Here is a 57,671-nt window from a genome sequence, read left to right on the forward strand (position 1 = left end):
GGAGAGCCAGGGCGATGGTCCAGGTCTCGGCTGATTGTGGGGTGGAGAGGTGGGTGGTGATCAGGTCTTGGAGCGCCTTGGTGGCGTTGGTGTGGGCTTGGGGGACTGTTGTCCGGCAGAGATCGACTACGGCGAGGGCGGCTGCTGCCGGGTGGGCCTTCGTGATCAGGTCCGCGCCTTCGATGAGGCGGTGGCCGAGGGCGGGCCAGATCCAGCGGGAGCCTGGTCGGACGGATTCGCTCAGCTGGAGTGGGTGGTCGAGGAGGGCAGCCAGGGCGTCGTCGCGGGAGAGCAACTCTGGGGGTTCTACGGGCATCGGGACGCGGTTGGGGACGGGTTGGACGACGCGTGGGTGGCCGGTGGCGTGGGCTACTTCGGGGTGGAGGGGGACGCGGCGCCATGTGAGTCCCGAGGCGCGTTCGTGGGGGTGGAACTGCTCGACGAGCCGTACGGCGGTGGTGGGTGGAGCGAGGAGGAGCAGCAGGGCTTCTGGGTTGCCTCTGGCGCCGTGGACGGCCCATCTGTAGTCGGGGACTGGGGCGGGTTGCCGGGCTGTGTCGACGAGTTCGGGGAGTGTGCCGGGGAAGTGCGGGCCCAGGCGGATCAGGCGCAGCCATGCGTCCACGTCGTCGCGCAGGGGGCGGAACGGGGCCAGGCCGAGGAGGGCGTAGAGGAAAGGGAAGGGCGAACCGACCCAGGGGGTACGGCCGATCGGGGAGCAGAAGCGTTCGATCAGCCCGAGCAGCGGCCAGGCGGGGGCGGTGTGGCGGACTACGTCTTCGGCGGTGAGTGTGCCCGCGTAGATGGCGTCGATCAGGCGCTGGTCGAGGCGTCGCAGGCCGCGCAGTAGTGGCGCCACCGCGTCGGGTGGGCAATCGGGGTGGGCGAGGAGTGCGGCGCGGACCCGGTCGTTGAAGGGCTGGTGGCGGTGGACGTGGAGGAGGCCGGCCCAGTCGAGGGTGAGCTCGCCCGCCAGGATGTCCTCGGCGCGGTAGTTGCGGCTGCCGAGGCTTACGCGCCGGGCCTGCGCGTCGGGGCCGGCGATCGCGGCAGCGTGCTTCGTCAGGCGTTCCCGGCCGGCGGGCGCGGTCAGGTACGGCTGCAGCAAGCGCAGGTGTTTTGCCGTGGCGCGCATGCCGGTTGGCTGCAGGGCTGCGTACACACCTTCGGTGTCGCGGGCTTGCCACAGGCGTAGTACGGCGTCCACGAAGAGCGGGTCGTCCAGCGGCGCGGGCTGCCCGATCTGGGCCACGGCTGATGCGACGACGTCCAGATCCGACGTGGCAAGCAGCGGCCGTGCCCGTACCGTGGCGCTCTCCCACATGCGTGCGACCACGGTGTCGGCAGCGTGCGGTGTGCGGGCGATCAGCGTGCCGAGTACGCCGCCGTCGAGCTCGCGGCGTGCCAGGAGCGCCTCGTCGACCTGCGGGATCTGGGCTGCGGCGAGACGCCGTTGGCCTGATGGGCCGAGGCGGGTGTTCGCCGCCAGATCAGCCAGGCCGGCCGGGTCGCCGCGGCGTAGCTCGTGGTCGGTCAGCGCGTCGAGGGACGACCCGGCCGACGTAAGCGCGCGGGTCCGAGTCTCGGCGGGGATCCGCGCCAGGACCGCGTCGTACGTGTCCGCGGGCAGATGCCGCAGGAGCGCCCCGGCGGCATCTGCCCTGTTCAGCCACCAGAACATCAGCGTTCCCGCCCCATCGGCGCGTGGGGGGTCGTGACGATGAGGCCGGCTTCGCTGCGCATGGCACTGAACGTACAGGTGGGGTACGCAGCAACGGCGTCTGCCGGGTGGTGGTGGCGGTGAAGGCCGGGCGCACGCGCCGGGCAAAGGGTCGTGAGGTCTGGCGCGGCCATCAGCCGCGTACAGCCAGGTCCAGTGCCGGCCGCGCCGCCGCGCCGCCGCGCCGCCGCGCCGCTCGCTCACGCCGCTACGTCGCCACCGGCCGCGCGGCCAGGACCGGCGCCGATGCCGGGCATGCGGTCGTGCGTCCATGCCGTCCGTTCCGCTGCGCCGTCGGCGGACTCGTGACGGCCGGCACCGGCACCAGCCCCGGTCAGACGGTCGCGCCGGCCGCGGCGTCGGCGGCGTCCGCGGCGTTGCGGCGCCGGCGGCCGCGTACGACCAGGACCACCACGAGTACGGCCGTCGCCCCGGTGACCAGCTTGGACGGGCGGCGGGCGCCGCCCCGCGCCGAGTCGCCGGGCGGGTTCAGGATCTCCGGGTCGAACCCGTCGTCCGGGCCGAGGCCCGGCACCGGGACGCGGGGCTTCGCCGGTTCGGCGGAGTCGTGCTCCCGGGCTGGTGCGCGGAGGCGGGCGCGTAGCCCTTCCGCCCGCGTGTCGTCGGTGGGCAAGGTGTTCTCTCCTCGGATCGGGCGTCCGGACGCGGCGGACGGATCAGACTTCGCCGCGCCAAGCGCCGGTGGCGTTGCCGTCGCGGGTCTCGATGAACTCGCGGAACCGTTCGAGGTCGCCGCGGACCTTGCGGGTGACGAAGCCGAGCTTGTCGCCGACGTTCTCGACCATGCCCTCGGGGTCGTGGTCGAGCTGCAGCATCACCTTGGTATGCGTGTCGTCGAGGCGGTGGAACGTCACCACGCCGCCCTGGTCCGGACCGCTGCGGCTGCGCCACGCGATGCGCTCGTCGGGGATCTGCTCGGTGATCTCGGCAGCGAACTCCCGCTTCACACCGGAGATGTTCGTCACCCAGTACGTGTGCGTGGCGTCGATCTGCTCGACGCGCTCGACGCCGTCCATGAAGCGCGGGAAGTCCGCGAACTGCGTCCACTGGTCGTACGCCGCACGGACCGGGACCGCCACCTCGACAGATTCTTCGACCTGCGTCATGTTGCATCGCTCCTTCTTCGCATAGGGATGGGCCGGAGCCCCGGCGCTACCCGCTTCGGCGGCCGCCACGCCCCTCGTCCACGAACCGGTCGCGCAGTTCGACGTCGCCCTCCTGGTGGTAACCGGGCGGTATCCCCAGGCCCATCAGGGACAGGATCTTCCCCAGGAACGCACCGACCACGGCCACGCCGACCCCCGTCCAGAAGAGCCAGACCTCGGTCGTCGGAAAGGCGATCGCCGCCATGAGGCAGCCCGCGAGGATGACCGCCACGCCGATCCACGCGGCCGGGCTGTGGCCGGCGTTGTCGATACGCATGTCGCGGCGCCCGTAGCGCCGCTGCGCCTTCGCATGCGGGTCGTAGCTCATGTCGCCGCCTCCTTGTGATCAAGCAAATACCGTCCGGTGTGCCGGCTGCGTCCGCTGTTCGTCCGTTCTGCGCCGGCTGTGTGCCCGGCGCTACCCGCATCGCGCCCGCTGATACGTCGCCCGCATGCGTCCGCAGGTTCCGGATAGCTGCTCTGCATGGCGTGGATCCGACGAAGAAGACAAGACCCAGAACCACCGCCCGGGCCTGACCCCGCGGTTCTGCGGGATGCCCCCGACGAGCCTTCGGAGCTGCCCAAACGGTCGTGGTGGGCCGTGCTCAAGCGCACCGCCGCCGAGTTCCAGGAAGACGAACTCACCGACCGGGCAGCAGCCTTGACCTACTACGGCGTGCTCTCGCTCTTCCCCGCGCTGCTGGTGCTCGTCTCGCTCCTCGGCCTCGCCGGCGCCGCTGCCACCCGCGAAATTCTCGACAACATAGGCGAGTTGGCTCCTGGCGCGGCACGCGACGTGCTCACCAACGCAGTACGCGACCTCCAGTCCAGCACCGGCACCGGATCAGTACTCGCCGTCGTCGGCCTGGTGCTCGCCGTATGGTCGGCGTCCGGCTATGTCGCGGCCTTCATCCGGGCCTCCAACGTCGTCTACGACATCCCCGAAGGCCGCCCGGTCTGGAAACTCACGCCTCTCCGCCTGGCCATGACACTCGTCCTCATGGTCCTGGCCTGCGCGAGCGCGCTGATCGTCGTCTTCACCGGAGCGCTCGCCCGCCAAGCCGGTGCCGCGCTGGGGGTCGGGGACGCGGCGGTACGCGTCTGGGACATCGCCAAGTGGCCCGTCCTCGTGGCCCTGGTGATCCTCATGATCGCGCTGCTCTACTGGGCCGCCCCGAACGCCAAGAGCCGCGGATTCCGCTGGATCACCCCGGGCAGTTTCCTCGCCCTGGTGATCTGGCTGGTCGCCTCGGCCGGCTTCGCGTTCTACGTGGCCACCTTCGCCACCTACAACAAGACGTACGGCACCTTCGCCGGCGTGGTCGTCTTCCTGGTCTGGCTGTGGGTGACCAACATCGCCGTGCTGCTGGGCCTGGAGTTCGACGCCGAGTTGTCCCGCCAGCGGGCGATCGCGGGCGGCCACCCGCCCGACGACGAGCCGTACGTCCGGCCCCGCGACACCCGCAAGTGGCCACCGGAGGAACGGCTCCGCGCCAAGAAGGCCCGGGGCTGATCAGCCGTCCTCCGGAAGCCCCTCCCCGCTGCGCCGGACGACGAACGCCCATCCGCGCCGATAGACCGCGACCCACCCCTGCGTCATCGCCGACACCACGACGACCGCCACCATGGCGTTGTCGCGATACCGCCCCGCCGAGTTGCCCGCGGGCCTGCCGATAAGTGCGCCAAGGCTGTACATCATGACCTCCTCAGGCCCTTCCAGGCCGCTTCCCGCACGCTGCCCCGGCCCGCCCCCGCCAGTCCCCGCCGACCCCGATTCCCGCGTACGAAGACCATCTCCGGGTAGCCGCGCGCCATGAAGACGCGCATGAACCACTCGCGAGCTCCGGTCCTCGACGCGCTCGCCGCCTACCACCGCCGCGGATTCGTGCCCTTCACACCACCCGGGCACAAGCAGGGCCGCGGCACCGATCCCCGCGTCCGCGAGGTGCTGGGCTCCGACGTGTTCGGCGCGGACGTCCTGGCCGTGGCCGGACTCGACGACCGCACCGCGTCCGGCCGGGTCCTGGAGCGCGCCGAGGCCCTCATGGCCGACGCGGTCCGCGCCGACCGGGCCTTCTTCACCACCTGCGGCAGCAGCCTGTCCGTCAAGAGCGCCATGCTCGCGGTCGCCCGCCCGCACCAGAAGCTGCTGATCTCGCGGGACGCGCACAAGTCCGTGGTCTCCGGCCTTGTCCTGAGCGGCATACGCCCGTGCTGGATCGACCCGAGCTGGGACGCCGAGCTCCACCTGGCCCACCCGCCCGGGCCCGAGGCGTATGCCGCGGCGCTGGCCGCCGACCCGGACGCCGTCGGCGCCCTGGTGACGAGCCCCACCCCGTACGGCACCTGCGCCGATCTGGCCGGGATCGCCGAAGTGTGCCACCGCCACGGCGTACCGGTGATCGTCGACGAAGCCTGGGGAGCGCACCTGCCGTTCCACCCCGAGCTGCCGACGTGGGCGATGGACGCGGGCGCGGACGTGTGCGTGACCAGCGTGCACAAGATGGGCGGCGGCCTGGAGCAAGGGTCGGTCTTCCACCAGCAAGGCGACCGCGTCGACCCCGCGCACCTTGCCGCATGCGCCGACCTCCTCGGTACCACCAGCCCCAACGTCCTGATCTTCGCGGCGATGGACGGGTGGCGCCGGCAGATGGCGGAGCGCGGCGAACGCCTGCTCTCCGACGCCCTGTCCCTCGCCGCCCGGGTCCGCAGCGAACTGGGCCAGATCCCGGGGCTGCACGTGGACGGCACCGAATTCCTCGGACCGGGCCTGGCCTACGCACTCGATCCGCTGCAGGTCGTCGTCGACGTCTCGGCCCTGGACATCACCGGCTACGCCGCCGCCGACTGGCTCCGCGACCACCACCGGATCAACCTGCACGTGTGCGACCACCGGCGGATCAGCGCCCAACTCTCGTACGCCGACAACGACGCCACCGCGCAGGTCTTGACGACCGCGCTGCGTGCGCTGCCCGAACACGCCACCGGCCTGGCCAAGGCGTCCTTGCCGGTGGCCGTCCCCGATCCGGCGGAACTGCGCCTGGAGACCGCGATGCTGCCGCGCGACGCGTTCTTCGCCGACACCGAGCAGGTCCCGGCCGCCAAGGCCGCCGGGCGCATCGCCGCCCAGATGATCACGCCGTACCCGCCGGGCATCCCCGTCGCGGTCCCGGGCGAACGCCTCACCGCCGAGGTACTCGACTACCTGCAGTCCGGCGTGCGCTCCGGCATGGTCCTGCCGGACGCCGACACGGGCACCTCCGCAGAAGGGAACGAGCAAGACGCCGACGCAGCCGAACTCCGCACCATCCGCGTGGTCGCCTGACGGGACCGATCCCTCAGCCCCGGGCCGCCGCGGCCGGACCCCTCAGCCCCCGGCCGCCGCGGCCGGACCCCTCAGCCCTGGCCGCCCCGCCCGGAGAGGAAGTCGCGGACCCGGTCGACCAGGCCGACGCCGGGGGCGACGATCTTGCTGCCCACCGGGTTGTCCGGTACAGCCGGATGCGGGCGCGTCGGTGCGGACTTCTTCGCCTGCCGGGTCTTGACGCCGAGATCCGCCAGGATCCCGTGTTCGCAGACCCGCAACAGGGCCGGGAACAAAGTGTGTTCCTGGTCCTCGGCGTGCACCCGGATCTCGTCGGCGAGCTGCCCGGACAGGTCACCGAAGTGCGCGTCGGTCGGCTCGCTCTGCTCCAGATCCTTCAGCAGCTCCTCGACGCGCCGGGACCGGCCGATGCCCGCATCGGCGAACTCGTGCCCGCCGGTGAGGTATTCGCGCGCAGCCGGGAACAGATACTGCTCCTCGGCCGCGGCGTGCGCGACCAGTGCAGCCGTCAGCCGGTCCGCCACCACGCGCCGTGAAGCGCCGTCCTCCGCCCTCTCCGGACGCGACAACTCCTTCGACAGGCAGGCAAGTTCCCGGTGGTCGGCGATCAACTCCGCGACGATGTCGGGTTCGGCTTCGGGATCGACGATGCCGGGTTCGGCCTCAGGACCGGACATGTGCACTTCCTCCTTCGGTCACCGCGCCAACGGCGCGCCGCAGCCCCGCGGATCCGGGGGGCGGATCCGCGGGGCTTGGCCGTGCGCCGGCCGGCCGGACTTGCCCGATCCGCGCGACCGGCCGGCGCTGCCGGTGCCGCTACCCCGCCCGGCGTCCGCGACACCAGGCAGCAGCGCGGTACCGCGGACTTGCCGTGGCGCGCATCGACGCCGTACTGCGGGCGCGCCTCGGCAGTCCGAAGGACAACGGTCAATAGCTGCCTGACGATTCATGAATCACATCGCTGTAATAAAGTACCTGCATCAACTTGCTGTGCTGGAATGCATGAACCGGCGAGCCTACGATGGGTCGATGGGTGAAGACGGCGCAGGACCCCGGAGTACGTGGACATTCCTGACCCATCACGCGCGGGTCCTCGGTGCGGTGGCCGCCGAGCCGGAGATTCGCGTGCGGGAGATCGCCGCGCAATGCGAACTGACCGACCGAGCCGTCCAGTCCATCCTGTCCGACCTCGAACAAGCCGGGTATCTCACCCGGACGCGCGTCGGACGCCGCACCATGTACCAGGTCCTGACCGGCACCGAGCTGCGCCACCCGGGGCAAGCTGGCATGCCCATCGAGGACCTGCTCGCCCTGCTCCGCTTCGAGTCGGGGGCGGCAGGCCGTCCGGCGCCCCCGCGGCACCCCTGAGCGAGAAGGGCACGTGATGGACGTTCCGCCGGCCGAACTCGGCGAAGCCTGCGCCTATTGCCACGCCCGCCCCGGCCCCGGTTCCGGCCGGCGCTCGGCGGCCACGCCGACCGGTACGCACTGGCACGATCCCGACTGCCCGGCCCTTGCCGAGCAGTGGGACGACGTGGAGGCCGGTGCCGAGCGCGGCGCCGTCTCCGCGCGGGACGCCTGGGCCCTGCACACCGTCCAGGCGGTACGCGACCTGCTGCGCAACGGAGGACCGCCCCCCGACCCGGCCACCGCCGCGCTGGCCGACGTGATCGACCACCACCTCGAAGGCCTCGGGCAGCACTCGTGCCTCCTGGCCGACGCGATCCCCGGCGTCCTCGCCCGGCACTTTCCCGTTCCCGCACCGCCACCCGACCCCGACGCCGGGTAGCGGCCGCGGAGCGCTTCCCCGGCATATCCGAGTACGCGTACTCATGTCCGGCGGTGCCCGCGGCACTTGGCTGGACGCCGACCGGCCGTGCGGGCCGGGGTGCGCGGCGACAGGGGGAGGCCGGGATGTACGTACGCGAAGGCTCGTGGGCGGCGGTCCTCGTCGGCTGGGGGGACTCACAGAGTGCCCGTGCTGCAGGGACCCCCTGCAGCACGGGAATCAGCGGCATCCACGGGAGCCCCGGCACCGACGCCTCCGACACCCCCGATGGCTCCGGTGCCTTCGGTGCCTTCGAAGCCCCGCTCAGTCCTCCGGCGTCAGCAGCGGCGGCGGTGCCTCCGCATCGATCCGCGGCGCAGCGCCCGGTGCGCCCGGTGCGGGGACTGCGGGCGACGCGGGCCCGGGCGCTGCCGCCCCGCCGTGCGTGGTCAGCCACGGGTTCGTGCTGACGTCGACCCGCAGGTCGAAGACGTCCGGGCGGGAGTACTGCCCGACGATGTCGATGAAGGACTTCGCGGCGAGGATGTCGTTCAGGTCGAGGTCCGCGTAGACGATGCCCTCCTCGTGCGCCGACAGCTGCTTGGCCATGTCCATCCCGGTGGGGTGGAAGATCCGGGCGAAGCCGCCGCCCTCGCCGATGAGTCCGCGCTGCACCGGGTCCTCGCCGGCGATCGCGTCCAGGGCGCTCTGCGAGGTGACCTGCGTGGCGCACAGCACGAACGAGCCGGTCTCGATGGCGTGCAGGCGCGTGGCCGCCTCGTTCGGCTCGATGCGGCCCAGGTAGAGCCCGTCCGGCCGGGTGGACGCGAAGCTGGGCCAGCTCGCGACGTGGATCTGCTCGTGCAGGGCGGCGAGAGTGAAGCGCTCCAGGGGCTGGAAGTGCTCCCAGCAGTTCAGCGCGCCGATCCGGCCGATCCGGGACGGCCACACCTGCAGGTCGCTGCCGTTCCCGTCGCCGAAGATGCCGCGCTCGACGTGCGTCGGCTTGAGCTTGCGCCGGTTGCCGACCAGGTTGCCGCGGTCGTCGACGAACATCTGGGACATGTACGCGCTCGACCCGGCGATCTCGACGTAGCCCATGACGACGTGGATCCCGTGGTCCCGGGCCGCGGCCATGATGCGGCGCATGCGGGCGTCGCCCAGCTGCATGCCGTTGGCGAGGTAGCGCTTCACACGCCCGGCCGCGCTGGTCTGGTCGGTGACCCAGAGCTGCCACGGGTACCCCGGCACGAAGATCTCCGGGAACGCGATCAGGTCCGCGCCATGCCGCGCGGCCTCCGCGATCAGGTCGATGCTCTTGCCGATGGTGGCGTCCGCGTCGAACCACACGGGCTCGGCCTGCACTGCGGCCGCTTTGATCCGGATGTCGTAGTCGATCATCAAGCTGCCCCCTCTCCATCGGCACCCGCGCGCCGGGGGATCCGGCACCGGGTGTGCCAGCGAGCCTATGAGGCGAACGCCCTTACCGGTACGGGCCTTTGGTGTGCCTTCGGGAGGCCGGTGCAGAGCCGTCCGAGGGAGAGGCCGCGCGGCAGGGTTGCATAGATATGTAAAGACTCTTTAGTCTCCTAAGTATGGCGCTGACAGAGAGGGAGCGGGAGGTCGTCGACCTGCTGCGCAGTGACCCCCGGCTCGCCCCGGGAGAGATCGCCGAACGCCTGGGCACGACCCGCGCGGCGATCAACGTCCATCTGTCCAACCTCACCCGCAAAGGCGTGGTCCTCGGGCGCGGCTACATCCTCAGCGAGGAGCCGTGTGTCGTGGTCGTGGGCGGCGCCAACCTGGACATCAAGGCGCGCAGCGCCGCCACCGCGATCCTCGGCACCAGCAACCCGGGCTCGGGGGCCATGGCGGCCGGCGGCGTGGGCCGCAACATCGCGGAGAACCTCGCCCGGCTCGGCACCCCCACCTACCTGATCGCCGCGGTGGGCGACGACCCGATGGGCGAACGCCTGCTCGCCGACACCGCCGCGGCCGGCGTACGCCTCGACCACATGCACCGCAGCAAGCACCCGACCGGGACGTACACCGCAGTCCTCGACACCGGCGGCGAGTTGGTCCTGGCCGTGGCGGACATGACCGCCACCCAGTACCTGCTTCCCGAACACCTCGGCCCGCTGCGCGAGTTGCTCGCCCACGCCGGGCTGCTGGTGCTGGACGGCAACCTGTCCGCCCCGACCGCGTCGCACGCCCTGGACCTCGGGCTCGCGGCCGGCGTGCCGATCCTCCTGGAGCCGGTGAGCGTGCCCAAGGCCGCCGCGCTGGCCCCGCTCATCACCGCGGACCGGCCCCTGTACGCGGTCACCCCGAACCGCGAAGAGCTCACCGCGCTCACCGGCCTGCCCAGCGGCACCGACGAGGAACTGATCGCTGCGGCAGGCGACTTGCACGAGCGCGGCGTCCAGCATGTGTGGGTCCGGCTCGGCGCCCGCGGGAGCCTGCTGAGCAGCCGGGACGAAGGCCACGTCGTCGTCCCCGCCCTGCCCGCCGCCGTCGAGGACGTCACCGGCGCCGGGGACGCGATGCTCGCCGCCTTCGCCCACGCCCTGCTGGCCGGGCACTCCGCCCGCGACGCGGTAGGCCACGGCACCGCCGCCGCGGCGCTGACCATCGAGAGCGCGCACACCGTCCGCCCGGACCTCTCGCCGCGGCTGCTCGCACAGGCCCTCGCCGAGCGCGCCGCGCCGGCCGGCGCCGGCGATGCGGCCGGCGACCGCACGACCGCGAAGGCAAACCCCAAGACGAGCCCCAAGACGAGCCCCAAGACGAGCACCAAGACGAGCCCCGCGAAGGGCACCACGACGAGCACCAGGAGCACGACATGACCCGCACGCCCCAGCCCCACCCCGACCTCGTCCTGACCGAGGAAGTCCGGGACGCCCTGGCGGCCGGCCGGCCCGTCGTCGCGCTGGAGAGCACGATCATCAGCCACGGCATGCCGTACCCGCAGAGCGTCGCCATGGCCACCGAGGTCGAGGACATCATCCGCGGCCACGGCGTGGTGCCGGCCACCATCGCGGTGCTCGACGGGCGCGCGTGCATCGGCCTCACCCCGGAGAACCTCGAGCTCCTGGCCACCAGCAAGGACGTCGCCAAGGCCAGCGTGCGCGACCTGCCGTACGTCATGGCCTGCGGCGGCCACGGCGCGACCACCGTGGCGGCCACCATGCGGCTCGCCGCGCTGGCCGGCATCCGGGTCTTCGTCACCGGCGGCCTCGGCGGCGTGCACCGCGGCGCCCCGGAGAGCTTCGACATCAGCGCCGACCTGTCCGAGCTGACGCTCAGCGACGTCGCCGTGGTCAGCGCCGGGGTCAAGAGCATCCTGGACATCGGCCTGACCCTGGAGCACCTGGAGACCGGCGGCGTCCCGGTGATCGCCTACGGCACCGACGAATTCCCGGCGTTCTTCTCGCGCAGCAGCGGCTTCAAGGCCCCGATGCGGGCCGACACGCCGGAAGAGATCGCGGCCATGATGCGCATCAAGTGGGCGCTCGGCATCACCGGCGGCCTCAACATCGCCAATCCGGTCCCGGCCGCCGACGAGATCCCGGTGGAGAAGATCTCCGCGATCATCGACCAGGCCCTGGCCGACATGGACGCACTCGGCGTCAAGGGCAAGGACGCCACGCCCTACCTGCTCGGCCGCATCGTCGAGATCAGCGGCGGCGCGAGCCTGGCCGCCAACATCGCGCTGGTGAAGAACAACGCCCACCTGGGCGCGCGGATCGCCGCCGCGTACGCAGCGGGCTGAGGCCCGGAGCGCGCACGGCGGACCGGACGCGGCATGTCGGGTGCCGCAGGCCGGTGCCGCGCGGCGGCGCAGCGAGCCCGTGGCTCGTTGCCGCCGCCGCGCGGCACCGGTGAGCCACCCGCGCCCCGGCGGGCGATAGAGTCGTGCGGACGGCCGAGAGGCGCTGCAACGGGTTCCGGCCCGCCACGCTCGGACGTCCGCGACGAACAAGGGCGCCTCCCGACTCATTGGGAGGTGCGTTCGTGGGCGCGTCGTCCGAAATCTCCGCAGGTACCCCGTCCGGCAGCCGGCGGGTCTCGTCCGAGGCCGCGCTGCGCGACCTGCTGGCGCAGCGCGTGGTCGTGCTCGACGGCGCGTGGGGCACGATGCTCCAGGGCGCGCAGCTGACGCCCGCGGACTACCGCGGCTCGCTGATCGGCGCGGACCACCCCAAGGACGTCACCGGCGACCCGGACCTGCTCAACCTCACGCGGCCCGACATCGTCCTCGACGTGCACCGCCAATACCTGGCCGCGGGTGCGGACATCACCACCACGAACACCTTCACCGCCACCAGCGTCGGGCAGGCCGACTACGGTCTCGAAGGCCTGGTCCGCGAGATGAACGTGGCCGGTGCGCAGCTCGCCCGGCAGGCCGCCGACGAGGTCGGCGGCCGCTTCGTGGCCGGCTCGGTCGGGCCGCTCAACGTCACCCTGTCGCTGTCCCCGAAGGTCGAGGACCCGGCGTACCGGGCGGTGACGTACGACCAGGTCTTCGCCTCGTACGCCGAGCAGTTCGCGGCGCTCCGGGACGGCGGCGTCGACCTGTTCCTCATCGAGACGATCTTCGACACGCTCAACGCCAAGGCGGCCGTGTCGGCCGCGCGCGAGGTGGCCCCGGAGATCCCGCTGTGGATCTCGGTCACCATCGTCGACCTGAGCGGCCGCACGCTGTCCGGGCAGACCGTCGAGGCCTTCTGGAACTCCGTCGAGCACGCCGACCCGCTGGTCGTCGGCGTCAACTGCTCGCTGGGCGCCGACGAGATCCGCCCGCACCTCGCCGACCTGGCCCGCCTGGCCGGCACGCACGTGGCCTGCCACCCCAACGCCGGTCTGCCGAACGCGTTCGGCGGCTACGACCAGACCCCCGAGGAAACCGGGCGCCTGCTCGGCGAGTTCGCCGCATCCGGCATGGCCAACATCGTCGGCGGCTGCTGCGGCACCACCCCCGCGCACATCGCCAAGGTCGCCGAGGCGGTCGCCGGACTGCCCGCGCGCCCGCTCCCCGAGCCCGCCCCGGCCTCCCGGTTCAGCGGCCTCGAACCCTTCGCGATCGGCCCGGACACCGGGTTCGTGATGATCGGCGAGCGCACCAACGTCACCGGCTCGGCGAAGTTCCGCAAGCTCATCGAGGGCAACGACCACCAGGCCGCGGTCGACGTCGCGCTCGAACAGGTGCGCGGCGGAGCGAACCTGCTCGACGTCAACATGGACGCCGACCTGCTCGACAGCGAGCAGGCCATGACCACCTTCCTCAACCTGATCGCCACCGAACCCGAGGTGGCGCGCATCCCGATCATGGTGGACAGCTCGCGCTGGAGCGTCCTCGAGGCCGGGCTCAAGTGCGTGCAGGGCAAGGGCGTCGTCAACTCGATCAGCCTCAAGGAAGGCGAGGAGCCGTTCCTCGCGCAGGCCCGGAAGATCAAGGCGTACGGCGCGGGCGTCGTGGTCATGGCCTTCGACGAGGAGGGCCAGGCCGACACCACCGAGCGCAAAGTCGCCATCTGCGCTCGCGCGTACGACCTGCTCACGCAGCAGGCCGGGATCGCGGCCGAGGACATCATCTTCGACCCGAACGTCCTCGCGGTGGCCACCGGCATCGCCGAACACAACGGCTACGCCAAGGCGTTCATCGACGCGCTGCCGCTCATCAAGGAGCGCTGCCCGGGCGCCAGGACCAGCGGCGGCATCTCGAACCTGTCCTTCTCGTTCCGCGGCAACGACGTCATCCGCGAGGCGATGCACTCGGCGTTCCTTTTCCACGCCGTCGCGGCCGGCCTCGACATGGGCATCGTCAACGCCGGGCAGCTCGCGGTCTACCAGGACATCCCCGCCGACCTGCTGGAACTGGTCGAGGACGTCATCTTCGACCGGCGCCCGGACGCCACCGACCGGCTCGTCGCCTTCGCCGGGACCGTCACCGGATCCGGCACCCGCCGCGAGGTCGACCTCTCGTGGCGCGAGGCGCCGGTCGCCGAACGCCTCGGCCACGCCCTCGTGCACGGCATCGTCGACTTCATCGAGGCGGACACCGAGGAAGCCCGGCAGCAGGCGGCGCGGCCCCTCGACGTCATCGAGGGCCCGCTCATGGACGGCATGAAGATCGTCGGCGACCTGTTCGGGTCCGGCAAGATGTTCCTGCCCCAGGTGGTCAAGAGCGCCCGCGTCATGAAGCGCTCGGTCGCCTACCTGGAGCCGTACATCGAGGCCGCCAAGGCCGAGGACCCCGACGCCGGCTCCGGCACCGCCCGCGGCAACGGCAAGGTGGTGCTCGCCACCGTCAAGGGCGACGTGCACGACATCGGCAAGAACATCGTCGGCGTGGTGCTGGGCTGCAACAACTACGAGGTCGTCGACCTCGGCGTCATGGTGCCCGCGGCGACCATCCTGGACACCGCGGTCGCCGAAGGAGCGGACGCCGTCGGGCTGTCCGGCCTCATCACCCCGTCGCTGGACGAAATGGTCGCGGTGGCCGCCGAGATGGAGCGCCGCGGCCTCAAGATCCCGCTGCTCATCGGCGGCGCGACCACCTCGCGCCAGCACACCGCGGTCCGCATCGCGCCCGCGTACCAGGGCACCACCGTGCACGTCCTGGACGCCTCGCGCGTCGTCGGCGTCGTCTCCGACCTGCTGGACGAGGACCGCGCCGAGGCACTGGACGCCGACAACCGGGCCGAGCAGGCCCGGCTCCGCGAGATGCACGAGACCCGGCAGAAGCAGCCGCTGCTCACCCTGGACCAGGCCCGCGCCAACCCCGAGCGCGTGGACTTCGCCGACCTGCCGGTGCCCGCGTTCACCGGCCTGCGCGCGGTCCGCCCGGAACTCGCCGAGCTGCGCGCCATGATCGACTGGCAGTTCTTCTTCCTCGCCTGGGAGCTCAAGGGCAAGTACCCCGCGATCCTCGACCAGCCCGCCGCGCGCGAGCTGTTCGACGAGGGCAACGCGCTGCTCGACGAGATCGTCGCGAAGGACCTCTTCCAGGCGCACGGCGTGTACGGGTTCTGGCCCGCGCACTCCGAAGGCGACGACATCGTCCTCGAGGGCGCAGGCTCGGGCGAAGGCCCGGACGGGAACGCCCGGTTCCCGATGCTGCGGCAGCAGACCGCCAAGCCGGAGAGCCGCGCCAACCGCTGCCTCGCCGACTACATTGCCCCGGCCGGCGACCACCTCGGCGGCTTCGCGGTGTCCATCCAGGGCGCCGAGGAACTGGCCGCGGCATACGAGGCGGACAACGACGACTACAAGGCCATCATGGTCAAGGCGCTCGCCGACCGCCTCGCCGAGGCCTTCGCCGAGTACATCCACCTCAAGGCCCGCCGCGACTGGTTCGAACCGGACGCCGACCCCGACCTGGCCGACCTGCACGCCGAGCGGTTCCGCGGCATCCGGCCCGCCCTCGGCTACCCGGCCAGCCCCGACCACACCCTCAAGAAGGAGCTCTTCGAGCTGCTCGGCGCCGCGGACATCGGCATGGGCCTGACCACGTCGTACGCCATGACCCCGGCCGCGGCGGTCAGCGGGCTGATCTTCGCGCACCCCGACGCGAAGTACTTCACCGTGGGCCGCATCAACCTCGACCAGACCGAGGACTACGCCCGGCGCCGCGGCCTGACGCTCGCCGAGACCGAGGCGTGGCTGCGGCCCAACCTCGCGTACGACCCGCGCTGAGCGACGTCCGGTCCCGGTGACCGGATCGATCCGCCCCCGGACCCGATGCGGCCTGTCCGCCCGGGTCCGGGGCGGGCCATCCTCGTCACCATGAACCGTGCACTGATCGTCGTCGACGTCCAAGAGTCCTTCCGGCAGACCGCCCGCTGGGAGACCATCTCCGCACCGGACATCGCGGACCGCGTCAACCGCCTGGTGCGCCTGGCCCGGGAGGCCGGCGACCTGGTCGTGTGGGTGCTGCACGCCGAGCCCGGCAGCGGCGACGAGTTCGACCCCGCGCTCGGCAAGGTGAAGCTCTTCGGCGAACTGGAGCGCCGCAACACCGACCCGGTCGTGTACAAGAACTCGCACAACGCCTTCACCACCACGAACCTCCAGCAGCTCCTGACCATGCACGCCGTCTACGCGGTGACCATCTGCGGCATCCGGACCGAGCAGTGCGTGGAGACGACCACGCGCGTCGCGAGCGACTTCGGGTACCCGGTCACCTTCGTCGTCGATGCGACCGCCACCAACCCGATCCCGCACCGGGACCTGCCCGCGGACGCGAGCACCGCCGAGATCCTCGCCGACCCGCGCACCCTGGGCGCCGAGCAGGTGATCGAACGGACCGTCTACGCCCTGGCCGGGCGCTTCGCGACGATCGCCACGGTCGCGGAGCTGGAGGCCGAGGCGGCTGCGGAGGCGTCCGCAGAGGTGCCGGCCGTCGCCGGGGCATAATGACCGGATCGTGAACCGCGTCGTCTTCTTCCTGGTGCCCGGCATCCACATCCTCGACCTCGCCGGCCCCGCACAGGCGTTCTTCGAGGCGGGCTTCTTCGGGCACCCGTACGAACTGCGGTACGTCGCGGAACGGGCCGAGGTGCCCACCGCCCAGGGCGTCCCGGTACACGCCGGGACGTCCTGGCCGGACGACCTCGGCGCGGACGACCTGATCGTGGTACCCGGCTGGCATGTCCGGTCCCTCGCCGAAAGCCCGCCGGTGGCCGCCGAGAACCTGGACGTGCTGCGCGCCCACCACGCGCGCGGCGGCACGGTGGCCAGCGTGTGCGCGGGTGCCGACCTGCTCGGCCGGGCGGGCCTGCTGGACGGGCGGCGCTGCACCAGCCACCACGACGTGCAGGAAGAACTCGCGCGCCGCCACCCCAAGGCCGTCGTCGTCCGGGACGTGCTCTTCACCTCCGACGACCGCGTGGTCACCTCCGCGGGCATCGCCAGCGGCATCGACCTCGCCCTGCACCTGCTGGCCGCCCGGCACGGACCGGCCCTCGCCGCGCAGGTCGCCCGCGACATGGTCGTCTACGCCCGCCGCAACGGCCACGAACCGCAGGCCAGCGCGATGCTGCGGCACCGCGCGCACCTCGACGACGTCGTGCACCGCGTACAAGACCTCCTGGACGCCGACTTCGCCCGGCCGCTGCCGCTCCCGGAACTCGCCGCCCACGCGGGGGTCAGCGAACGCACCCTGACCCGGCTCTTCGCCCGGGCCACCGGCGGGCTGACCCCGCTGCGCTACCAGCAGGCACTGCGGGTGGAACGCGCCGAGCACCTCATCGCGCACGGCGCCACGGTCGACGCGGCGGCGCGGTCGGTCGGCTTCGAGGACGCCCGCATGCTGCGCAAGCTCCGGGCCCGTTCGTCTGATCCGTCCTGAATCGGGGGCATTGGTCCGGCTCCGAATGGGTACCCATGCCGGATCCCCGTCGCCTTCGAGGAGGAACGCACCCATGAGCCCGACGATCCGCAGCGTCGTCATTCCGGTGGCCGACCTGGACGCCGCCAAGCCGATCTACAACGCTCTGCTCGGCGATCCGCACACCGACACGCCGTACTACGTGGGCTACAACGTGGACGGCTTCGAGGTCGCCCTGAACACGCAGGGCGGCGACGGGCCGGTGGCGTACGTCGACGTCGACGACCTCGATGCCGCCCGCACGGCGCTGCTGGCCGCGGGGGCGGTCGAGCGCACGCCGGCCGCGGAGGTCGCCCCGGGCGTGCGTATCTCCGTGCTGGCCGACAAGGACGGCAACCCGATCGGCCTGCGCGGGAAGTAGCAAGCAGTACGCAGGAGCAGGAGCAGGAGCAGGAGCAGGAGCAGGAGCAGGAGGGGGGAGCCGGCACTCGGCTCCCCCCCCGGACCACCTTCGCGCGGCTGGCCGCCCGACTCACCCTCGCGCGACCCACCCTGCGCCCACCTCACCCTCGCGCGATCCACCCTGCGCCCACCTCGCGCGATCCTCCCGCGTCCAACTCACCCCGCGTCCAACTCACCCCGCGCCCACCTCACCCCGCGCCCACCTCACCCTCGCGCGGCTCACTTTGCCCAACTCTCATCCTCACCCCGCCCGCGTGCGCTCGGCTGTCGGTGCGCGGTTCAGGCCGAACTGGTCTCGATGGGGTTGTCGAACAGCCCCGCGAACGCCAGTTCCGCGGCGCCGTGCAGCGGGGCGTCGTCGGCCAGCAGCGCGGTGCGCAGCCGCAGGTGCTCGCGGTGGGTGGCCAGCGCGGTGCTGTTGATACGGCTGCGGACCTGGGCCGCGGTGGCCGGATAGACCATGCGCAGCGTCCCGCCGAACACCACGATGCGCGGGTTGAGCAGGTTCACCAGGTTGGCCACGCCGACGCCCAGCCAGTCGCCGACCGTGCGCAGGCCTTCCTCGGCGTCCTTGTCGCCGCGCGCTGCCGCGTCCACCGCGGCGTGCACCGATTCGCGGCCGAGGGGGCCGCCGCGCCGGGCGGCGCGCAGCAGGGCGCGCTCGCCGATCTCGGTCTCCCAGCAGCCGTACGAACCGCACGGGCACTCGCGGCCGTTCGGGTTCACCATCATGTGGCCGATCTCGGCCGCGAAGCCGTCCGCGCCGGTGAGCCGCCGGCCGCCGGCGATGATCCCGCCGCCGATGCCGACGTCGCCGTGGATGTAGACGACGTCGTCGTACCCGGCCGCCGCGCCGCGGGTGTGCTCGCCGAGCGCGCCGAGGTCGCCGTCGTTGCCGATCACCACGTGCCGGCCCGCGGCGGCGGACAGCCGGGCGCCGAACGGCTCGGCGTTCCAGCCGATGTTGGGGCCGTAGCGCAGTTCGCCGCCGTCCCGGGCGACGACTGCGGGGACCGCGGCCGCGGCGCCGACGCAGCGCGCCTCCGGTGCCGCGGCCTCGCCGAGGCGGGCGGCGAACTCGGCCAGCCGGTCCACGGTTTCGTCGATGCTGAACTGCCCGCCGGGCCGTTCGATCTCGCGGCGGTCCAGGATCACCCCGCCGAGCCCGACGCGGGCCGCGACCAGGCGGTCCACGCCGACGCCGAAGGCCAGCACGTACACCCGCTGGGAGCGGACCTTGACCACGAGCGAGGGCCGGCCGCGGCCGGCCGCCGGGTCGCGGGGCTGCTCCTCCAGGATCAGCCCGGCTTCGGTGAGGTCCGCGGTCAGCGCGCCGATCGTGCTGCGGTTCAGGCCCATGCCCGCGGTCAACTGCGCCCGGGTGACCGGGCCGTGGACGTGGACGCGGCGGAGCAACGCGCCGAGGTTCTGCCGGCGGATGTCCTCTTGAGTGGGTGCTGCTCGCATGCGGCTGTGGTCCTGTCCCTTCCTCCCTGAGCCCGGGCCGGCCCCGGAACTCACCGGAGACCGGAGGCCTCGGCCCGCTTCCGAGACAGTGCGTCGACCCCGGCGGCGAGGAGCAGAACAGACCCGGTGACAATATATTTGACGCCGGACGAGTACCCCATCAGTCCCATGCCGTTGTCGATCACGGCGACCACCGCACCGCCGAGTACCGCGTCCACCACCCGGCCTTTGCCGCCGAACAGGCTGGTGCCGCCGATGACCGCGGCGCCCACGGCGTAGAGCAGGACGTTGCTGCCGCCGCTGTTCGGGTCCACCGAATTGGCGCGCGAGGCGGCCACGATGCCGCCCACCGCGGCCAGGCCCGAGCAGATCACGAACGCCGAGATCCGCACCCGGTCGACGTCGATGCCGGCCCGGCGGGCCGCCTCGCGGTTGCCGCCGACCGCGTACAGGCTCAGCCCGAAGGCGGTGCGGCGCAGCAGGAACGTGCCGGCCACCAGTAGGACGACGACGATCGGCACCACGATCGGCACGCCGCGCAGCGAGGCGACTGCGGCGTTGCGGCTGCGCTCCAGGTTGAGCGCGTAGACGCCGGCGCCGACCAGGACCGCGAGTGCGCCGACGCGCAGCGCGGTGACCGCCATGGGGGCGGTGGCCAGGCCGCGGCGCGAGCGGTTGAGGGTGCGGGTGAACTGGATCGCCGCGTAGCCGCCGACCGCGACCGCGGCGAGCAGCCAGCCGAGCCACGGGGTGACGTTCTTGCCGGCGATGGCCAGGATCGTGCTGTCGTGCACGGAGACGTTCTCGCCGTCCCGGACGATCTTGAGCAGCACGCCCTGGAAGGCGAGGAACGCGCCGAGTGTCACCACGAAGGACGGGATGTCGAGCTTGGCGACGAGGAGTCCGATGGCCAGGCCGATCACCACGCCGGTGAGCAGCGCGGCGCCGACCGCGAGGTACCAGGGGGTGCCGTGCCGGTCCATCAGGACGGCGGCGACCGCCGCGCAGACGCCGCTGGCGAAGCCGGCCGAGAGGTCGATCTCGCCGATCACCAGGACGAAGATCAGGCCCATCGCGATGATGGTGACCGCGGCGCCCTGGTTGAACAGGTTCGCGAAGTTGCCCGAGGTCAGGAAGCGCGGCCGCATGATCGCGAACGCCGTGCACAGCACGGTGAGGCCGAGCAGTGCGGGCAGCACGCCCATGTCGCCGCCGCGCAGCCGGCCGACGTATTGGCGGAAGTGGTCGGCCACCGGGGCGAGCGCGGACTCGCGCCAGCCGGTCCGGGACAGGGCGCCGGTGGTCATGCGGGCTCTCCGTTCGGCTGGGTGCTGCGGTCGGACGGGTCGGTGCCGCGGCGGAGCGTGCGGCCGCGGCCGGTGGTGATCAGTTCGACGACCTGGGAGTGCGTCACGTCCGAGGTGCTGACCTGAGCGGTCATGCGGCCGAGGTAGAGGACGGCGATGCGGTCGGCGACCGCGAACACGTCGTTCATGTTGTGCGAGATGAGCACGACGGCGAGGCCCTTGTCGGCCAATCGGCGTACCAGTTCCAGGACTTGCGCGGTCTGCGCGACGCCGAGCGCGGCGGTGGGCTCGTCGAGGATGACGACTTTGCTGTTCCACAGCACGGCCTTGGCGATGGCCACGGTCTGGCGCTGGCCGCCGGACAGGCTCGCGACGCGCTGCCGGACCGAGGCGACGGTGCGCACCGACAGGCTCGCGAGCGTCTCGGCGGCGAGCTGCTCCATGGTGATCTCGTCGAGCATCATGTGCCGGGTGGCCTCGCGGCCGAGGAACATGTTCTGGACGATGTCGAGGTTGTCGCACAGCGCGAGGTCCTGGTAGACGATCTCGACGCCGAGTTCGGCAGCGGCGCGCGGGCTGTCCACCTTCACCGGCTCGCCCTCGAACAGGTAACTGCCGGAGTCGGTCGGGTGGATGCCGCCGATGCACTTGACGAGGGTGGACTTGCCCGCGCCGTTGTCGCCGACCAGGGCGGTCACCTCGCCGGCCCGGATGGTCAGGTCGACGTCGCGCAGGACGTGCACGGGGCCGAAGCTCTTGTTGACACCGCGGAGTTCGAGGACCGGAGGGGCGCCGGTCCGGTCGGACTGCGCGTACCCCTCGGATGTCGGGGAAGCTGGGGACACTGCGGACCCTCCTGGCGGGGCCGCCCCCGGCCCGGTGCCGCTGCCGACGGTGGTCGGGCGGAACCGGGCCGCGGTGCGGCGTGATGGAGCCGGCCGGCGGGAAAGCCGGTCAGTTGATGCCGACTTCGGCGCACTTGGCGGCGAAGTCCCCGGTGCACAATTCCTGCTTGGTGACGTACCCGTCGTTGACGACGTCCTTGACGTTCGCCTTGAAGATGCTCTGCGCTTCAAGGAGCACGGACGGCACGTCGCGCTTGCCCTCCGGGTCGTACACCTTGTCCGGGGCGGCCGGGGTCTCCTTCTTGGCGAGCGCGATGGCGAGCTTGGCCAGCGCGTCGGCCTCCTGCTTGATCGGCTTGTACACGGTCATGCACTGGTCGCCGACCAGGACGTTCTGCAGGCCCTGCGTGGTGGCGTCCTGGCCGGTGACCGGGACCTTGCCGTTGAGCTTCTGCTTGCGCAGCGCGGCGATGGCGGCGTTGGCGAGGCCGTCGTTCGCGGCCGCGACACCGGCGATGTCCGGCTTCTGCACGAGCATCTGCTCGAAGATCGTGCCGGCTTCGGTGTTGTCCCACTTGGGCACCGACTGGTCCGGGCCCTTCACGTACTCGCCCGAGTCGTACTTGGGCTTGAGGACGCTGTCGTAGCCGTCCTTGAACAGCTTGGCGTTGTTGTCGGTCGGGCCGCCGTTGAGCTCGGCGACCACCGGCTTGCTCGCCTTCATGTCGGCGAGGCACTTGACCAGGCCGTCGCCGATGCGCTGCCCGACCTTCACGTTGTCGAAGCTGACGTAGTACTGCGCGCCGCCCCCGAGGGTGAGGCGGTCGTAGTCGATCGTCGCGACGCCCTGCGACTTGGCCTTGTCCAGGACCGCCTTGCCGGTGCCGCTGTCCAGGTTCACGATCACCAGGACGTCGACGCCGTTGGTGATCATCTGGTCGGCGATGGTCTGGAACTGGGTCTTGTCGTCCTGGGCGTTCTGGATGTCGAATTCGACGCCGGCCGCTTTGAACGCCTCGGTGAGGTACTTGCGGTCCGCCGTCTCCCAGCGAGCCGAGGTCTTGCTGTCCGGGAGGATGACGCCGATCTTCGGGGTCTTCCCGCTGCCGGTGCCGTCGTCGGAGTCGTCGCCGCAGGCGGTGACGGTGGCCGAGGTGGCGGCCAGCAGGAGGGCTACGGCCAGGGTTCTCTTGCGCATGATGCAACGTCCCTTCGGGGCCTGCCGGGTTTATGTTGGCGGAGACAACGTATTGATCGCCTCCCGGCTTGACTAGACCTTTGTGGGTACCAACTGAAAGGTCGATGCCTTAAGTTGTTGGCAACATCAAATGATGGCGCGGGATGCGATGGCAGGGTCGGGGAGTCGGCCCCGCGGCGCGGCCGCGGTGCACGCTTTGTAGGATCCCTACAAAACTGCGGGCGAGGATCGCGAGGCGGACCGCATTGGTCCGGACCGGGGTGATCAAGCAGGGTGGAGAGGATCCAGGCGACGTACCGCGACGCGGGCGTCGCCTGTTGTGCGAGGTCAGGGTCTGGGAGGAACAGCCGGTGTTCAGTCGTATCGCCATCGTCAACCGTGGTGAGGCTGCCATGCGGCTCATCTACGCGGTGCAGGATCTCGCCGCGGAGACCGGCGCGCGGATCGAGACGGTCGCCCTGTACACCGACGCGGACAAGGACGCCACGTTCGTCCGCGAGGCCGACATCGCCTACCCGCTGGGCCCGGCCTCGGCTCGCCCGTACCTGGACCACGCGGTCCTGGAGCGCGCCCTCGTCGCGACCGGCGCGGACGCCGCCTGGGTCGGCTGGGGCTTCGTCGCCGAGGACCCCGCCTTCGCCGAGCTGTGCGACCGCATCGGCGTCACCTTCGTCGGCCCGAGCGCCGAGGCCATGCGCCGGCTCGGCGACAAGATCGGCGCCAAGCTGATCGCCGAAGAGGTCGGCGTCCCGGTCGCGCCGTGGAGCCGCGGCGAGGTCGCCACCCTGGACGAGGCGCTCGCCGCGGGCGACGCGATCGGCTACCCGCTCATGCTCAAGGCCACCGCGGGCGGCGGCGGCCGCGGCATCCGCATGGTGGCCTCCGGCGCCGACCTGGCCGACGCGTACGAGCGCACCAGCCAGGAGGCGCTGCGCGCGTTCGGCTCGGGCGTCGTCTTCCTGGAGCGCCTGGTCACCGGCGCCCGGCACGTCGAGGTCCAGGTCATCGCGGACGGCCAGGGCACCGCATGGGCGCTCGGCGTCCGGGACTGCTCGGTGCAGCGCCGCAACCAGAAGATCATCGAGGAGTCCGCCTCCCCGGTGCTCGCCGCCGAGCAGACCGCCGAACTCAAGGCGTCCGCCGAGCGGCTCGCCCTCGCGGTCGGCTACCGCGGTGCCTGCACCGTCGAGTTCCTGTACCACCCCGGCGAGAAGCTCTTCGCGTTCCTCGAGGTCAACACGCGTCTGCAGGTCGAACACCCGATCACCGAACTCACCACCGGCACCGACCTCGTCCGGCTCCAGCTGCACGTGGCCGGCGGCGGCCGCCTGGAGGGCGAGCGCCCGGCCGAGGCCGGGCACGCCGTCGAGGCCCGCCTCAACGCCGAGGACCCGGACCGCGACTTCGCGCCGTCCCCGGGCCGCATCACGCGCCTGGTCCTGCCCACCGGCCCCGGCATCCGGGTCGACACCGGCGTCAGCGAGGGCGACACCATCCCCGCCGACTTCGACTCGATGATCGCCAAGGTCATCGCATACGGCCGGGACCGCGACGAGGCGCTCGGCCGGCTGCGCCGCGCGATGGCGCAGACCACCGTCGTCATCGAAGGCGGCGCCACCAACAAGAGCTTCGTCCTCGACCTGCTCGACCAGCCTGAGGTCGTCGGGGCCACCGCGGACACCGGCTGGATCGACCGGGTCCGCGCCGAAGGCCGGCTCGTCGCGCAGCGGCACTCCGCGGTGGCGCTGGCCGCCGCGGCGATCGAGGCGTACGAGGAAGAAGAGCGCGTCGAGCAGCAGCGGCTGCTGTCCACCGCGTCCGGCGGCCGCCCGCAGGTGCAGCACGAGAGCGGCCGGCCGCTCGACCTCAAGCTGCGCGGCGTCGGCTACCGCGTCCGCGTCGCCCGCATCGGCGCCCGCCGCTTCCGGGTCGGCATCGAGGCCGGCGAGGACAAGCGCGTCGCCGACGTCGAGCTCGAGCGCTTCGACCGGCACACCGGGCGGATCTCCGTCAACGGCGCCCGCTTCCGGCTGCTCACCGACACGCACGGACCGATCCACCTCGTCGAGGTCGACGGCGTCACGCACCGCGTCGGCCGCGACGAGGGCGGCGTCGTCCGCTCCCCGGCCCCCGCGCTCGTGGTCGCCACGCCGCTCGCGGTCGGCGCCGAGGTCGAGGCCGGCGCACCGGTGCTCGTCCTGGAGAGCATGAAGATGGAGACGGTGCTGCGCGCACCGTTCAAGGCCCGGCTCAAGGAGTGCTCGGTCACCGTCGGCAGCCAGGTCGAGACCGGGGCGCCGCTGCTCCGCCTCGAACCGATCGGCGACGCGGACGAGGACACCGTCGTCGAGACCGTCGAACTCGACCTTCCGGCCGCGAACGGCATCGCCCCGCCCGCCGCCCGCGCCGCCCGCGCGCTGGAGGACCTGCGCAGCCTGCTGCTCGGCTACGACGTCGACCCGCACGACGAACTCCGCGTCCTCGACGAGTACTTCGCGGCCCGCGCGGAGACCGCCGGCGACTTCGCGGTGGACACCGGCACGCTCACCGCCGAACTCGAACTCGTCGGCCTCTTCGCCGACCTCGCCGAACTGAGCCGCAACCGGCCGGCCGGCGAGGACGGCACCGGGCACGCGTTCAGCGCCCGCGAGCACTTCCACGCGTACCTGCAGAGCCTCGACGTCGACCGGGCCGCGCTGCCCGCGTCCTTCCAGGCCAAGCTCGCCAAGGCGCTCGAGCACTACGGCGTGACCGACCTGACCCGCTCGCCGGAGCTGGAAGCCGCGGTCTTCCGCATCTTCCTGGCCCAGCAGCGCGCCGCCGCCGACACCGCGGTCGTCGCCCGCGTGCTGCGCACCTGGATGCGCGAGCTGCCGCCCGGCGACGCCCTGCGCGAGCCGGTCGGCCTGGTACTGGAACGCCTGGTCGCGGCCACCCAGGTCCGCTTCCCGGTGGTCGCCGACCTCGCCCTCGGCGTGGTCTTCGCGTGGATCGGCCAGCCGCTGCTGCGCCGCAACCGCGCCCGCGTCTACGCCGGCGTGCGCAAGCACCTGCGGCACCTCGACGCGCACCCGGACGCCCCGGACCGCGCCGAGCGCGTGGCCGAAATGGTGCGCAGCACCGAGCCCCTCGTCCGGCTCCTCGGCCAGCGCCTCAACCGCAACGCCCCGGACAACACCACCATGCTGGAGGTGCTGACCCGGCGGTACTACGGCAACAAGGGCCTCACCGAGGTGCGCACCGCCGACGTCGAGGGCTGCACCTTCGTCATCGCGCAGCGCGCCGACTCGTCCGTGGTCTCGGCCGCGGTCGACTTCGAGGACTTCGGCAGCGCGCTGCGCGGCCTCGGCGAACTCGCCGGCCGCGAGGGCGCCGCCGTGGACGCGGACATCTACCTCGCGTGGGAGAACCAGCCCAAGGACTCCGCGGACGCGGCCGCCGCGCTGCACGAGGTCGTCGCCGCGTACCCGCTGCCCGAAAGCGTCCGCCGGGTCACCGCGACCGTGGCGGGCAGCGGCGGTGCGGTCATGCACCACCACTTCACCTTCCGGCCCTCGGACGCCGGGATGACCGAGGAACGCCTCATCCGCGGCCTGCACCCGTACATCGCGCAGCGCATGCAGATGGAGCGGCTCGACGCGTTCGACCTCACCCGGCTGCCGTCCTCGGACGAAGAGGTCTACCTCTTCCAATGCGTGGCCCGGGAGAACCCGGCGGACGACCGCTTCGTGGCCTTCGCGCAGATCCGCGACCTGACCGAACTGCGCGACCACGACGGCCGCCTGGTCGCGCTGCCGACCGCCGAGGACACCCTGGCGGCGTGCCTGGACTCGCTGCGGCGCGTGCAGTCGCAGCGGCCGTCCAAGAACCGCTTCAACACCAACCGCATCGTGCTGTACGTGTGGCCGGCCAGCGAGATCAGCAGCACCGAGATGGCGATGCTGGCCGCGCGCATCCGGCCCACCACCGCGGGCGCCGGGCTCGAGGAGATCCTGTTCATCGCGCGGCAGCGCGACAAGGAGACCGGCGAGCTGGCCAAGACCGCGGTGCGCATCACGTACGACCCGTCCGGCCACGCCGAACTGACCATCGGCGTACCGTCCGACGAGCCGGTCGCACCGCTGGACGGCTACCGGCAGAAGGTGCTGCGCGCAGCCGCCCGCAACACCGTCTACCCGTACGAACTCACCGGCATGCTGGGCGAGTTCACCGAGTACGACCTCGACGCCGAGCACAAGCTCGTGCCCGCGGACCGGCCCAAGGGCAAGAACACCGCGGCGATCGTCGCCGGCGTCGTGCGCACCACGACCCCGCGCCACCCGCAGGGCGTCACCCGCGTGGTCCTGCTCGGCGACCCCACCAAGTCGCTAGGCGCGCTCTCCGAGCCCGAGTGCCGGCGCGTGATCGCCGCACTCGACCTCGCCGAGAGCATGAAGGTGCCGCTGGAGTGGTACGCCCTCTCCTCCGGCGCCCGGATCTCGATGGACTCCGGCACCGAGAACATGGACTGGGTCGCCGCGGCGCTCAAGCGCATCGTCGAGTTCACCCAGGACGGCGGCGAGATCAACGTCGTGGTCGCGGGCATCAACGTCGGCGCCCAGCCGTACTGGAACGCCGAGGCCACCATGCTCATGCACACCAAGGGCGTGCTGATCATGACCCCCGACTCGGCGATGGTGCTCACCGGCAAGCAGTCGCTCGACTTCTCCGGCGGCGTCTCGGCCGAGGACAACTTCGGCATCGGCGGCTACGACCGCGTCATGGGCCCCAACGGCCAGGCGCAGTACTGGGCCCCGGACCTCCTCTCGGCGCGCGACGTGCTCATGGCGCACTACGACCACACGTACGTCGAGCCCGGCGAGTACGCCCCGCGCAAGGCCGAGACCACAGACCCGGTCGACCGCGACGTCTCGCCCTTCCCGCACACCCTCGCGGACAGCGGCTTCAGCACCGTCGGCCAGATCTTCTCGGCCGAGCACAACCCGGACCGCAAGAAGCCGTTCGACATCCGCACCGTCATGCGCGCGGTCTCCGACCAGGACCACCCCGTCCTGGAGCGCTGGGCGGGCATGGCCGACGCCGACACCTCGGTCGTCCAGGACGTCCACATCGGCGGCTGGCCGGTCTGCCTCGTCGGCATCGAGTCCCGCGCGGTGCCCCGCCGCGGCTTTCCGCCCACCGACGGCCCGGACACCTACACCGCGGGCACGCTCTTCCCGCAGTCGTCCAAGAAGACCGCCCGCGCCATCAACTCCGCCTCGGGCAACCGCCCGCTGGTCGTCCTCGCCAACCTCTCCGGCTTCGACGGCTCACCCGAGTCGATGCGCAAGCTCCAGTTGGAGTACGGCGCCGAAATCGGCCGCGCCATCGTCAACTTCGACGGCCCGATCGTCTTCGTCGTCATCTCCCGCTACCACGGCGGCGCCTTCGTGGTCTTCTCCAAGGCCCTCAACCCCAACATGACGGTCCTCGCCCTCGAAGGCTCCTTCGCCTCCGTCCTTGGCGGCGCCCCGGCCGCAGCGGTCGTCTTCTCCGCCGAGGTCAACAAGCGCACCGCCAACGACCCCCGCGTCACCGCCCTCCAGGAACTGGCCTCCGCCGCCACCGGCCCGGAACGCGCCACCCACCACGCCCGCCTCGTCGAGGCCCAGGCCGGCGTCCGCGCCGAAAAGCTCGGCGAGGTCGCCGCGGAGTTCGACCGCATCCACAGCATCCACCGCGCCGTCGAGGTCGGCTCCGTGGACGCCGTCATCGCCACCAACGAACTCCGCCCCCGCATCATCGAATCCATCGAATCCGGCCTCAAGTACTGGCACGCCGACTAATCCCTCCGGGACCGACCCACCGCAGCGCCGCCGCCCCACCGGGCCGCGGCGCTGCTGCGTACGCGAGGGCTCGGACTGCACCGCGTCCGGATGGCCGAGCGCTGGGAACGTGTCTGGCCGGAGCAGATCCTCAAGTTTGCGCGCACGGGGAGCAGCCGTTGCGTACGACGTGAAGTGGGACGCGAGTACGGAATGCAGTGCTGGAGAAGGGCGTACGGACCCTGGAGAGTCAGTCTGGATTCTTTGTACGAGCGAAGCGGACGGATTGCGCCGCCGCCCATTTCGGGCGGCGGCGCAGGGAATCCGACTGATTCTGGGCGACGCGTCTCGACTCGTGAACCAAGACTGGGATTCGGCGCGCGCGCGAATCGCGGGCGCGCCATGACGAATGCCTGTCGGATCGTGCATGTGACGGCCTCGGTGTGTGCGCGGCGCTGCCCCGGCAGCGCCGCGCAACCGAACCTGCTGTGCGCTTGGGCCACACTCCGGGCTGCTGCGTACGCGTGGCTCGGGGCGTACGCGGGAGGAGCCGCGCTGCCGCCCGTCACGGGCGGCAGCGCAAATGAGCCCGCCTGCACCTGGCTTGGCAGGCGTAGGAACCCGAGGGCAAAGATTGCGGCGCCCACTGAGATGGACCGTGCGGGATCCGCGAGGGTGGCCTGGGGGTTCCCGTACGAGGGCGAAATCGATCGGTTGCGCCGCCGCCCGGATCGGGCGGCGGCGCAGACCAAGCTCGACTGGGAACTGGAACGGCTGCGAGAAGTACGGCCGGCCATCGTCGTACGAGGGCATGGGTGGTGGCGCGGCGCTGGAAAGCTAACGGTTGTGCCGCCGCCCAACGCGGGTGGCGGCGCCAGTCGGATCATGCGGCACTGGGTGTCGCGTGGCTCTGGAACTCGTCTGGTCGGGAGCGAGGTTCGAGGTTGCGCACGTGCCGCACGGCGGGCGCGTGAGTGTGCGCCGGGTGTGCTCCCTGGTGTGCGCTGTGTGCTCCGCGGCTGATCGGGTGAACCTGTTGGGGTCTGCGTTTGCGGGGGTGCGGGTTGGCGAAGGCCTGAGGGTGACGGTCCATCCAACTTGTTGTCGATGATCTTCCCGCCAATTGCCGCCAGGTCGACATCCGTTGGTGTCGCCCGCGTCGGATCAGGGCGGGCATTGGGGTTCATTTCCTTTCGGAATTGCGGCCATTCGCCCTCATCGCCTTTGGAGCGAACCATGGTTTCTGACCTGTCCGTGCACCTCGACCAGGACCGGGAACACCGCCTGGTCGTCAAACCGCCGTTCGACGTGATCGACGTGCCGACCCGGCTGGACGACGTGCCGCTGGGCGGCATGCTGCCCCCGCCCGGTTCCATCGTCGTGTACGTCGGCGACCCCGCGGCCCCGGCCTGGTGCCGCCTGCGTGACGCTGTCGGGAGCGGCGACTGGGCCGCCGTGCGTGACGCCGACATCGGCGACTTCGTGGCTCCCTGGTCGACGGAGGAGGAGGCCGTCGAGCAACTCGTGAAGACCCCGGCCTACTTCGAGATCCGGTGTGCCGGTCGGACGCTCTACCGGCACGGTGCCATCCCCACCGGGGCACCCTGGGGGACCGTGCTCTTCCCGTACACCGGAGGCGAGATCGCGCCCGGTGACTTCGAGATCGTCGAGTATCGGCGGTCCTCGGAAGGACCCGCGAGTGCGTCGCTGGAAGTCGAGTACCTCATCCTGCGCCGTGCGCCGCAGTTGTCCGCGCTCGAGCAGCAACTCCTGGGCTCCATCGACCCGTCCATGCGCGAGATCCACGTGGGGTCGCGGCGGCCGCACGACATCAACTGTGTCATGGACCAGATCACGAGGAACATCGAGCGCGACATCCAACGGGAACTGGACAGGAAGCACCAGAGGACCAGTAGCTGCTTGGTCCTGGGGGTGTTCGACGGGGGAGCGATCCCCGAGTCCGACGTTGCGGAGGTCCTTGGCAAGGATCAGGAAGCCGCTGCTTCGGTCGCCGAGTTGCTGCTTCTGCGCCGGCGCATGCTGGGCGAGTCGTAGGCGGAGGATCGCATGAACATGGCTGCGAGGGGATCCGCGGAGGTCGGAAGTCTCGGCTCTGTGCAGTTCGGAGGCGCGGACGTCGGGGGAGTGGCCGGTGCGGTGGGGCAAGTCGTTGTCGTCGCGGTGCTGGTGGCGTGGCTGGTGGTGACCGTGTTGTTCGCTTTGCCGCGCGTCGGTGATCCGATCGGACAGCGCCTGCCTGCCTGGTGCCTTTCGCTGATCCCCTCGTGGTCGTTCTTCGCCCCGAACCCGCCGCGCGACGACCGGGTGCTGCTGTACCGGGACGTGTTCGGCGGTCAGGGAGCGGGCCCGTTCCGCGAAGTGTGGTCCAGTGCTGCGGGATCGGACCTTTTCAAGGGGCGTACGGAGAAGGCCGTGACCGACAGCATCGGCGAACTCCTGGTCCGGTCACGCGTTTCCGCGGGGCAGGACGGGCAGGACGGGCGCAAGCCGACCGATCCGCTCCAGGGAATGCAGGCCGCGCAGGTGATGGTCAGCACGCCGTACGTGCAACTCCTCAACCGCGTCGCCGCCGCCCCGCACGACCCGCGGACCCAGGCCGTGCAATTCGTGATCGTGGCGACGGACCACGGGGAAGAGAGCCCCAAAGTGCTGTTCATTTCGGCGACGCACCGTCTCGATGCGGAGCCGCCGGCCCGGACCGTACCGGAGCCTCCGCGTGCCCGGGTGGGCACGTGCTGACCGCGGCCGTCGCCGCCCGCGAGGTGCTCGCGATCGGTGGTCTGGGGCTGGCCGTCTCGGCGGCCCGCGACCTGCGGGTGCGGCACGAGTACGCGCCCAGCGGTGTCCTCACCTATGCCGTCGAGGCGTCCGGCCGCGACAGCAACGCGGCCCTGCTGTGGCTGTCGACGTGGGAGCACTACCGGGTGGCGCTGGCCGTGCAGTTCGCGGCGGGAGCGGCGGCTCCGGTCGTGGCCCTCGCCGCGCCGACCCCGGCGGCCGCCGTCGCGGCCCTGCTGCTGGCCGCATGCGCCGTCCTGACCCTGCAGCGCAGCAGTTACGGACTCGACGGCGCGGACCAGATGTTCGCCCTCGCCATGATCTCGTGCACCGCCGCGCTGGTCGCCGGAGAGCGGTACGGACGGCTGTTCCTCTACTTCCTCGCGGCCCAGCTGATCCTGAGCTACCTCATCGCCGGCATCGCGAAGCTGGTCTCGCCGGTGTGGCGCGACGGCACATGCCTCGCCGGCATCCTGAGTACAAAGGCGTACAGCTCACCGCGGCTGGCCGCGCTGCTCCGCCGTCATCGCACGTTCGCCCTCGGCATGGCATGGAGCGTGATGCTCTTCGAAGTCACCTTCATTGCGGTGCCGTTCCTGGCGCCGGTACTCGACGGGACGGTCATGCTCGCGGGGCTTGTCTGCGGCGTGCTGTTCCATCTCGGCATCTCGGTGACGATGCGGCTCCACACGTTCGTCTTCGCCTTCACCGGTGCCTACCCGGCGCTGCTGTACGCCATGGACAACCCGCCGATGTGAGCAACCGCCTCCCCTCCGGCGCGTACGGCGACGCCGGGGGAGGCGTCAGGCGGCCCGGCCGCCCGCGTCGCGCTCGGCCAGGAGCCGGGTGATGGCGTCCGCAGCGGTCCGGCCTGCGCGGTTGGCGCCGACGGTGCTGGCGGACGGACCGTAGCCGATCAGATGGATACGGGGGTCCTTGGCGGCATGGGTGCCGTCCATGCGGATGCCGCCGCCGGGTTCGCGGAGCGCCAGCGGGGCGAGGTGGTCGAGGGCGGCGCGGAAGCCGGTGGCCCAGAGGATGGCGTCGGCGCGGATGTGCCGGGGGCCGTCAGGGGCGTCCCAGGCGACACCGTCCGGGGTGATGCGGTCGAACATCGGGAGCCGGTGCAGGACGCCTCGGGCCTGGGCCGCGCGTACGGCCGGGGTGGGCGGCAGACCGGTGACCGAGACGACGCTCTCCGGGGGCAGGCCGAGGCGCACGCGGTCCGCGACGCGGGCCACCACTTGGCGGCCGAGCTCCGGGGTGAAGGGCTCGTCGGTGAACTGCGGGGGACGCCGTGTCACCCATGTGGTGGTACCGCCCGCCGCGGCTATCTCGGCCAGGAAGTGGATCGCGGACGTGCCGCCGCCGACCACGACGACGTGCTGCCCGCGGAACTCGTCCGCGCTGCGGTAGTCGGCGGTGTGCAGTTGGCGGCCGCGGAAGTCGCCGGCGCCCGGGTAGTACGGGCGGAACGGGCGCCGCCAGGTGCCGGAGGCGTTGATCAGGGCGCGCGACGTCCAGGTGCCGGAGTCGGTGGAGACCTCCAGGCGGCCGTCCGCGCGCGAGCGGACGGCGGTGACGCGTACCGGTCGGATGACGGGCAGCTCCATCGTGCGCTCGTACGCCGCGAAGTACTCGGGGACCGCCTCACGGGCCGGCCGTGACGGGTCCGGCTCGGGGAAGGCCATGCCGGGCAGGTCGTGGACGCCGTGCACCGACTCCATGAGCAGCGACGGCCAGCGGTGCGACCACGCGCCGCCGGGGGCCGGGTCGGCGTCCAGGACGACGAAGCTCAGGCCGTCCCGGCGCAGGTGGTACGCGGCCGACAGCCCGGCCTGGCCCGCGCCGATGACGACGACGTCCAGGTCCCGGTCCCGGTACGGACCGGGATCCGCACCGAGGCCGACTGCGGTGTGCTCCACCTGCGTGAGTCCCATGCGGAGGACAACACGATCGGCCTCCGGGGCCTTCCCGCGGTGAAGGGACCCGAGGCCTTCCCGGCGCGGCGGGCCTACCGGCTCTCCGTGCCGCCGAGCCCCTGCAGCAGCTGGGCGACGTGCGCCGGAGCCTCCTTGGCCGTGAGGGGCCGGTGGCCCACCAGAAGCCGGTACCAGAACAGGCCGAAGAGGTGGTCGGTCGCGGCCTCCAGGTCGGCGTCGGCCGGGAGTTCGCCGCGTTCCGCGCCGCGGGTGAGCAGGGTCAGCACGACCGCGCGCCGGCTTTCGACCCATTCGCGGAACGGTTGGGCGAAAGCCGGGTCCAGCTGGGCCTCTGCCATCAGGCCGCGCAACGTCCGTACCCGCAGCGGATGTTCGGAGACACCGTAGAGGGCGGTGGCGAAGGCGGTGAGGTCGCCCGCGAGGGATCCGGTGTCCGGCTCGGGCATCCGCTGTCCGACCGCCGTGCGGTAGCCGTCCAGGACCAGCAGCGCCTTGGACTTCCACCACCGGTAGATCGTGCTCTTGGCGACGTCCGCGCGGTTCGCGATCCCCTCGATGGTGACGGCCTGGTAGCCGAGCTCCTCGACGAGTTCGATCGCCGCGGCGAGGACCGCGTCATGAGCGTCCTGGCTTCGGATCCGGCCGCCGACGCGGCGGGGGTGGGCTTCTCCGGTGGGCACTTGCCCACGCTAGCAGTTGTGCTACGTTAATCGAAACGCGACGGTGCGTTTCGATTAGGGGAGTGGATCGAACATGAGCGAGATCGTGGTTTCGCACGGCTACGGTGCCGGTGACGACAGCGTCTGGTTCCCGTACCTGACCGAGCAGCTGGCCGGGGCGGGCCACCGGGTCACCGTGCCGCGGCTGCCCGAGACGAACGCACCGCGGCTGGAACCGTGGCGCAAGACATACGGAGAGGCGGTGGCGGCCGCCGGGCCCGCCGAGGACACCGTGCTGGTGGGGCACAGCATCGGCGCGGTCAACGTGCTGCGCTTCCTCGAGCAGCACGACGCGGACGCCGGGGGCGTTTTCGCGGGCGTCCTCCTGGTCGCCGCGTCGGCGCACGAGGTCGGGTACGACGAGCTCGCCGAGTTCTTCGAGGGCGGCTTCGACTGGGCGCGCATCCGCCGCGCAGCCCGGCAGTTCCGGGTCCTCCAGGCCATCGACGACCCGGTCAACCAGCCCGACCCGACCGAGCACGTCCGGCTGTTCGTCGAGGGCCTCGGCGCGACCGCCGTCGTGACGCCGACCGGCGGCCACTTCGGCGCGACCCCGGACGACCATGTCGAGGTCCCCGAGGCCGTCCGGCTGGTCACCGAGCTGATCGGCGCCTGAGCATGCGCCCGGCCCCGCGCGGGGTACCGGCGCGGGGCCGGGCGGAGCTGATGCCGGGCCGAAGCGCGGCTCGCGGATTGCCGTTCCGGCTCGGGGGGCCTTGGATGGAAGGGTGATGAGCACACGGGATGCCGGGCGGGTCACCGACCTGATGATGCAAGTGGCCGGGGACGAGGTGCTGCCCCGCTTCGGGGCGCTCGCCGCGGCGGACATCGCCGAGAAGCGGCCGGGCGACCTGGTCACCGTGGCCGATCGGCTGGCCGAGGAGCGCCTCACCGAAGGACTCACCGCCCTGCTGCCGGGCTCGCTGGTGGTGGGCGAGGAGGCCGTGCACGCGGATCCGGAGGCGCTGCGCCGCCTCGACGGCGACGCCCCCGTGTGGATCGTCGACCCGGTGGACGGCACCGGCGCCTTCGTGCGCGGCGACGAGCGCTTCTGCATGCTCGTCGCGCTCGCCCAGGCCGGGACCCTGCTGGCTTCCTGGACGTACGCGCCCGCCCTGGGCATCCTCGCCACCGCGCGCCGGGGCGAAGGAGCCGTATGCGACGGGCGCCCCGTCCGCGTGCCGGAGCACCGGGCCGACGCCGGTCCGCTCAGGCTGCACATGAGCGACCCGGAGTTCCTCACGCCCGCACAAGGCGCCATGCTGGCGCGCCTCCACGGGCCCGACTTCACCCAGCAGGCGTCCACGTCCGCCGGCCTGGACTACGTGGACCTGGTACGCGGCGACACCGACGGGCTCGTCTACGCGTGGGAGTCGCCTTGGGACCACGCCGCGGGCCTGCTGCTCGTCGCCGAGGCGGGCGGCGTGTCCGCCACGCTCGACGGCGCGCCGTTCAAGCTCGCCGGCGGGAACGCGCTGCCGCTGGTCGTGGCCGCGCACGAAGACGTGGCCGCGGACCTCGCGAAGCGCCTGATCGGCTGACCCGCCGCCCGGGGCCCGGCCACCGAGGCCTGCCGATGCACCCGTGCGCGGAGGCAGGCTTGGCAGCCGGACCCCGCGGCCGCCACGATGAACGTCCGCGCGCCCGCCGTGCCGTTCGCGGGCGCCTCGAGGACGGGGAACGAACGTGCACGCACTGCCGTTTGGCCGGCCCGGTCGCTTCTGGCGAGGCAATCTGCACACGCATTCCGACCGTTCGGACGGCGCCTTGCCGCCCGCCGAGACGGTACGCATCTACCGCGAGGCGGGCTACGACTTCCTCGCCCTCACCGACCACTTCCGGCCCGAGTACGGCTACCCGCTCACCGACACCCGATGGCTGCGCACCCCCGACTTCACCACCCTGCTCGGCGCCGAACTGCATGCGCCCGTCACCGAGGCCGGACAGCAGTGGCACATCATCGCCGTGGGCCTTCCGCTCGGCTTCGAGGCACCCGAACACGGTGAGACCGGACCGGAGCTGGCCCGCCGGGCCCGCGACGCGGGCGCCTTCATCGGCATGGCCCACCCGGCCGCGTCGCTGCTCACCCTCGCCGACGCGGAGTCCCTGGACGCGGCGCACGCCGTCGAGATCCACAACGCCCTGTCCGCCCGCGAAGACCGCGGCGACAGCTGGCACTTGACCGACGTCCTGCTCAACCGGGGGCACCGCCTGAGCGCGTACGCCGCCGACGACGCGCACTTCCAGCCGCAGGACCCGCCCGGCTGCCTGGCCTGGGTGCAGGTACGCGCCGAATCCCTCGACCCCGACGCCCTGCTGGCCGCCCTCATAGCCGGCCACTACTACTCCAGCACCGGCCCCGAACTCCACGACGTCGCCCTCACCGACGGCCTGGTCACCGTCCGCTGCTCTCCCGTCCGCAAGATCCTGCTCACCGGATGCACCCCGGGCGCCCAGGTGATCGAAGGCGACGACCTGACGCATGCCACCCTCCCGGTCGCCATGTTCGGCCACGGCCACTGCCGCGTCACCGTCGAGGACGCCGCCGGCGGACGCGCCTGGAGCAACCCGATCCACCTGGCCCCCGAGGCCGAGTCCGCCGAGTCCGCCGACTTTGTGGAAGCCTCTGAAAGTCGGACGAACACCCTTGATGCGTAAGCAAATTGACCTTCCGCGCTAGTCGGTTGGCCATCTTCCGTGTTGCCGACGACACGGGTAGCCTCCCGGCGCGCCGCGGATGCCATCGGCCGCGGGCCGCGGGCGGACATCTTCTCGGGCGTCGACAACGACCCGGCGTCCTGGAAGGTGACGCTCTACCTGACCGACCCGAGCCGCGCCGGAGAGTTCGTCGCGGCCATGCGCGCGCTGGACCCGGGTGTGGACATGACCCCGCTGACCGTCGCGCAGGGCAAGAACACGCGTCTGGAGGCCAAGGCCGAGGCGGTCCGGCTCGTCGAGGCGACCGACCTCCCGTTCCAGGTGTTCGGCGCGTCGTGGCTGTCGGACGGCAGCGCCGTCAAGATCCAGGTCGACCGCCCGGCCGCCGTGGAGGAATACCGCAACTCGGCTGCGGCGAGCGCACGTTCGGCGACGGCACCGGCCGGCGGGAAGTTCGGCCTGATCGCGGAGCAGGGCTCCGCGCCCGTGCCGACGGCCAGCCGGGTCTCCGACACGTCGCCGTTCTACGGCGCCGCCGCGATCGGCGTCCACCCGGACAACCCGGCAGCCGCCTGGTGCACGACCGGCATCCCGGTGGTCGACCGGAACGGCGGGCGCTGGATCACCACCGCGGCGCACTGCACCAGCCCGAACGCCCACCTCTACACCCACTTGAACGGGTACATCGGGCAGGCCACCATCTGGAACCCGAACTACGACGTCGCCTTCATCAACGCGAACAGCTACCCGCGCACCTGGGACGGACTGGACCCGGGCGGCTACACGCGCGACCTGCTCGGCGGTGCCGGGCACTCGCAGCTGGGCGAGGAGGTCTGCCACCTGGGCTACAACTCGATGGTGATCCACCAGCGCATCCCGTGCGGCAACCGCGTCGTCACCAAGGAGCACGTCTACCGGCTGGGTTCGTACACGATGACCGGCGTGCTGGCCCGCCAGTACAACTTCTCGCCGGCCGCGGTCACCGGCGACAGCGGCGTGCCCGTCGTGTCGTTCGGACCCGGCGAATCGCGCATCGTCCGCGGCTTCGTGAGTGCGGTGATCGACGGCCGGGAGGTGATCTACCAGGACTTCACCGACATCGCCGGAGCCTTCAGCGTCCGCGTCTGACCGGTCCGCACCGCCGGCCCGCCCGGGAACATGTTTGCCCCCGGGCGGGCCGGAAGTCGATCATGGCCCATGCCGAACTACACGTCCTGGGACGACACCAAGCTGTGGTACGAGCGCACCGGTACGGGCACCGGCGTGCCCCTACTGGTGCTGCCCGGCGGCCCGGGAATGGACGCCCGCTACCTCGACGACCTCGCCGGTCTCGGCCGGGACCGCGACGCGGTGTTCCTCGACCCGCGCGCCACCGGCCGCTCCGGAGTCCCGCAGGACCGGTCCACCGTCGCCTTCACCGCGCAGGCCCGCGACGTCGAGGCGCTCCGCGGCCATCTGGGCGCGGACCGCGTCGACGTCCTCGGCCACTCGGCAGGCTGCCTGGTCGCGCAGGAGTACGCGGCCGCGCACCCGGAGCGCGTCCGGCGGCTCGTCCTGGTGACGCCGGTCGGCCGCGCCGCCCGCGAACCCGACCCCGCCGAAATCGCCGCGCTGCGTGCCGCACGCTCCGCCGAGCCCTGGTACGCGAGTGCCGCCGAGGCTGACCGGCGGCTCGCCGAAGGCGGGCTCACGGCGGAGCGGCAGAGCGTGCTTAGCGCGCACCTGACCCCCTTCTTCTGGTACCGCTGGGACGACGAGACGCAGGCCGCGTACGCGCGCGGACAGGGGGCCGCGCTGCCGTGGCTGCGCGAGGCGTTCTACGCCGGCTCGGCGACCTCGGACACGGCCGACGAGCGCCTGGCCCGCCTGGCCGCGGCACGAACTCCCGTGCTGGTCCTGGCGGGTGCCTACGACGGAATGATCGGGACCGCTCCCGCCCGCCTGGCCGCCGCGCTCCACCCCGGCAGCCGTCTGGAGATCCTGCCGCGGTCCGGGCACCGCCCATGGGTGGAGGAGCCTGGCCTTTTCCGCAGCCTGGTGGCCGGCTTCCTGGACGCAGCGGACGGGCGTCCCTGACGGGCCTTTGTCCCTGTCCGGAACTCCGGGGGGCGAACCCCGGTCCGAAGCCGAGCCGCACCCGCGCCGAACCCGGGCAGCACGCCGCGCCGCCGCCCGCGCCGATCGCAGGGCAACCTTTCCGTGCGCCCGTGCTGTTCAGCCGGTGACAGTCACTGCGGACAACAAAGGGGGGCGCAGTCCATGGCCGATGATCCACCGGGGTTCCAGGACTACATAGCCGCGCGTCGCGATCACCTGGTGCGCGTCGCGGTCCTGCTGACCGGGGACCGGCACCAGGCGGAAGACCTCGTGCAGGCCGCACTCGTACGGGTGTGGCCGAAGTGGCGGCGCGTCAGCCGGGGCGAGAACGTCGACGCCTACGTGCGCCGCGTACTCACCAGCACATTCCTCAACTGGCGCCGCCGCTTGTGGTCCCGTGAACACCCGACCGACGTCCACGCCGACGCGGGCCTGCTCGACCGGGCCGATGGCGGCGACGCCTACGCCGTCGTCGACAACGCGGGTGTGCTGCTGCCCGCCCTGCGCCGCCTGCCGCCCCGGCAGCGCGCGGTCGTCGTGCTGCGCTACTACGCCGACCTCGGCGAGGCCGAGGTCGCGGAAACGCTCGGCTGCAGCGTCGGCACCGTCAAGAGCCAAGCCCACAAAGGACTCAAGGCACTGCGCGAGGAACTCGCCCCGCGGTACGCAGCCCCCTCGAACGGAAGGGTCACGGCATGACCATCGGACCGCACGGCACGGAATCCCCAGTCGACACCGCGGAGGACGCCGCCCTGGTACGCGACGCCCTCCACGGCGAGGTGGCACATGTCATCGCCGGCCCCGATCTATACGCGCGGGTGGCCACCGGGGCGCGGGTCCGGCGCCGCCGCCGGACGACCGCCTTTGCCGCCGCGGCCGCGGTGGCCGCCGTTGCGGTGACCGGCGCAGTGGACCCGTTCGGCTGGCGCGGCGGAACGGAAAGGGCCACCGTGGCCCGACCTGGAGCCACACCGTCGAGCCTGTCCACGCAGACCGGAACGGCGATGCGGGACTGCCCCGCGACATTTGCCGAAGCGTCCAGCCCCAGCGTTTCCGACGGGCCTCTGCTGCCGGCCAAGCCGGGGGCCATGCTCCTGTGCGTCTACACGCAGGGGACGAGCGACTATTGGACGCCCCCTCCCGGGGCCATCCTCAACCCGGACGGCAAGACCTACCAAGATGTCACCCCGACCCCGCCCAAGATCACCTGGAAGGTGGACAGCAAGCTATTCTCGGACGCCGAAGCCGAGGAAATGGCCGCCGCGCTGAACGGCCAGGCCTCGGAGCCGTATCGGGCGCCGGGGTACGTCGGCCCGGATGGTGTCCAAGTCGGGGATTGTCTGATGGCCGGACCCATCCACGTGCTGTTCTTCCGCAACGCGGCCGGCCAGGAGGCCACACTCCGGGAGTCCAGTTGCTTCACCTCCCTGAACGACGGGCGGATCTCCATCCGGAAGCCTCAGGCGTGGATCACCCTGACCGACGGGATGATCCGCGACTGACCCGCAGCGGCCCGGCGGCCGAGCGCCCGTGCGCCGGCCGCCAGATGCCGCTCCCGGACCCGGACCTAGGCCAGGCCCGGGAGGAACTCCACGCCCTCCCAGAGCCACCGCTCCCCGCTGCGCGGGTCGTGCACGACCTCGCTACCGGGCGTGTCGTGCTTCGCGAAAGCAAGCACTGCCCGGTCCGGGCCGTACGCGGGCCAGCCCTCCGGAGCACCTGTGCGGGCGAATTCGACCCAGCGGCCGTGCATGGTCCGCGCCAGCTCGGCGGGCGGCTCGGTGCCGATGAACCCGTCGGCACCGGGCGTGCCGAGGTTGTCCCAGACGAACGGAATCTCGACGATGTGCGCGGCACCCAAAGGGAGTTCCGTGCTGATCGTGGCCGGCGAACGCCAGCCGAACTCGTACACGAAGGTCGGGGCGGCGGCACTGCGGGCCTCGGCCACGCGGTAGCTGGGGATCCGGAAGATCCGGTCGGTCATCACGGCCGCGAACACCTGGGCCGGAGTGTCGCGGGTGTAAGGCTTCTCGTCGGCGGCCGCGTAGGCGTCGTAGGCGTGTCCGGGGACGCCGTACTGGGCCAGACGCGCCTTGAAGGCCTCCGCTCCGACCCCGATCAGGCCCGGGTAGGGCGCCACGAAGAAGCGGTGCTCCTCGGTGTTGGTGCCGAGCAGCAGGGTGACGTGTGAGCCCGCCCCGCTCCGGATGGCGTCGATGGGTGCCTGCGCCAGAAGATCCCCGTCCACGACCGGCAGGAACGACATGCCGCACGAAGCGATGGTGGTGGCCCCGAACCGTCCCGCGTCCGCGGTGTCGACGACGAGCTGGTGCACCCGCTGCTGGGCCTCGATGACCGCGCCTGGGTCCACGGTGCGGAAACCGTCGAAACCGGCGTCGATGCCCAGTTCTTCGGCGACCGCAGCCGTGATGAGGCGCGCGTCGTCGACGCTCTGCCCGAGACTCGCGCTCCCGCTCTGCACGATCGCCTTGTGGAACAGGTCCGTGCCGGTGGACAGCAGCGCCAGGATGCTCATCGCCCCCGCGGACTCGCCGAAGACCGTGACGTTGCCCGGGTCGCCGCCGAAGCCCGCGATGTTGTCCCGGACCCACTGCAGCGCGAAGAGCTGGTCCAGCAGCCCGCGGTTGGCCGGCGCCGGAGCGCCCTGGATGTATCCGAACCCCTCGACCCCCAGCCGGTAGTTGAGGCTGACCAGCACCACTCCGTCGCGGGCGAACGCGGAGCCGTCGTAGAGCGTGCCCGCCGAGGAGCCGCGCAGGAACGCGCCGCCGTGGATCCACACCATCACCGGCAGCGGCCCGGACCGCTCGCGCGGTGCCCACACGTTGACGGTCAGCCAGCCGTCCCCGGGTACCGGCTCCCCGCTCGCCTCGACGTCGAACAACCCGGCGGTCGAGCGCGGCGGGGTGGGTCCGAACGCGTCGGCCGCAAGCGTGTCGTGCCACGGTTCCGGCGGGACCGGAGGGCCGAACCGGTGCGGGCCGACCGGGGGCGCCGCGTACGGAATGCCGCGGAAGACCCCCGTCCCGTCCGCGACTCGTCCGGCCACCGGTCCGTAGGTGGTCCGCACTTCCCAGATGCCCTCTGCCACGTTCCGCCTCCGCTGCCGTTCCCGTGCCGGTCCGCCGGTCTGCCGGTCCATCCGTGCCGCAACCGCGCGCGGCAAGGTGCTCCGGGACCATCAAACAACGCAAATGTTGCCGCGCTCCGCGGCCGACGCGTTCCGGCGGGCCGTCCTCCCGCCGCATCGCCGCGATGCGGCTGGTTCACTGGCCCGGTGAACACACATGATCTCTGGCAGGTCGACGACCTCGACCTCGGCGGATACCTCGCCCGCATCGGCGTCCCCACCCGGGCCCCCGGACGAGCGGCGCTCGACGAACTGCACGAGGCGCACGTCCGGACCTTCACCTTCGACGACATCGACGTCTTCATCGGCGCGCCCCGCGGCGTGGACCTCGCGACGCTGCAGGAGAAGTTCGTGGTCCGCGGCCGCGGCGGCTACTGCTTCGAGCACTCGACGGTCTTCGCCGCGGCACTCCAGCAGCTCGGTTACGAGGTGCGCCGGCACCTCGGGCGCGTCGGCGACCCCGCGGACGGGCAGCAGGGCCGCACCCACATGGTGGTCGAGGCCGTCGTGGACGGGCAGCGGCTGCTGTGCGACCCCGGCTTCGGCATGAGCCTGCTGCGCCCGGTCCCGCTGGAGGACGGCGTCGAGGACGAGCACCTCGGCTGGCGCTACCGCATCGACCGGCGCGGCGACGTGTGGGACATGCGCCGGTGGCGCGACGGCGGCTGGATGATGATGCACTCCACCGACGAACTGGAAGTGCTGCCCAGCGACGTCGTGATCGCCGACTACTACACGGGCACCCACCCCGAGTCGCACTTCAAGCGCACGCTCATGCTCACCCGCCACCTCCCGGGCCGGCACGTCACCCTCACCCAGGCGACCGTCACCGTGCGCGAGGCCGGCAAGCCCACCGAGAACCGCCCGCTGCGGGACGGCGAACTGGCGGAGTGGCTGCGCGTCCTGGAGGTCCCGCTCACCGCGGACGAGGAGGAACTGCTCCTGACCCGCGCCGCCGAGGAAACGGCCAAGCAGGCGGCGGCCCGGGCCTGACCCGCACGCGGCAAGGCCCCGGAAGCGACAGGGGTCGCGAACAGCTGCTCTACGTACCAGCAGTGTTCGCGACCCTTCGCCGCCCGGCGGGACCGCCCCCGTGTGACTGCGCTCAGACGGGGAGAGTCAGCAGGTGTTCCTTCACCTTGGGCCACTCGCCGCGCAGCACGCTGTAGAAGATCGCGTCGCGGCGCCGGCCGCCCGGCATGTAGTTGAAGCTCCGCAGGGTCCCTTCCTCCACCGCACCGATGTTGCGGAGGCCCTGCCGCGCCTGCAGGTTGAGGATGTCGGTCTTGAACTCGACGCGCTCCGCGCCCAGTTGCTCGAAAGCGTGCTCCAGCAGCAGGTACTTCGCCCAGCGGTTGACGCCCTTGCCGCGGAAGTCGCGGCCCAGCCAGGACCAGCCGATCTCCAGCCGCGCGTCCGCCTCGGCCATATTGCCGAAGCTCATGCTGCCGGCGATCCGCCCCGACGCCTTGTCGGTCACGATGAACACGACCCGCCGCCCGGCCGCCTGATCGGCCAGGCAGGTGTCGAAGAAGACCTTGTAGTCCTCGTCGCTCTCGACCGCCGAGACGAAGTACCGCCAGATGTCCGGGTCCATCGCGACGGCGTGCAGGCCCTCGCGGTCGTCCTCGGTCACCGGCGCGAGGCGCACGTGGTCGTTTTCCAGGACGGCGGGCGCCTTGGTGGCCCAGGTCATAGGTCAGGCTCCATGGTTCGAGGTGGGCGCCGAGGCGGGTGCCGCGTGCCGGCCGAGGGCCTCGGTGACGTCGCGCAGCGTGCGCATCTCGGCGAGGTCCTCCTCGGTGAAGTGGGCGAGGTCGACGCCGGTAGCCTCGCACAGCTCGGTCAGGAACAGGACCTTGTTGAGCGAGGTCAGCGCATACGAGCCGGCCATGTCGGCGTCCAGGTCGAGGCTGGCGGGGGCGACGTCGCGGGTCAGGACGGCGGAGAACTGCTCGCGCGCTGCGGTTTCCACATCAGCGGGCATGGATTCCCTCCTCGGGGTCGTGGACGGCATCGTGGTACGCGGCGAGGATCTGCTGCCGCTTGGGCTTGTACTGCGAGGTCAGCAGGCCGTTGCCGATGCTGAACGGCGGATCGGCGACGACGACCCGGCTGATCCGCTCGTCGGCGGCCACCGCGGCGTTGGTGGCCGCCAGCCGCGCCGCGACGGCCCCGAGGTCGGCGGCCTCGGCGGCCGGGGAGACGACCGCGACCAAGTCGGTCTGCCCGGGGCAGAAGAGCACGCACTCGGCGATCGCCGGGTCGGCCTTCATCAGCTCCTCGATCGGCCGGACGACGACCTTCTTGCCGTTGTCCAGCACGATGACGTCGTCGGCCCGGCCGCGGATGAACAGGAACCCGTCGTCGTCCAGATAGCCCAGATCGCCGGTGCGCACCGTCCCGTCCGGGCCGAAGATGCGCTCCGAGTCGCCCGGCTTGGCGTAGATGTAGTGGTCGTTGACCGGATGGTCGCTGCGCACGCTCACCACGCCGTCCGCATCGATCAGGACGTGCTTGCCGCGGAGCACCTGGCCGACGCTGCCGTCCCGGTGCGCCTTGGGGTGGTTCTTGGTGACGATGCAGGTCTCGTTGAGCCCGTAGCCCTCGTAGATGGGCAGTCCGGCGTCCGCGAAGAAGCCCAGCATGCTCGGCGCGGCCGGCGCCGAGCCGGTCCACAGGTAGCGGATGCGGTCGCCGAAGACGGCCTGCGCCTCCTCGGCGAGGGTCCGGTCGCCGCCGGCGCGGCGCAGCCGGGCCTCGATCTGCCGCTTGGCGGTCTCGAAGAACGCCGGCACGCCCATGACCACGGTCGGCCGCGCGCGGCGCAGCGCCGCGAAGGCCGCCTCGTACGTGCTGACCGTGACGTCGTGGCCGTTCAGCAGCGCCGAGTAGACCCAGTAGCGCTGCTGCAGCAGGGACAGCGGCAGGAACACGAACAAGTCGTCGCCCGGGCCGTGTTCGAAGATCTCCTGGACGGCCAGCAGCGAGCTGTCGATGCTGCCCGCGGTGGCGCCGAGGCCCTTGGGCTCGCCGGTGCTGCCGGAGGTGAACTTGACGGTGGTGACGTCGCCGGCCGCCCAGTCCGGGGGCGGCGGCAGCACCGGCAGCGGCTCCGCGGCGCCGTCCGGGGCCGCCCAGGCCGCGACCTCGGCCATCGGCACGATCCCGGGCGCGTCGGCCGGGCGGTCGGTGAACAGCAGCGTGATCGCGTAGCGGTCCATCAGCGCCCGGGACGCCTCGAACTTGCCCGGTTCCAGGCCCGCGGTCTCGGCCTTCAGGCGCAGCGCCGCGAGGTCCAGCAGGACCCATTCGAGGCTGTTGGCGGCCAGGATGCCGATCCGGTCGCCGGGCCGTACGCCTTGGGCCAGCAGCCGCTGCGCCACCCGCTCGGCGCGCACGACGAGTTCGGCCAGCGGGATGCTCTGCGTGCCGAGCAGGCTGGCGACGGCTATGTGCCCGGGGGCCGGCCCGCCCGTGAAGAGCCGGCCCAGGGTGTCCCCGGTCATCCCGCGTCCTCCTCGGCGGACGGCGGCGCGGACTGCGACGCGGGGGCCGGGTCAGAGGCCGGCGCGGACAGCGCGGCCGGGGTGAAGAACACCGCGTCCGCCAGCCGGATTTCCGTGCCCGGCGGCACCGGTTCGACCGCCTCGGGCCACACGGTGGCCTCGGGCAGGCCGAGCGCGGCGGCCAGCCGGCCCGCGAAGCGCGGCATCACCGGCACCGCGGCGGCTGCGAGCAGCCGGGCCGCGGTCAGCTCCAGCGCGACGGCCGTGCGGGTCTCGTCCGGCCAGGCGGCGCTCTGCGCGGTGCGTGCCTCGCGCCGCGCGAACCGCACCGTGTCCCGGACGATCCCGTCGAGTTCGGCGGCGGCCTGGTTCAGCGAGAAGCCCTCGCTGCCCAGGCTCGCGGTGACGGCGTCGAGCCGGGTGCCGAGCCGGGCCAGGAAGCCGGAGTGCTCCGGCGTCCAGTTCCCCGAGTCGGGTGCCTTGCCGTCGTACTGCTTGGCGATCCGGGCGCCCAGGTCGTTCAGCCAGCTCTGCCAGGTGCCGATGAGGGTGTCGCGCACCACCGCGTCGTACGCGTCGCGCCGGAAGTCGGTGCGCTCGTCCTCGGGCCGGTTCCGGGCGAGGAAGTACCGGACCGCGTCGACCGATTCGGGGGTGAGGATCTCCTTGCCCCAGATCGCGTGCCGCCGGCTGGTGGAGAACTTGGCGCCTTCGAGCAGGTAGAACTCGTTGACGTGGTAGTCGATGTCCGGCGTCCAGTCCGGGTGCGCGAGCTGGTACAGCACCGGGTAGAGCACCGAGTGGTAGAAGCTGTTGTCGTAGCCGAAGAAGTGCACGATCTTCCAGTCGTGGCCCGGGTCCCCGGCCTGCCACTCCTTGCCCAGCCGGGCGCCCAGCGCCTCGATGCCGTGCAGGAAGCCGTACGACATCTCCGGCCAGACCCAGATGACCTGCCCGTCGACGTCCTTCTCCGCGGGCGGCACACCCCACGAGGACGGGTGGCTGAGCGGGATGTGCAGCTCGGGGCGGGCGAACAGCCGGTCGGCCAGCTCGCGGAGCCGGGCCGGGACGCGGCCGAGCCGCTGGTGCGCGGCGACGTCGTCGCGGAACACGTGCAGCGGCAGCGACCAGCGGGCCAGCGGCGCACGCCGCGGCTCGCCGGATGACCCGCTCGACTGCGGATCCGCAAGGTCCGCCACGGTGTTGGGCTCGCCGCAGTCCTCGCAGATGTTGCCGCCGGTGGGCGCGCTGCACCCGGGGCAGCCGCCGGTGACGTCCACCTCGTACAGGTACTTTCCGCTCTCCGCGTCGAAGAGCGCGTCCTTCTCCGCGACCGAGGCCCAGCCCGAGGCGACCACGCGCGAGAAGAAGTCGCGCAGGCCGTCGCGGTAGCCCGGTGCGGTGTCGGTGACCGTGTACTGGTCGAGCGGGATGTCCATGAGCGCGAGGGTCTGCAGGATCTCGGCGCTGTAGTAGGCCGCGGTCTCGGCGGGCTCGCGGCCTTCCTTGGCGGCCGCCGCGACCACGTAGCTCTGGTAGTCGTCGCTGCCGGTCAGGTGCCACGCGTCGGTGCCGTTCATGCGCTGGTACCGGACGTACGCGTCGGCGCCGAGGTACGGACCGGACAGGTGCCCGAGGTGCAGGTCCCCGTTGGGCGTGGGGGGAGTGGAGAAGACGAACACCGGGCGGCCGCCGAAGCCCGTCCGCTTCTGGTTCCGGGCCGACGCCAGGGCCCGGCCGGAGTCGCGCCAGTACTGGGTGAGGAAGACCAGGTCGGTCTCGCCGGTGTTCTCCAGCACGTGCGACTCGAACGGCTCGAACAGCGCCAGCGTGCCCGGCTGCGCGGGGTGGCGGCGGCCGTCCACCACGAACTCGCCGGTGCCCTCGACGATCACGAAGAACTCGGTCTCGTCGTGCTGGTGGCTGGTGGACGCCCCGCCCGGGGCGACCCGTCCCCAACCGGCGCCCACACCGAGCCCGTCGATGCTGCTCATGCGGATGCCGAAGGCCGCATGGAGGGCCTCGGCGTCGTACCGGTCGTAGATCATGTCGGGTTCTGCCTTTCGGATCGGGGGACGCCGGCGGTCGAGGAGGTGCTCGGGGACGCACTCGGGGCAGCACTCGGTACAGGGGGAGCGGCGGACCCGGCCAGCAGGCGGACCGCCGCCGCCGCGATGGCCGGGGCGAAGCGGTAGCCGGAGCCGCTGGCCGCGCCCGCGAAGACCACCCGGCCGTCGTCGGTGAGCGAGCGCACCTGGGGCACGTTGCCCGGGCCGTACGCATCGCAGAAGACGCGCCCCGAGACGCCGCGGGCGGCCAGTTTCGGCGCGTACCGGGCCAGGACCTCCAGCGCCTGGTCGCGGTTCTCCGCGGTCAGCGCGGGGTCCACCGCGTCGGGGGACACCCCCCACTCCGGGCAGGTGTAGCTGAACAGCCAGTGCCCGCGGTGCCGGTAGGGCAGCAGGAAGGCGTCCTCGTCGTGGAAGACCACCGCGCCGTCGTGCGCGGCGACCGGCTGTTCGAGGTGCAGCGCGACGATCTTCTTGACCCGGGCGCCCAGCGGCGCCACCAGGTCCGCCCAGGCCGGGGCGGCCAGCCACGGACCGGGCGCCAGCACCACCCGGTCCGCGGTGATGGTGTCGCCCGTGCCCAGGGACAGCACGACGCCGTCGGCGCCCGGCTCGACCCCGGTCACCGCGACGCCCTCGCGGAACTCCGCGGCCGGGCGCAGCTCGGCGGCCAGCGCCTGGGTGAGAGCGGCGACGTCCGCGTACTGGCAGCCGTCGCCGGTCCAGGCGGCCATCCCCTCGGGCACCGCCGCGCCTTCCGGCAGGGCCGCGGCAGCGGCGGCCCCGTCCAGCCGCCGCAGTCCGGCCTCCGGCAGGTACGCCTCGTGCAGCGCCGCCTCGGACGCCTCGGCCGCGACCACCGTCATGCCGATCCCGTGGATCGGCAACTCCGGCCGCTCCGCGACAAGTTGCGCGTAGTAGCGCTGGCTCTCCGCGGCCATCGCCCGGGTCTCGGGCACCGCGCCGCGCGGGAAGTGCAGGCCGGCCGAGCGGCGGGTCGCCCCGCCGGCCACCAGGTCCCGGTCCAGGACCGTCACCTGTGCGCCCGGGTCGGCGGCCAGGATCTCGCGGGTGATGAGGCAGCCCAGCACTCCCGCCCCGACCACCGCGACCCCCGTGCGGTGCGCGCCGCTCACGGCGTGTCCCCGGGCTGCGGGCCCAGCTTCGTCGACCATTCGATGAACGACGGCAGTTGCTCGGTGCTGGACACCCGCCCCAGCCGGTCCGCGATGCGGCGGCTGCGCCACGCGTTCAGGCTCAGGTTGGGGTCGGCCAGGCCGCGCTGGTTGCGCGCCGCGTTCTGCACGAAGATCCGGTGGTCGTCCGGCCCGTCCCAGTACACCGCGTAGTCCTCGTCGATGCGGAACTCGTCGCCGTCCCGCTCCAGGCGGTCCGCGATCGGCTCCAGGAAGTCCATCGGCGTGGGCCGGAACCCGGTCGCCCAGATCACCACTTCGGCCTCGAACAGCTCGGTGGCCGCGGGGTTGTCGTTGTGCCGCGCGGACACCTGCCAGCCGCCGTACAGACCGGTGGCGACGTCGAAGACCTCGCGGTTGGGGTAGAGGCCCACCAGGTCGACGTTGCCGTCGACGAAGCGGTGCAGATACGTGCGCTGGTATATCTCGCGCAGTGTGCTCTCGGATATGCCGTCGCTGGTCAGGACGTGCTGCGCGTTGAACGCCTCGCGGGCCTCGCGGTCCAGGTTGAAGAAGTATTCGGCGTGCGAGGGCATGTAGTAGTCGTTGGTGAACGGCGAGTCGTCGATGGGGAAGAAGTTGCCGCGCCGCGATATCCACGAGACCCGGCGCGGCAGCGCGCTGCCGTGCTGGGAGATCATGTCGAGGAACGCCTCGGCGCCGGACTGCCCGCCGCCGATCACCACCACGCGCTTGCCGGCCAGCGCGCCCGCGGTGTGCAGGTAGTCGCTGACGTGGAACTGCTTGGGGCCCAGTTTGTCGAGCACCTGCGCCGGGACGTGCGGCTGGCTGCCGACGCCGACCACCACGTTGTCCGCGGTGAGCGTGCGCCGGTCGGTGCGGACCTTGAACACACCGTCGAAGGTGACCTCGCGGACGCCTTCGCCGAACACCACGTTCTCGTTGCAACTGCTGGCCCAAGCAAGGTAGTTGCGGAACTCCGCGCGCGGCACCGCATCGAACTGCGCGTTCAGGAAGTGGTACAGCCGCCCGCTCTGGTGCAGATAGGCCAGGAACGTGAACGGGTTCGTGGGGTCGGCCAGCGTCACCAGGTCCTTGAACAGCGAGACCTGCAAGGCGTTGCCGGGCATCTGCTGGCCGTCGTGCCAGCTGAAGGACTGCTTCCGGTCCAGGAAGATGTTGGATACGCCCGGCCGGCCGTAGAGCAGTGACGCCAGGCTCAGATTGGCCGGTCCCACGCCCACACCGAGGCAGGTGTAGTGCGTGGGACCGGGAATGGGCTCGTGCGCCATTGAGGCCTCTCCTTCGGGCGGATCGCCGCGCTCGATGTGGTGGAACGGATCGGTTGAGGTCCGCGGGCCGCCGGGCGCGTGCGGCCGCGCGATCAAGAGCTGTCTTCCGAGGGGTCGGGAAGCGTGTCGTCGAACGTGCCGCGGATGCCGTGCCGGGCGAGGAACTCCAGCCAGGCGGCGGCCTGTCCGGCGTCCTCGGCGGCCCGGTTGAGGCCCGGCGGGAGCGCCCCGTCGAGGATCCGCGCCACACCGAGCGCGAGCGGCACGGCGACGCAGCGGGCCATCGCGCTCTCGGCGGCGTCGCCGGTGAGGTCGAGCAGATGCGATCCGCGCCACCGGACGCCGCCGCTCGTGTCGCGCACGGTCAGCTCGACGGCGAGCACCACGCGGTCCCGGTCGGCCTCGGTGGTCGGGTAGCGGTCGGCAAGTTCCTTCGCCAGCGCCCGGATCCGGGTCTCGTCGCCGGTCAGGACGGTGTCGAAGACCTCGCCCCAGGCGGCCCGCCAGCCCGCGTTCCGCAGCGTGCCGCGGATCAGGGTGGTCGGACGCCACGCGTCGGGCAGGCCGTACTGCGCGGCGAACGGCAGGCTGTCGCGGTTCGGGTACACCTCGAACGCCTCGCCGGCCAGTACCAAGGGGCGCGCGGCCTCCCACGGGTGCCGTGCGGTGCGCGCCTCGCCGTCCTCGATGTACTGCGCGGGCGAGCCGAGCGCGGCCAGCACACCGTACGGCGCCCAGCTGAACCGGTAGCAGAACTCGTCCGGTTCGGCGGGGATGCCGCCGCAGTACGAGGTGAGCGCCACCTCCGCGGCGCCGTCGCCGACCGCCCGGCGGGCCCGGGCGACCAGGTCGTGCGCCATCAGGTGGTCGATGCCCGGGTCCAGGCCCGACTCGGTCAGCACCACCAGGCCGGCCGCGGCCGCCTCGGCGGCCTGCGCGGCCAGCGCCTCGGACGTGTAGCTCGTGCAGGCGAAGTGCGCACCCCGGGCGACGGCCAGCCGCAGCAGCTCCGGATGCTCGGTGGCGGGCAGCATCGAGACGACGACGTCCCCCGCCTTCACCTCGGCCTCCAGCGCGCCCCGGTCGAGCGCGCGGACCTCGGCCCGCCCGGCCAACCCGAGCGCGGCCAGACGCATTTCGCCGCGATCGGCGGTCCGGTCCCACAGCACCACGCGCGCCGCGCGGTCGCAGACCAGCCGGAGCCCGGTCCGGCCGGTGGACAGGCCCGTGCCGATCCAATGGACCGTGCTGCCTGCGGGCGTTCGGTCAGCGGACATGCGCATCCTCCTTGACGTCGGCTCCTGCCGCTTCCGGATCGGCCGCCCCGGCGTACGCCGCACGGCAGCGGCGCCACGCCGGGTCCCCGGGGCCCAGGCGCGCGAGCAGCGGCCACAGGTCCGCGGAGAAGGCCCGACTGGCCTCGGCGGGCAGCAGAGAGGGAAGGTTGTCGATCGCGATGACGTCCACCGGGTGGTCGCCGCCGCGCAGCCGCCGGGCCGGGTTCTCCCAGTCGGTGACGGCGTCGTAGACGGGCAGCACGTTGCAGTCCGAGCCGACGTCGCAGGTGACGTCGGCGATCACGGAGATCCGCCGGGCGGGGGAGTCGAGGTCGGCCGGGACCAGGAACGGCGGCACCGGGTGCGTGCTCAGCACCGTGTTCACCAGCAGGTCGGCGGCCAGCAGCGCGTCCCGGTCCAGCGCGCGGGTCTCGGCCAGGTCCCAGCGCAGCGGGTCGATCCCGGCGGTCTCCAGCGCATCGCACGCCCCGCGGCCGCAGCGGCCCAGGGCGCCGATGACCAGGGCCCGTCCGTCCGCCCGGGCCTCGCCGGACGGAGCTCCGGCACGCAGCCGGGCGTCCAACTCGGCCCGGTCCAGCGGCACCAGCGGCCCGCCGAGCATGCCCCGCCGGTGCAGGACGGCGAGCGCCGCACCCGCATATCCGGCCCAGTAGCCGAACGCCGCGAGGCGCCGCCCGGCATCGTCGGTCAGATACTCCAGGTCGAGCAGCGCACCGCCGCCCGCCGCGAAGCGGGCGAGCAGCCGGCCGGCCCCCGGCTGGCCCTTGTAGGCGTGCCCGAAGTAGATGTGGTCGTGGCGTAACTGTGCCGGTTCCTCGAGGAGTTCCTTCAGTCCCAGGATGTACGTGCCGGCCGGCGCCGAAGTCCAGCTGCCTTCGGGTGCGGCCGTGCAGCCCGCCGCGACGTACGCGTCGAGCGGGAAGACGCGGCGCGGCGACTCCTCGACGGTGATGCGGATCCCGCGGGACACCAGACGCGCGGCGTCCTCGGGTACCAGCGGTGCGCGGCGCTCGGTGCCGCGGGACTCGCACCGCAGCCACAAGCGGGGCGGATCCGCGGCCGGCTCGGCCGGCTCGGCAGGGTGCGTCACGCTCGGCCTCCTTGGCCCCGCCGCATGTCCAGCACGTCGGCGATCGCGAGGCGCAGCACGTCCGACGCCCCTTCGTAGATGCGCAGCGACCGGATCTGGCGGTAGAGGCGCTCCGGCACCCCGCCCTTGACCACGCCGGCCGCACCGGACAACTGCACGGCGGCATCGACGATCTCCTGGGCCGCCTCGGTGGCGTACACCTTCGCGATGCCCGAGTGCCGGCCGAAGCCGCGGCCGCCCCGGTCGCACTCCCACGCGGCCCGGGCGACCAGCAGCGCCGACGCGTTCAGCCGGATCTCCATGTCGGCCAACGACGCCTTCACCAGCTGGAGGTCGAACAGCGTGCCGCCGTACGCCTGCCGGCTGCGGGTGTGCGCCAGCGCGGCGTCCGCGGCCCGGCGGGCGAACCCGACCGCGGCCGCGCCGACCGTCATCCGGAACCGCTCCAGCAGGTCCAGGGCGACGATGAAGCCCTTGCCCGGCCGGCCCAGCACGGCGTCCGCCGGCACCGGGCACTCGTCGAACACGAGATGCCCGAACGACCGGGGCGCGACGGCCTCCAGCGGCTCCACGGTGAGCCCCGGGGTGTCCGCGGGCACCAGCAGCGCGCTCAGGCCCAGCGGGCCCGGCCCGTCGCCGGTCCGGGCGACCACCACGAACAGGTCCGCGATGGTGGCGTGCGCGATCCAGGCCTTGCGGCCGGTCAGCACGTACCCGTCCGCGGTCCGCCGCGCGGCCAGCCCGACCGCGGCGACCTCTGACCCCGCCTCCATTTCGGACAGCGCGAAGGCCCCGATCAGCGAACCGGACGCCATCGCGGGCAGATAGCGCGCCTGCTGCTCCTTGTCGCCGAACCGGATGATCGGCGTCGCGGCAAGCGTCTGGATGGAGTAGGCGAAGTCCGCCAGGTCCTCGGCGTACGCCAGCGCCTCGCGGGCCAGGCACACCGCCCGGAAGTCGGCGGGCAGTTCCGGCGGCCCGGCGGCCGGATCGAGGCCGGCCAGCCAGCCCTCCTCGCCGAGCAGCTGGACCAGGCGGCGGCCCGCCTCGTCCGGGTGCATGCGGCGGACCGTCTCCCACAGCTCGCCGTAGATGTCGCACCAGACGCCCAGCTCGCGGGCCAGGCGCCGGTGCCCGTCGTCGTAGAACGGAAGCCCGAGGATCTCGGGGTCGTGACTGCTGGTCAGGTCCACTGCGGTGCTCCCTGCGGACGAAGGGCGGGACGGGCGGGGCCGGGACGGGAAGCGCGCCGGGATCCGAGGCTGGAACCGAGGCGGGCAGCGGGGCGGGTCATGAGCGCAGCACCGCCAGGGCGATCGCGTCGGCGTCCTCGAGGATCACCGAGCCCACCCAGGGGCGGATCCCGGCGGCCGTGGCCCAGTGCACGAACTCGGTGGGCACCCCGAACGCGAACCGGCGCGGATGCGGCCGCCCGTCCGCGTCGACCACGCGGTACGGGCGCCCGGTGACCTCCAGGCCCCCGGTCTCGTAGGCGCCGTCCGGATCCGGGATCCGGTAGGGCCGGCACGCCCCGGTCGCGAGCAGGTGCCGCAGCAGCGCATTGGTGCTGTGCCGCAGGTCCGTCTCGGGGATGCGCGCCTCGATCAGCGCGGTGGCCGGCATCTCCGAACCCGGGATGGCGGCCGAGCCGATGAGGAACGCCGGGACGTCCGGGTCGGTGCGGACCCGGGTGCCCGGGCCGACCACCCGCAGCACCCCGCACTCGATGAGCGCGGTCATCTCCTCGATCCGGGACAGCGGCGGCCCGATGGACAGGTACGCGTTCAACGGCGTGAACCAGCCCGCCACTTCGTCGCGGTACGAGGATCCGGTGATGCCGCCGTGGTCGATCGCCAGCCGGACCTCGTTGCGCATGTCGCGCAGCACGTCGAGGGCGGCCTTGAGCGGATTGCCGACATTGCCGCCCCGGGCGTTGCGGACGTCTTCGTGCAGATGCCCGACCAGCCACCTGCCGAACTCCTCCTGGTCGGCGAACGTAAGCTCGCCCCAGGGGCGTTCGACGCCCGCCCAGTCCCACTCGCGGTCCGCGCCGATGCCGAACCGGCGCAGCACCGCGGTGCGCCCGGCCTCGTCCGGGTCGGCGAACGCGGCCCGGAACGCGGCGAGGAACCGGGCGGCTTCGTCCGGGCCGTCCCGTTCGGCGACCAGCGCCTGGTGGTAGACCGTGCGGACCTCCGCGTCCAGGAGCGGCCAGACGTCCTTGCGGAACGTCGCTCCCGGCGTGGCGCGGATCCGGCGTGCCGCGTCCAGGGTCAGGAACCACGGCTCGTGCCGGCCCGCGGCGCCCTTCTGGTTCTCGCCGCGGGCCTGGTAGGGCACGCCGCGCCGGGAGCCCGCGTACAGCACGGGCTCATGCCCGGACGGCAGGTACTGCAGGCCGCGGTGCCCGGTGACGTACTTGCCGCCCCGGCCCTCGGTCAGCAGCGCCAGCACGTCGAAGAACGCCAGCCCGAGCCCCCGGATGCCGACCGTCTCGCCTGCGGCGATGCCGTCCAGGTCCAGGTCGGCGGGGTTGCCCGGGCGGATGTACCGCAGGCCGTGGTGCGCCGCGTGCGCGGCCAGCCGGCGCTCCTCCGAGGTGGGCTCGTTGGAGCCGTGGCCCAGGGCGAGGACCACCGCGTCCAGTCCGGCCAGCAGCGTGCCGTCGTTCAGCGTGACGCACTGCCCGCTCGGATCGTCGTTCAGGGCGATCGCGGTGCCCTTGTGCACGGTGATCCGGATGGACCGCGGCGCGGTGGCCCGGATCCGGCCCAGCACCCATTCCAGGTAGCGGCCGAACTGCGCCCGCGACGGGTAGTCGTCGGGGCCGAGCCGCTCCGCGCCCGCCCAGATGTTCCCGGCGCCGAAGTCCACCGGCTGGAGCCAGTCGTACAGGCTCGGCCCCGGGCGGACCGGGCCCTCGCAGGCCACGCTCTCGTCGGTGAACTGGCTGATCTGCGAGGTCACGGTGTTCATCAGCAGGTGGTGGGACTGCCGGGTGCGCCACGTGCGCCCGGCCCCCGGCGGATAGGGGTCCACCACATGGATCGACAGCGGGCGCCCGTCCGAGTGGTTCGCGCACAGCCGTTCGAGGACCGCGAGGCCCCGCGGACCGGCGCCCACGACGCAAATTGCCCTGGCCGTCCGGGCCATGGTCACACCTCCCTGGATCGTCATTCGGTCGTCGAACGGCCGGCGTCCGCCGCGGACGGGCGCCGGAAACGCGTCGGCGCGCGGGCTACTTCGCGGTCGTGCGCCGCGCGGCTTCCTCGGCGAACTCGCCGAAGGTCATCTTGGAAAGCTCTTCCATCTCGTCGTCGGTGAACTCGATGCCGAACTCGTCGAGCTGCATCACCAGTTCGGCCAGCGACAGGGACTCCAGCTCGAGTCCGCCGTCGCCGAGCGGGGTCTCGTCGGTCAGCGAGTCCACCTCGAAGTGCATGTTGCGGAGCACATCGACCATGACTTCCCGCAGGTCAGCAGGCATTTCCGAAACCTCCTGTGAAGGATGTGCGCAGGGTGTCGAACAGGAACCGGGCTAAAAGTCGATCTCGACATCGGTCAGCGGGTAGGCCACGCAGCTGTGCGCGAAGCCGAACGTCTCGTCGGCCTTGCGCAACTTGGCCTCGGCGGCGTGGAACACCTCGCCGGAGCAGACCCGGACGCGGCACAGCGAGCACTCGCCGGACCGGCACGACGCCTCCTGCGGCATGCCGTTGTCCTCGAGCGCCTCCAGCAGGTTCCGGCCGCGCGGCACCGTGATGGCCTTGCGGCCCCGCACGGTCACGGTGACCGTGCCCTGCGGGTCCACGCCCTCGGGCCAGCGCGGGTCGTCGCCGGGCTGCACCGCGACGCTGTTGTCCTCGTACCGGATGCGCCGGCGCGGGTGGCCGAGCGACATGAGCTCCTTGATGAGGAACTCGTACTTCCCGGGCGGGCCGCACAGGTACGTCATGCGCCCGGCCAGCGGGCCGACCAGCTCGGCGATCAGCTCGGCGTTCAGCGGGGTGACCGCACCGGTCCAGTCCGGGCCCGGCTCGGAGATGACGTGATGCACGGTGAGCCCGGGCAGCCGGGCCTCCAGCGCGTCCAGCTCGTCGCGGAAGATCACGTCGTCGGCCCGGCGCGAGCCGTACACCAGGGTGATCCGGCGGGCCAGCCCGTTGTCGGCGATGTCGCCGATCATGCTCATCGCCGGGGCGACGCCCGAACCGCCGGCCAGGAAGACGACGTCGTCCCCGTGGTACAGCGGATCGTGGAAGAACGTGCCGATCGGCCCGCCGCTGGTCAGCCGGTCGCCGGCCTTGACCGTGTCGATCAGGTGGTTGCTGACGCGCCCGCCGGGCAGCCGGCGCACCGTCAGGTCGTAGTACTCGCGGATCGTCGGCGAGGACGAGATCGAGAACGCCCGGCTGGTCGCCACGCCGTCGACCTCGACGTGCAGGTTGACGTACTGGCCGGCCAGGAACGGCGGCATCGGCGCGCCGTCGGTCCGGCGCAGCCGGAACGTCTTCGTGGTCACCGTCTCGTCGACGACCTCGGCGACCGTGAGGTCGAGCTTCCTGGGGTGGATCGGCTCGATCTCGGCCCAGGCGTCGTTCGGGTGGTCGGTGCCCGCGTCCTCCGCCCGCTTCATGCCGGCGAGTACTTCGTCCGCCCCGTCGAACAGCAGGGCCAGCGGATTCGCTGTCATGTCTGACTCCTTTCGTCCGCGTCGGTCTCGCCGGTCACATCGACAGAATCCGCTGGCACACCCGGGCGGCCATCACGATCATCGAGTTGTAGCCGCCGGCCCCGGTCCAGTTGCTGATGCACACCAGGCCCGGCACGTTCGGCTTGAGGTCTTCGTCGCGGAACAGCCAGCTGTCCGAGGCGTCCTGCTCGAAGCCGTAGATGGTGCCGCCGGGCTGGCTCAGGTACCGCTTGAAGGTGATCGGGGTGGCCACCTCGGCCTCCTCGATCACGTCCCGGACGCCCGGCGCGACCGCCTTGAGCAGCTCCAGCTGGGTCTGCGCGAAGGCGAACTTGGCCGCGGCGTAGTCCTCCGGGGCGACCGCCTCCCACGGGGCGGCATAGTGCAGCGAGGCCAGCGCGACCTGCGAAGTACCGGGCGGCGCATAGCCGGTGGGCCGGACGTCGTAGCACGTCGCGACCAGGAACCGGGCCGGCTCCAGCGTGCGGCTGGACCGGTCGGTGGCCCGCTCGTCCAGGTCCGCGTGGATGAAGTTCGTCGACGACAGGAAGCCCAGCTCGGCCGCGGGCGCGTCCAGCCCCAGGTACGTCACGGTCGCCGACGGGCCGATGGTCCGCCCGCGCAGGTCGCGCAGCACCCGGTCCGGTACGACGCCGTCCTCGAGCATCTTCGTGTACGTCGTGATGCTCGGCGCGTTGGAGATCACCATCCGGCTGGAGACCTCGGTGCCGTCCTCCAGCCGCACCCCGCAGGCCGCCCCGCCGCGCGTGATGATCCGCGTGACGTTCGCGTTGAACTTGACC

49 protein-coding genes and 1 riboswitch (2 of these 50 cut by a window edge) are annotated in these 57,671 nt (G+C 72.2%); of the genes, 22 read left to right on the forward strand and 27 right to left on the reverse strand.

Annotation, left to right across the window (positions count from 1 at the left end; translation table 11 throughout):
- The 4 genes from LZ495_RS16380 to LZ495_RS16395 form a co-directional block, all read right to left on the reverse strand.
- Positions 1-1,681: the 5' portion of an amino acid adenylation domain-containing protein gene (locus LZ495_RS16380; RefSeq protein ID WP_235052946.1), read on the reverse strand. The gene continues 86 nt to the left of window position 1, outside the view; only the first 1,681 of its 1,767 coding nucleotides appear in the window; the start codon lies at positions 1,679-1,681; the stop codon falls past the left edge of the window.
- A gap of 373 nt (positions 1,682-2,054) precedes the next feature.
- Positions 2,055-2,354: a hypothetical protein gene (locus LZ495_RS16385; protein ID WP_235052947.1), complete on the reverse strand. Its 300-nt coding sequence runs from the start codon at positions 2,352-2,354 to the stop codon at positions 2,055-2,057.
- Positions 2,355-2,397: 43 nt separating this feature from the next.
- On the reverse strand, positions 2,398-2,847 hold the full coding sequence (locus tag LZ495_RS16390) for an SRPBCC family protein (RefSeq protein ID WP_235052948.1): 450 nt from the start codon (positions 2,845-2,847) through the stop codon (positions 2,398-2,400).
- Between the two features lie 46 nt (positions 2,848-2,893).
- The gene (locus tag LZ495_RS16395; RefSeq protein ID WP_235052949.1) at positions 2,894-3,214 is read right to left on the reverse strand and encodes an HGxxPAAW family protein; all 321 of its coding nucleotides are present in this window, start codon (positions 3,212-3,214) and stop codon (positions 2,894-2,896) included.
- 156 nt (positions 3,215-3,370) lie between these two features.
- On the opposite strand from LZ495_RS16395, the gene LZ495_RS16400 reads away from it, so the two are divergent.
- Complete coding sequence (locus LZ495_RS16400; protein ID WP_235052950.1) at positions 3,371-4,399, forward strand: YihY/virulence factor BrkB family protein; 1,029 nt, start codon at positions 3,371-3,373, stop codon at positions 4,397-4,399.
- On the opposite strand, the gene LZ495_RS16405 is transcribed toward LZ495_RS16400, so the two are convergent.
- A complete protein-coding gene (locus tag LZ495_RS16405) occupies positions 4,400-4,585 on the reverse strand; it encodes a hypothetical protein (protein ID WP_235052951.1) in 186 nt (61 codons plus the stop codon).
- A 126-nt stretch (positions 4,586-4,711) separates the two neighbouring features.
- Here LZ495_RS16405 and LZ495_RS16410 point away from each other — a divergent pair, with 126 nt between their 5' ends.
- Positions 4,712-6,211: an aminotransferase class I/II-fold pyridoxal phosphate-dependent enzyme gene (locus LZ495_RS16410; RefSeq protein WP_235052952.1), complete on the forward strand. Its 1,500-nt coding sequence runs from the start codon at positions 4,712-4,714 to the stop codon at positions 6,209-6,211.
- Between the two features lie 71 nt (positions 6,212-6,282).
- Here the strand turns inward: LZ495_RS16410 and LZ495_RS16415 are convergent, their stop codons facing one another.
- A complete protein-coding gene (locus tag LZ495_RS16415) occupies positions 6,283-6,888 on the reverse strand; it encodes a hemerythrin domain-containing protein (protein ID WP_235052953.1) in 606 nt (201 codons plus the stop codon).
- A gap of 352 nt (positions 6,889-7,240) precedes the next feature.
- Here LZ495_RS16415 and LZ495_RS16420 point away from each other — a divergent pair, with 352 nt between their 5' ends.
- A complete protein-coding gene (locus tag LZ495_RS16420) occupies positions 7,241-7,579 on the forward strand; it encodes a helix-turn-helix transcriptional regulator (protein WP_235052954.1) in 339 nt (112 codons plus the stop codon).
- 16 nt (positions 7,580-7,595) lie between these two features.
- Complete coding sequence (locus tag LZ495_RS16425; RefSeq protein ID WP_235052955.1) at positions 7,596-8,000, forward strand: hypothetical protein; 405 nt, start codon at positions 7,596-7,598, stop codon at positions 7,998-8,000.
- Positions 8,001-8,303: 303 nt separating this feature from the next.
- Here the strand turns inward: LZ495_RS16425 and LZ495_RS16430 are convergent, their stop codons facing one another.
- Positions 8,304-9,380: a carbon-nitrogen hydrolase family protein gene (locus LZ495_RS16430; protein ID WP_235052956.1), complete on the reverse strand. Its 1,077-nt coding sequence runs from the start codon at positions 9,378-9,380 to the stop codon at positions 8,304-8,306.
- Between the two features lie 194 nt (positions 9,381-9,574).
- Here LZ495_RS16430 and LZ495_RS16435 point away from each other — a divergent pair, with 194 nt between their 5' ends.
- The 6 genes from LZ495_RS16435 (at position 9,575) to LZ495_RS16460 (ending at position 17,731) form a co-directional block, all read left to right on the forward strand.
- Complete coding sequence (locus tag LZ495_RS16435; protein WP_235052957.1) at positions 9,575-10,825, forward strand: carbohydrate kinase; 1,251 nt, start codon at positions 9,575-9,577, stop codon at positions 10,823-10,825.
- Positions 10,822-11,751, forward strand: a complete 930-nt coding sequence (locus LZ495_RS16440; protein WP_235052958.1) for a pseudouridine-5'-phosphate glycosidase — start codon at positions 10,822-10,824, stop codon at positions 11,749-11,751. The genes LZ495_RS16435 and LZ495_RS16440 overlap by 4 nt, the downstream gene beginning before the upstream one ends.
- A 149-nt stretch (positions 11,752-11,900) precedes the next feature.
- A riboswitch (S-adenosyl-L-homocysteine riboswitch) is annotated at positions 11,901-11,976 on the forward strand.
- 17 nt (positions 11,977-11,993) lie between these two features.
- Positions 11,994-15,677: a methionine synthase gene (metH, locus tag LZ495_RS16445; RefSeq protein ID WP_235052959.1), complete on the forward strand. Its 3,684-nt coding sequence runs from the start codon at positions 11,994-11,996 to the stop codon at positions 15,675-15,677.
- A 90-nt stretch (positions 15,678-15,767) separates the two neighbouring features.
- Positions 15,768-16,397, forward strand: a complete 630-nt coding sequence (locus LZ495_RS16450; protein WP_235052960.1) for a cysteine hydrolase family protein — start codon at positions 15,768-15,770, stop codon at positions 16,395-16,397.
- Between the two features lie 10 nt (positions 16,398-16,407).
- On the forward strand, positions 16,408-17,331 hold the full coding sequence (locus LZ495_RS16455; RefSeq protein WP_235052961.1) for a GlxA family transcriptional regulator: 924 nt from the start codon (positions 16,408-16,410) through the stop codon (positions 17,329-17,331).
- 73 nt (positions 17,332-17,404) lie between these two features.
- A complete protein-coding gene (locus tag LZ495_RS16460) occupies positions 17,405-17,731 on the forward strand; it encodes a VOC family protein (RefSeq protein WP_235052962.1) in 327 nt (108 codons plus the stop codon).
- Between the two features lie 320 nt (positions 17,732-18,051).
- On the opposite strand, the gene LZ495_RS16465 is transcribed toward LZ495_RS16460, so the two are convergent.
- The 4 genes from LZ495_RS16465 to LZ495_RS16480 all read right to left on the reverse strand — a co-directional run bounded on the left by LZ495_RS16465 (position 18,052) and on the right by LZ495_RS16480 (position 22,589).
- Positions 18,052-19,239, reverse strand: a complete 1,188-nt coding sequence (locus LZ495_RS16465; protein WP_235052963.1) for an ROK family protein — start codon at positions 19,237-19,239, stop codon at positions 18,052-18,054.
- A gap of 50 nt (positions 19,240-19,289) precedes the next feature.
- The gene (locus LZ495_RS16470) at positions 19,290-20,546 is read right to left on the reverse strand and encodes a sugar ABC transporter permease (protein WP_235052964.1); all 1,257 of its coding nucleotides are present in this window, start codon (positions 20,544-20,546) and stop codon (positions 19,290-19,292) included.
- A complete protein-coding gene (locus LZ495_RS16475; protein WP_235052965.1) occupies positions 20,543-21,391 on the reverse strand; it encodes an ATP-binding cassette domain-containing protein in 849 nt (282 codons plus the stop codon). Before LZ495_RS16475 ends, LZ495_RS16470 begins: the two co-directional genes overlap by 4 nt.
- A gap of 109 nt (positions 21,392-21,500) precedes the next feature.
- Positions 21,501-22,589, reverse strand: a complete 1,089-nt coding sequence (locus tag LZ495_RS16480; protein ID WP_235052966.1) for a sugar ABC transporter substrate-binding protein — start codon at positions 22,587-22,589, stop codon at positions 21,501-21,503.
- A gap of 350 nt (positions 22,590-22,939) precedes the next feature.
- Here LZ495_RS16480 and LZ495_RS16485 point away from each other — a divergent pair, with 350 nt between their 5' ends.
- The 4 genes from LZ495_RS16485 to LZ495_RS16500 all read left to right on the forward strand — a co-directional run bounded on the left by LZ495_RS16485 (position 22,940) and on the right by LZ495_RS16500 (position 31,950).
- Positions 22,940-28,414, forward strand: coding sequence for an ATP-binding protein (locus LZ495_RS16485; protein ID WP_235052967.1), 5,475 nt, complete (start codon positions 22,940-22,942; stop codon positions 28,412-28,414).
- 1,215 nt (positions 28,415-29,629) lie between these two features.
- Entirely contained in the window at positions 29,630-30,448 is an 819-nt protein-coding gene (locus tag LZ495_RS16490) for a hypothetical protein (protein WP_235052968.1), read from the forward strand.
- A 102-nt stretch (positions 30,449-30,550) separates the two neighbouring features.
- Positions 30,551-31,153, forward strand: a complete 603-nt coding sequence (locus tag LZ495_RS16495; protein WP_235052969.1) for a hypothetical protein — start codon at positions 30,551-30,553, stop codon at positions 31,151-31,153.
- Entirely contained in the window at positions 31,147-31,950 is an 804-nt protein-coding gene (locus LZ495_RS16500; RefSeq protein WP_235052970.1) for an HTTM domain-containing protein, read from the forward strand. The genes LZ495_RS16495 and LZ495_RS16500 overlap by 7 nt, the downstream gene beginning before the upstream one ends.
- Positions 31,951-31,995: 45 nt before the next feature.
- Here the strand turns inward: LZ495_RS16500 and LZ495_RS16505 are convergent, their stop codons facing one another.
- Together LZ495_RS16505 and LZ495_RS44875 are read right to left on the reverse strand one after the other, a co-directional pair.
- Positions 31,996-33,132 carry an FAD-dependent oxidoreductase gene (locus LZ495_RS16505; RefSeq protein ID WP_235052971.1) on the reverse strand — a complete coding sequence of 379 codons (1,137 nt, stop codon included), beginning with the start codon at positions 33,130-33,132 and terminating at the stop codon, positions 31,996-31,998.
- Between the two features lie 74 nt (positions 33,133-33,206).
- Complete coding sequence (locus tag LZ495_RS44875) at positions 33,207-33,815, reverse strand: TetR/AcrR family transcriptional regulator (protein WP_235052972.1); 609 nt, start codon at positions 33,813-33,815, stop codon at positions 33,207-33,209.
- Between the two features lie 73 nt (positions 33,816-33,888).
- Between LZ495_RS44875 and LZ495_RS16515 the strand changes: the two genes are divergently transcribed.
- From LZ495_RS16515 to LZ495_RS16545, 7 genes are all read left to right on the forward strand, one after another.
- Positions 33,889-34,470: an RBBP9/YdeN family alpha/beta hydrolase gene (locus LZ495_RS16515; RefSeq protein ID WP_235052973.1), complete on the forward strand. Its 582-nt coding sequence runs from the start codon at positions 33,889-33,891 to the stop codon at positions 34,468-34,470.
- Between the two features lie 115 nt (positions 34,471-34,585).
- Positions 34,586-35,395, forward strand: a complete 810-nt coding sequence (locus tag LZ495_RS16520; protein ID WP_235052974.1) for an inositol monophosphatase family protein — start codon at positions 34,586-34,588, stop codon at positions 35,393-35,395.
- A gap of 145 nt (positions 35,396-35,540) precedes the next feature.
- The gene (locus tag LZ495_RS16525) at positions 35,541-36,512 is read left to right on the forward strand and encodes a CehA/McbA family metallohydrolase (protein ID WP_308268223.1); all 972 of its coding nucleotides are present in this window, start codon (positions 35,541-35,543) and stop codon (positions 36,510-36,512) included.
- 39 nt (positions 36,513-36,551) lie between these two features.
- Positions 36,552-37,640, forward strand: a complete 1,089-nt coding sequence (locus LZ495_RS16530) for a chymotrypsin family serine protease (protein WP_235052976.1) — start codon at positions 36,552-36,554, stop codon at positions 37,638-37,640.
- A 69-nt stretch (positions 37,641-37,709) separates the two neighbouring features.
- Positions 37,710-38,588 carry an alpha/beta fold hydrolase gene (locus LZ495_RS16535; protein WP_235052977.1) on the forward strand — a complete coding sequence of 293 codons (879 nt, stop codon included), beginning with the start codon at positions 37,710-37,712 and terminating at the stop codon, positions 38,586-38,588.
- Between the two features lie 183 nt (positions 38,589-38,771).
- Positions 38,772-39,308 (forward strand): SigE family RNA polymerase sigma factor, encoded by a 537-nt coding sequence (locus LZ495_RS16540; RefSeq protein WP_235052978.1) that lies wholly within the window; start codon positions 38,772-38,774, stop codon positions 39,306-39,308.
- Positions 39,305-40,111, forward strand: coding sequence for a hypothetical protein (locus tag LZ495_RS16545; protein ID WP_235052979.1), 807 nt, complete (start codon positions 39,305-39,307; stop codon positions 40,109-40,111). Before LZ495_RS16540 ends, LZ495_RS16545 begins: the two co-directional genes overlap by 4 nt.
- Positions 40,112-40,176: 65 nt before the next feature.
- Here LZ495_RS16545 and LZ495_RS16550 read toward each other — a convergent pair whose 3' ends face one another.
- Complete coding sequence (locus tag LZ495_RS16550; RefSeq protein ID WP_235052980.1) at positions 40,177-41,721, reverse strand: carboxylesterase/lipase family protein; 1,545 nt, start codon at positions 41,719-41,721, stop codon at positions 40,177-40,179.
- Positions 41,722-41,907: 186 nt separating this feature from the next.
- Here LZ495_RS16550 and LZ495_RS16555 point away from each other — a divergent pair, with 186 nt between their 5' ends.
- Positions 41,908-42,753 carry an arylamine N-acetyltransferase family protein gene (locus LZ495_RS16555; protein WP_235052981.1) on the forward strand — a complete coding sequence of 282 codons (846 nt, stop codon included), beginning with the start codon at positions 41,908-41,910 and terminating at the stop codon, positions 42,751-42,753.
- Positions 42,754-42,865: 112 nt separating this feature from the next.
- On the opposite strand, the gene LZ495_RS16560 is transcribed toward LZ495_RS16555, so the two are convergent.
- The 13 genes from LZ495_RS16560 to LZ495_RS16620 form a co-directional block, all read right to left on the reverse strand.
- Entirely contained in the window at positions 42,866-43,456 is a 591-nt protein-coding gene (locus LZ495_RS16560) for a GNAT family N-acetyltransferase (RefSeq protein WP_235052982.1), read from the reverse strand.
- 3 nt (positions 43,457-43,459) lie between these two features.
- A complete protein-coding gene (locus LZ495_RS16565) occupies positions 43,460-43,747 on the reverse strand; it encodes an acyl carrier protein (protein WP_235052983.1) in 288 nt (95 codons plus the stop codon).
- Positions 43,737-45,269 carry an AMP-binding protein gene (locus LZ495_RS16570; protein ID WP_235052984.1) on the reverse strand — a complete coding sequence of 511 codons (1,533 nt, stop codon included), beginning with the start codon at positions 45,267-45,269 and terminating at the stop codon, positions 43,737-43,739. The genes LZ495_RS16565 and LZ495_RS16570 overlap by 11 nt, the downstream gene beginning before the upstream one ends.
- Positions 45,266-47,317, reverse strand: a complete 2,052-nt coding sequence (locus LZ495_RS16575) for a class I tRNA ligase family protein (RefSeq protein ID WP_235052985.1) — start codon at positions 47,315-47,317, stop codon at positions 45,266-45,268. The genes LZ495_RS16570 and LZ495_RS16575 overlap by 4 nt, the downstream gene beginning before the upstream one ends.
- Positions 47,314-48,474 (reverse strand): NAD(P)/FAD-dependent oxidoreductase, encoded by a 1,161-nt coding sequence (locus tag LZ495_RS16580; RefSeq protein ID WP_235052986.1) that lies wholly within the window; start codon positions 48,472-48,474, stop codon positions 47,314-47,316. Before LZ495_RS16580 ends, LZ495_RS16575 begins: the two co-directional genes overlap by 4 nt.
- Positions 48,471-49,787 carry a lysine N(6)-hydroxylase/L-ornithine N(5)-oxygenase family protein gene (locus LZ495_RS16585; protein WP_235052987.1) on the reverse strand — a complete coding sequence of 439 codons (1,317 nt, stop codon included), beginning with the start codon at positions 49,785-49,787 and terminating at the stop codon, positions 48,471-48,473. Before LZ495_RS16585 ends, LZ495_RS16580 begins: the two co-directional genes overlap by 4 nt.
- 92 nt (positions 49,788-49,879) lie before the next feature.
- Positions 49,880-51,064, reverse strand: coding sequence for a saccharopine dehydrogenase family protein (locus LZ495_RS16590; protein WP_235052988.1), 1,185 nt, complete (start codon positions 51,062-51,064; stop codon positions 49,880-49,882).
- On the reverse strand, positions 51,054-52,175 hold the full coding sequence (locus LZ495_RS16595) for a saccharopine dehydrogenase (RefSeq protein ID WP_235052989.1): 1,122 nt from the start codon (positions 52,173-52,175) through the stop codon (positions 51,054-51,056). Before LZ495_RS16595 ends, LZ495_RS16590 begins: the two co-directional genes overlap by 11 nt.
- Entirely contained in the window at positions 52,172-53,362 is a 1,191-nt protein-coding gene (locus LZ495_RS16600; protein WP_268822936.1) for an acyl-CoA dehydrogenase family protein, read from the reverse strand. Before LZ495_RS16600 ends, LZ495_RS16595 begins: the two co-directional genes overlap by 4 nt.
- Before the next feature lie 103 nt (positions 53,363-53,465).
- Positions 53,466-55,298 carry an FAD/NAD(P)-binding protein gene (locus LZ495_RS16605; protein WP_235052991.1) on the reverse strand — a complete coding sequence of 611 codons (1,833 nt, stop codon included), beginning with the start codon at positions 55,296-55,298 and terminating at the stop codon, positions 53,466-53,468.
- 115 nt (positions 55,299-55,413) lie between these two features.
- Complete coding sequence (locus tag LZ495_RS16610) at positions 55,414-55,662, reverse strand: acyl carrier protein (protein WP_235052992.1); 249 nt, start codon at positions 55,660-55,662, stop codon at positions 55,414-55,416.
- A 51-nt stretch (positions 55,663-55,713) separates the two neighbouring features.
- On the reverse strand, positions 55,714-56,868 hold the full coding sequence (locus LZ495_RS16615) for a 2Fe-2S iron-sulfur cluster-binding protein (protein ID WP_235052993.1): 1,155 nt from the start codon (positions 56,866-56,868) through the stop codon (positions 55,714-55,716).
- 34 nt (positions 56,869-56,902) lie between these two features.
- Positions 56,903-57,671, reverse strand: the 3' portion of a protein-coding gene (locus LZ495_RS16620) for a phytoene desaturase family protein (RefSeq protein WP_235052994.1). It continues 722 nt past the right edge of the window; 769 of the gene's 1,491 nt are visible here — the last part of the coding sequence; the start codon falls outside the window, past its right edge — the gene reads right to left on this strand; its stop codon occupies positions 56,903-56,905.

Source organism: Yinghuangia soli (genome assembly GCF_021502675.1).
Taxonomy (GTDB): domain Bacteria; phylum Actinomycetota; class Actinomycetes; order Streptomycetales; family Streptomycetaceae; genus Yinghuangia; species Yinghuangia soli.

Coding starts and splice junctions, on each gene's coding strand:
- LZ495_RS16540 (WP_235052978.1), top strand. CDS start 38,772: ATGGCCGATGATCCACCGGGGTTCCAGGACTACATAGCCGCGCGTCGC.
- LZ495_RS16585 (WP_235052987.1), bottom strand. CDS start 49,787: ATGGCGCACGAGCCCATTCCCGGTCCCACGCACTACACCTGCCTCGGT.
- LZ495_RS16560 (WP_235052982.1), bottom strand. CDS start 43,456: ATGACCTGGGCCACCAAGGCGCCCGCCGTCCTGGAAAACGACCACGTG.
- LZ495_RS16615 (WP_235052993.1), bottom strand. CDS start 56,868: ATGACAGCGAATCCGCTGGCCCTGCTGTTCGACGGGGCGGACGAAGTA.
- LZ495_RS16390 (WP_235052948.1), bottom strand. CDS start 2,847: ATGACGCAGGTCGAAGAATCTGTCGAGGTGGCGGTCCCGGTCCGTGCG.
- LZ495_RS16470 (WP_235052964.1), bottom strand. CDS start 20,546: ATGACCACCGGCGCCCTGTCCCGGACCGGCTGGCGCGAGTCCGCGCTC.
- LZ495_RS16590 (WP_235052988.1), bottom strand. CDS start 51,064: ATGTCCGCTGACCGAACGCCCGCAGGCAGCACGGTCCATTGGATCGGC.
- LZ495_RS16610 (WP_235052992.1), bottom strand. CDS start 55,662: ATGCCTGCTGACCTGCGGGAAGTCATGGTCGATGTGCTCCGCAACATG.
- LZ495_RS16570 (WP_235052984.1), bottom strand. CDS start 45,269: ATGACCGGGGACACCCTGGGCCGGCTCTTCACGGGCGGGCCGGCCCCC.
- LZ495_RS16480 (WP_235052966.1), bottom strand. CDS start 22,589: ATGCGCAAGAGAACCCTGGCCGTAGCCCTCCTGCTGGCCGCCACCTCG.
- LZ495_RS16415 (WP_235052953.1), bottom strand. CDS start 6,888: ATGTCCGGTCCTGAGGCCGAACCCGGCATCGTCGATCCCGAAGCCGAA.
- LZ495_RS16440 (WP_235052958.1), top strand. CDS start 10,822: ATGACCCGCACGCCCCAGCCCCACCCCGACCTCGTCCTGACCGAGGAA.
- LZ495_RS16515 (WP_235052973.1), top strand. CDS start 33,889: ATGAGCGAGATCGTGGTTTCGCACGGCTACGGTGCCGGTGACGACAGC.
- LZ495_RS16505 (WP_235052971.1), bottom strand. CDS start 33,132: ATGGGACTCACGCAGGTGGAGCACACCGCAGTCGGCCTCGGTGCGGAT.
- LZ495_RS16405 (WP_235052951.1), bottom strand. CDS start 4,585: ATGATGTACAGCCTTGGCGCACTTATCGGCAGGCCCGCGGGCAACTCG.
- LZ495_RS16425 (WP_235052955.1), top strand. CDS start 7,596: ATGGACGTTCCGCCGGCCGAACTCGGCGAAGCCTGCGCCTATTGCCAC.
- LZ495_RS16545 (WP_235052979.1), top strand. CDS start 39,305: ATGACCATCGGACCGCACGGCACGGAATCCCCAGTCGACACCGCGGAG.
- LZ495_RS16395 (WP_235052949.1), bottom strand. CDS start 3,214: ATGAGCTACGACCCGCATGCGAAGGCGCAGCGGCGCTACGGGCGCCGC.
- LZ495_RS16410 (WP_235052952.1), top strand. CDS start 4,712: ATGAACCACTCGCGAGCTCCGGTCCTCGACGCGCTCGCCGCCTACCAC.
- LZ495_RS16450 (WP_235052960.1), top strand. CDS start 15,768: ATGAACCGTGCACTGATCGTCGTCGACGTCCAAGAGTCCTTCCGGCAG.
- LZ495_RS16400 (WP_235052950.1), top strand. CDS start 3,371: ATGGCGTGGATCCGACGAAGAAGACAAGACCCAGAACCACCGCCCGGG.
- LZ495_RS16575 (WP_235052985.1), bottom strand. CDS start 47,317: ATGATCTACGACCGGTACGACGCCGAGGCCCTCCATGCGGCCTTCGGC.
- LZ495_RS16520 (WP_235052974.1), top strand. CDS start 34,586: ATGAGCACACGGGATGCCGGGCGGGTCACCGACCTGATGATGCAAGTG.
- LZ495_RS16430 (WP_235052956.1), bottom strand. CDS start 9,380: ATGATCGACTACGACATCCGGATCAAAGCGGCCGCAGTGCAGGCCGAG.
- LZ495_RS16490 (WP_235052968.1), top strand. CDS start 29,630: ATGGTTTCTGACCTGTCCGTGCACCTCGACCAGGACCGGGAACACCGC.
- LZ495_RS16465 (WP_235052963.1), bottom strand. CDS start 19,239: ATGCGAGCAGCACCCACTCAAGAGGACATCCGCCGGCAGAACCTCGGC.
- LZ495_RS16535 (WP_235052977.1), top strand. CDS start 37,710: ATGCCGAACTACACGTCCTGGGACGACACCAAGCTGTGGTACGAGCGC.
- LZ495_RS16420 (WP_235052954.1), top strand. CDS start 7,241: ATGGGTGAAGACGGCGCAGGACCCCGGAGTACGTGGACATTCCTGACC.
- LZ495_RS16565 (WP_235052983.1), bottom strand. CDS start 43,747: ATGCCCGCTGATGTGGAAACCGCAGCGCGCGAGCAGTTCTCCGCCGTC.
- LZ495_RS16460 (WP_235052962.1), top strand. CDS start 17,405: ATGAGCCCGACGATCCGCAGCGTCGTCATTCCGGTGGCCGACCTGGAC.
- LZ495_RS16435 (WP_235052957.1), top strand. CDS start 9,575: ATGGCGCTGACAGAGAGGGAGCGGGAGGTCGTCGACCTGCTGCGCAGT.